General features: G+C 71.1%; 34 protein-coding genes. 20 read left to right on the top strand and 14 right to left on the bottom strand.

Annotated elements, in window-relative coordinates; genetic code table 11:
* Nucleotides 1-946 precede the first annotated feature (946 nt).
* Nucleotides 947-1,810 carry a tetratricopeptide repeat protein gene (locus tag AC08OO_RS07240; protein ID WP_476609378.1) on the top strand — a complete coding sequence of 288 codons (864 nt, stop codon included), beginning with the start codon at nucleotides 947-949 and terminating at the stop codon, nucleotides 1,808-1,810.
* A 143-nt stretch (nucleotides 1,811-1,953) separates the two neighbouring features.
* On the opposite strand, the gene AC08OO_RS07235 is transcribed toward AC08OO_RS07240, so the two are convergent.
* Nucleotides 1,954-3,285, bottom strand: coding sequence for a DUF1015 family protein (locus tag AC08OO_RS07235; protein ID WP_476609377.1), 1,332 nt, complete (start codon nucleotides 3,283-3,285; stop codon nucleotides 1,954-1,956).
* A gap of 409 nt (nucleotides 3,286-3,694) precedes the next feature.
* On the opposite strand from AC08OO_RS07235, the gene AC08OO_RS07230 reads away from it, so the two are divergent.
* Nucleotides 3,695-4,240, top strand: a complete 546-nt coding sequence (locus AC08OO_RS07230) for a tetratricopeptide repeat protein (protein WP_476606758.1) — start codon at nucleotides 3,695-3,697, stop codon at nucleotides 4,238-4,240.
* A complete protein-coding gene (locus tag AC08OO_RS07225; RefSeq protein WP_476609376.1) occupies nucleotides 4,237-5,619 on the top strand; it encodes an HAD-IIA family hydrolase in 1,383 nt (460 codons plus the stop codon). Before AC08OO_RS07230 ends, AC08OO_RS07225 begins: the two co-directional genes overlap by 4 nt.
* A 59-nt stretch (nucleotides 5,620-5,678) precedes the next feature.
* On the opposite strand, the gene AC08OO_RS07220 is transcribed toward AC08OO_RS07225, so the two are convergent.
* Nucleotides 5,679-6,017: an alkyl sulfatase C-terminal domain-containing protein gene (locus AC08OO_RS07220; protein ID WP_011437547.1), complete on the bottom strand. Its 339-nt coding sequence runs from the start codon at nucleotides 6,015-6,017 to the stop codon at nucleotides 5,679-5,681.
* Nucleotides 6,018-6,306: 289 nt separating this feature from the next.
* Between AC08OO_RS07220 and AC08OO_RS07215 the strand changes: the two genes are divergently transcribed.
* The 6 genes from AC08OO_RS07215 (at nucleotide 6,307) to AC08OO_RS07190 (ending at nucleotide 13,151) form a co-directional block, all read left to right on the top strand.
* Nucleotides 6,307-6,594 carry a hypothetical protein gene (locus AC08OO_RS07215; RefSeq protein WP_476606760.1) on the top strand — a complete coding sequence of 96 codons (288 nt, stop codon included), beginning with the start codon at nucleotides 6,307-6,309 and terminating at the stop codon, nucleotides 6,592-6,594.
* A 17-nt stretch (nucleotides 6,595-6,611) separates the two neighbouring features.
* Complete coding sequence (locus AC08OO_RS07210) at nucleotides 6,612-7,475, top strand: TlyA family RNA methyltransferase (protein WP_476606771.1); 864 nt, start codon at nucleotides 6,612-6,614, stop codon at nucleotides 7,473-7,475.
* Nucleotides 7,472-8,371 carry an NAD kinase gene (locus AC08OO_RS07205; protein WP_476606761.1) on the top strand — a complete coding sequence of 300 codons (900 nt, stop codon included), beginning with the start codon at nucleotides 7,472-7,474 and terminating at the stop codon, nucleotides 8,369-8,371. Before AC08OO_RS07210 ends, AC08OO_RS07205 begins: the two co-directional genes overlap by 4 nt.
* A 370-nt stretch (nucleotides 8,372-8,741) precedes the next feature.
* Nucleotides 8,742-10,496, top strand: a complete 1,755-nt coding sequence (gene recN, locus AC08OO_RS07200) for a DNA repair protein RecN (RefSeq protein WP_476609375.1) — start codon at nucleotides 8,742-8,744, stop codon at nucleotides 10,494-10,496.
* Between the two features lie 193 nt (nucleotides 10,497-10,689).
* A complete protein-coding gene (locus AC08OO_RS07195; RefSeq protein ID WP_476609374.1) occupies nucleotides 10,690-12,531 on the top strand; it encodes a CTP synthase in 1,842 nt (613 codons plus the stop codon).
* Nucleotides 12,528-13,151: an NUDIX domain-containing protein gene (locus AC08OO_RS07190; RefSeq protein ID WP_011437541.1), complete on the top strand. Its 624-nt coding sequence runs from the start codon at nucleotides 12,528-12,530 to the stop codon at nucleotides 13,149-13,151. The genes AC08OO_RS07195 and AC08OO_RS07190 overlap by 4 nt, the downstream gene beginning before the upstream one ends.
* Nucleotides 13,152-13,208: 57 nt before the next feature.
* On the opposite strand, the gene AC08OO_RS07185 is transcribed toward AC08OO_RS07190, so the two are convergent.
* On the bottom strand, nucleotides 13,209-14,180 hold the full coding sequence (locus tag AC08OO_RS07185) for a PKD domain-containing protein (protein ID WP_043591305.1): 972 nt from the start codon (nucleotides 14,178-14,180) through the stop codon (nucleotides 13,209-13,211).
* Nucleotides 14,177-14,782 carry a hypothetical protein gene (locus AC08OO_RS07180; protein WP_476618345.1) on the bottom strand — a complete coding sequence of 202 codons (606 nt, stop codon included), beginning with the start codon at nucleotides 14,780-14,782 and terminating at the stop codon, nucleotides 14,177-14,179. The genes AC08OO_RS07185 and AC08OO_RS07180 overlap by 4 nt, the downstream gene beginning before the upstream one ends.
* A gap of 84 nt (nucleotides 14,783-14,866) precedes the next feature.
* On the opposite strand from AC08OO_RS07180, the gene AC08OO_RS07175 reads away from it, so the two are divergent.
* Nucleotides 14,867-16,177 carry a site-specific tyrosine recombinase XerD gene (locus AC08OO_RS07175; protein WP_476618349.1) on the top strand — a complete coding sequence of 437 codons (1,311 nt, stop codon included), beginning with the start codon at nucleotides 14,867-14,869 and terminating at the stop codon, nucleotides 16,175-16,177.
* A 142-nt stretch (nucleotides 16,178-16,319) separates the two neighbouring features.
* On the opposite strand, the gene AC08OO_RS07170 is transcribed toward AC08OO_RS07175, so the two are convergent.
* Nucleotides 16,320-16,538, bottom strand: coding sequence for a hypothetical protein (locus AC08OO_RS07170; RefSeq protein ID WP_023841797.1), 219 nt, complete (start codon nucleotides 16,536-16,538; stop codon nucleotides 16,320-16,322).
* 440 nt (nucleotides 16,539-16,978) lie between these two features.
* Here AC08OO_RS07170 and npdG point away from each other — a divergent pair, with 440 nt between their 5' ends.
* The gene (gene npdG / locus AC08OO_RS07165) at nucleotides 16,979-17,662 is read left to right on the top strand and encodes an NADPH-dependent F420 reductase (RefSeq protein ID WP_476609371.1); all 684 of its coding nucleotides are present in this window, start codon (nucleotides 16,979-16,981) and stop codon (nucleotides 17,660-17,662) included.
* Nucleotides 17,655-18,557 carry a helical backbone metal receptor gene (locus AC08OO_RS07160; RefSeq protein ID WP_476618344.1) on the top strand — a complete coding sequence of 301 codons (903 nt, stop codon included), beginning with the start codon at nucleotides 17,655-17,657 and terminating at the stop codon, nucleotides 18,555-18,557. Before npdG ends, AC08OO_RS07160 begins: the two co-directional genes overlap by 8 nt.
* 39 nt (nucleotides 18,558-18,596) lie before the next feature.
* Here the strand turns inward: AC08OO_RS07160 and panB are convergent, their stop codons facing one another.
* Complete coding sequence (gene panB, locus AC08OO_RS07155) at nucleotides 18,597-19,496, bottom strand: 3-methyl-2-oxobutanoate hydroxymethyltransferase (RefSeq protein WP_476618343.1); 900 nt, start codon at nucleotides 19,494-19,496, stop codon at nucleotides 18,597-18,599.
* A 350-nt stretch (nucleotides 19,497-19,846) separates the two neighbouring features.
* Between panB and AC08OO_RS07150 the strand changes: the two genes are divergently transcribed.
* The 4 genes from AC08OO_RS07150 to AC08OO_RS07135 all read left to right on the top strand — a co-directional run bounded on the left by AC08OO_RS07150 (nucleotide 19,847) and on the right by AC08OO_RS07135 (nucleotide 26,054).
* Nucleotides 19,847-20,548, top strand: a complete 702-nt coding sequence (locus AC08OO_RS07150) for a TetR/AcrR family transcriptional regulator (protein ID WP_476606769.1) — start codon at nucleotides 19,847-19,849, stop codon at nucleotides 20,546-20,548.
* A 243-nt stretch (nucleotides 20,549-20,791) separates the two neighbouring features.
* Nucleotides 20,792-22,774 (top strand): threonine--tRNA ligase, encoded by a 1,983-nt coding sequence (thrS, locus tag AC08OO_RS07145; RefSeq protein ID WP_476606770.1) that lies wholly within the window; start codon nucleotides 20,792-20,794, stop codon nucleotides 22,772-22,774.
* Nucleotides 22,775-22,861: 87 nt separating this feature from the next.
* Nucleotides 22,862-23,320 carry a HEPN domain-containing protein gene (locus tag AC08OO_RS07140; RefSeq protein WP_476609367.1) on the top strand — a complete coding sequence of 153 codons (459 nt, stop codon included), beginning with the start codon at nucleotides 22,862-22,864 and terminating at the stop codon, nucleotides 23,318-23,320.
* A gap of 76 nt (nucleotides 23,321-23,396) precedes the next feature.
* Nucleotides 23,397-26,054, top strand: a complete 2,658-nt coding sequence (locus AC08OO_RS07135) for a KGGVGR-motif variant AAA ATPase (RefSeq protein WP_476618342.1) — start codon at nucleotides 23,397-23,399, stop codon at nucleotides 26,052-26,054.
* A 63-nt stretch (nucleotides 26,055-26,117) separates the two neighbouring features.
* Here AC08OO_RS07135 and AC08OO_RS07130 read toward each other — a convergent pair whose 3' ends face one another.
* Nucleotides 26,118-27,953: an NAD+ synthase gene (locus AC08OO_RS07130; RefSeq protein WP_476618341.1), complete on the bottom strand. Its 1,836-nt coding sequence runs from the start codon at nucleotides 27,951-27,953 to the stop codon at nucleotides 26,118-26,120.
* A gap of 187 nt (nucleotides 27,954-28,140) precedes the next feature.
* On the opposite strand from AC08OO_RS07130, the gene AC08OO_RS07125 reads away from it, so the two are divergent.
* Nucleotides 28,141-29,499, top strand: coding sequence for a glutamine synthetase family protein (locus AC08OO_RS07125; RefSeq protein ID WP_476607758.1), 1,359 nt, complete (start codon nucleotides 28,141-28,143; stop codon nucleotides 29,497-29,499).
* Nucleotides 29,496-32,714 carry a bifunctional [glutamine synthetase] adenylyltransferase/[glutamine synthetase]-adenylyl-L-tyrosine phosphorylase gene (locus AC08OO_RS07120; protein WP_476618340.1) on the top strand — a complete coding sequence of 1,073 codons (3,219 nt, stop codon included), beginning with the start codon at nucleotides 29,496-29,498 and terminating at the stop codon, nucleotides 32,712-32,714. Before AC08OO_RS07125 ends, AC08OO_RS07120 begins: the two co-directional genes overlap by 4 nt.
* A gap of 107 nt (nucleotides 32,715-32,821) precedes the next feature.
* Here the strand turns inward: AC08OO_RS07120 and glnII are convergent, their stop codons facing one another.
* Both glnII and glnA read right to left on the bottom strand, forming a co-directional pair.
* Entirely contained in the window at nucleotides 32,822-33,883 is a 1,062-nt protein-coding gene (gene glnII / locus AC08OO_RS07115) for a glutamine synthetase GlnII (RefSeq protein WP_476607756.1), read from the bottom strand.
* A gap of 729 nt (nucleotides 33,884-34,612) precedes the next feature.
* On the bottom strand, nucleotides 34,613-36,037 hold the full coding sequence (gene glnA / locus AC08OO_RS07110) for a type I glutamate--ammonia ligase (RefSeq protein WP_011437527.1): 1,425 nt from the start codon (nucleotides 36,035-36,037) through the stop codon (nucleotides 34,613-34,615).
* Nucleotides 36,038-36,219: 182 nt separating this feature from the next.
* Here glnA and AC08OO_RS07105 point away from each other — a divergent pair, with 182 nt between their 5' ends.
* Nucleotides 36,220-36,699 (top strand): RDD family protein, encoded by a 480-nt coding sequence (locus tag AC08OO_RS07105; protein ID WP_082456814.1) that lies wholly within the window; start codon nucleotides 36,220-36,222, stop codon nucleotides 36,697-36,699.
* Nucleotides 36,700-36,763: 64 nt separating this feature from the next.
* On the opposite strand, the gene AC08OO_RS07100 is transcribed toward AC08OO_RS07105, so the two are convergent.
* The 4 genes from AC08OO_RS07100 to AC08OO_RS07085 form a co-directional block, all read right to left on the bottom strand.
* Nucleotides 36,764-37,630 (bottom strand): DUF4191 domain-containing protein, encoded by an 867-nt coding sequence (locus AC08OO_RS07100; protein WP_476618339.1) that lies wholly within the window; start codon nucleotides 37,628-37,630, stop codon nucleotides 36,764-36,766.
* A gap of 106 nt (nucleotides 37,631-37,736) precedes the next feature.
* Nucleotides 37,737-37,994 carry a hypothetical protein gene (locus tag AC08OO_RS07095; protein ID WP_476618338.1) on the bottom strand — a complete coding sequence of 86 codons (258 nt, stop codon included), beginning with the start codon at nucleotides 37,992-37,994 and terminating at the stop codon, nucleotides 37,737-37,739.
* Between the two features lie 117 nt (nucleotides 37,995-38,111).
* Nucleotides 38,112-39,113 (bottom strand): lipoyl synthase, encoded by a 1,002-nt coding sequence (gene lipA / locus AC08OO_RS07090; RefSeq protein WP_476609361.1) that lies wholly within the window; start codon nucleotides 39,111-39,113, stop codon nucleotides 38,112-38,114.
* A gap of 158 nt (nucleotides 39,114-39,271) precedes the next feature.
* On the bottom strand, nucleotides 39,272-40,006 hold the full coding sequence (locus AC08OO_RS07085; protein WP_476618348.1) for a Type 1 glutamine amidotransferase-like domain-containing protein: 735 nt from the start codon (nucleotides 40,004-40,006) through the stop codon (nucleotides 39,272-39,274).
* Nucleotides 40,007-40,216: 210 nt separating this feature from the next.
* Between AC08OO_RS07085 and AC08OO_RS07080 the strand changes: the two genes are divergently transcribed.
* Nucleotides 40,217-41,935 carry a protein kinase gene (locus AC08OO_RS07080; RefSeq protein WP_476618347.1) on the top strand — a complete coding sequence of 573 codons (1,719 nt, stop codon included), beginning with the start codon at nucleotides 40,217-40,219 and terminating at the stop codon, nucleotides 41,933-41,935.
* 27 nt (nucleotides 41,936-41,962) lie between these two features.
* On the opposite strand, the gene AC08OO_RS07075 is transcribed toward AC08OO_RS07080, so the two are convergent.
* Nucleotides 41,963-42,730: 2-oxo acid dehydrogenase subunit E2 (locus AC08OO_RS07075; protein WP_476618337.1), on the bottom strand; the 768-nt coding region annotated here is incomplete at its 5' end.

The following is a 42,730-nucleotide window of genomic DNA, read 5'->3' as shown; positions in this document are numbered from 1 at the left end:
GGGCGTAAGGCGGGGCGGCGGATCCGAGACCGGCGCGTCGCGCGGACAGGGCGGTCCCTCTCAGGGCGCGCGCCAGGGTGCGCGCGGCGGCGGGCAGGGCGGTGCGCGGGGAGGAACGCGGGGCGGGGCGGGCCAGTTCCGCCGCGGCCCGGAGGGCCAGGGCCGGCCGGACCGCTCCAGGGGTGCGGACTCCAACACCCGGTACGGCAACGCCCGGTACGGCGCACCGCCGCGTGCGGGCGATGCGGGATCCGCCAGTTCCTCTTCCTCCTCGGCCGCCTCGTTCGTCGACCGCCGCCCGGGTGGGGCTCGGCGTCCGGAGGGGACCGGCGGTGGGCGTGCTCCGGCGGCTGGCGGTGAGCGCTTTTCCCGAGCCGACGGCCCGCGCGGTGACCGGGGCGCGAGCGGTGACCGGGGCGCGAGCGGAGCCTCCGCCCGCAACCGGGTCGCCGCCGAGGCGGCTTGGCGCGAGCGTCGGGGTCGGCCGGGAGCGGAGGAGACCGGCCGGTCCGGAAGGCCGAGTAGCCGTCCCGACCACGGCAGACCGGGGCGCGACTCCTCGGTATCCCATCGGCCCGGGCAGCCCCGGGCCGGCAGCGACGGCCCGCAGCCCCGGCACGACGGCCCTGAACGGCCGACTCACGGCAGAGTCTGGCGTTCCGATGGCGACCGTCCCGCGGGTACGCGCTCGGCCGGCCCGCGGCCCGGCGGCGATCGAGGCCGGGAGTCCCGGGGGCCCCGGGACACCAGCGGTGGAGGGGACCGCCGCGACGGCGCCGCTCGCGCCGAGCACCGTGGCCGGCCGTTCACCGAGGCTTCCAGGCCCGGGGGCGGCGGCCCCCGCGGCGGCCCCCGCGGCAGCCGTCCGACCGGGCCTGGCCGGACTGACAGAACCGACCGGGCTGGCCGGACTGATCAGACTGAGCAGGGCAGCCGGCGGGCCCGGGTGCCGGCTCCGCCACTTCCCGACGAGGCCCGCGCGGACCTGCTGGACCACGACGTGCGCCGGTCCCTTCGGGGGCTGCCATCGTCGCTCGCCGACACGATCGCCCGCCATCTCGTCGCGACCGCCCTGCTGCTCGACGACGATCCCGCCCGCGCGCTCGCCCACGCCCGCGCCGCCGCCGATCGGGTGCCGCGCCTGCCCGCGGTGCGCGAGGCGGTCGGTATCGCGGCCTACCATGCGGGGGAGTACGCGACGGCCCTGGTGGAACTTCGGGCCGCTCGTCGGATGGACGGTTCCGCGCACAACCTGCCGCTGATGGCGGACAGCGAACGGGGACTGGGCCGGCCGGAGCGTACCGTCGCCTACCTGCGGGATCCGCAGATCGACCAGCTTGATCCGGCCGCTCGGGCGGAGATGCTCATCGTCGTCTCCGGGGCCCGCCGGGACCTCGGTCAGCCGGAGGCCGCCGTCGTGTTGCTGCGGGATCTGGCCACGGCCAAGACGCCGCCCGCGCCGTGGACCGCCCGCCTCTGGTACGCCTATGCCGAGGCGCTGCTTGCCGCCGGTCGTCCAGAGGAGGCCGCACGCTGGTTCACCTCCACGGCTGCGATCGACGAGGGAGAGACCGACGCCGACGCCCGTGCGTACCTGATCATGACTGGTCGGCCTCTCCCCGAGGAGGACGAGGAGGCTGCCCAGGACGGCGCGGATCTCCTGCTCTCCGATCGGGCCGGTCCCGACGCGGACGCCGGGACCGAGGGGAACGTCGATCAGGACATCACCGGCCATGATCTTACTGATCATGGCACCGGCGCCGGCACCGAGGCTGCTCCCGAGGCCGAGGCGACGGAGACCGGGAGGTAGGACCGTTCGGCCGAGGACCACTCCGCCCGGTATCCGTGGCTCCGCGGGGAGACGGGTCCGCGGGGAGACGGACCGTGTGTACGTCGGTCCTACGCCGGTCCTATGTACGTCGGTCCTATGTACGTCGGTCCTATGTACGCCGGTCAGTCGTCGAGCGGACGCAGCACGAGTCCGGTGCGCGGCTTCGGGGTGAACAACGTCGACTTGCGCGGCATCCGCTCGCCGGCCTCGGCGACGGCCGTCACATCGGCGATCGGGGTGGGGTTGAGCAGTAGCGCGGTACCTCCCGCCGCCGCCGCCGCGGCGATCGCGGCCGGCGCGTCGTGGTGGTAGTCGGCCACGCCCACCGTGTCAGCCAACCCCCAGACGTCCACGATCAACGCAAGATGAGCGACGGTGACGTCGAGTCCACGGAAGGCCGCCGACCGTTCGGGGGGCAGACTACGCGCGAGCAGGTCGGCGTCGGGCTCGGTGAGCAGGTAGGCCGCGGTGCCGTTGGTGACCACGAACGCGTGCCCGCCCTGCCCGGCCTTGGCCAGTTCCTCCACCAGCGCGTCCGGGTCCGCGCCTGCCGGCCCCACGCCACCGGCATCCCCGGCGGCGGTACCACCCTCGCCGGGCCCGGCGAGCTGACGCACGGTGAACACCTCGGCGGCCCGCCGCACCGCCTCGGTGAGCCCGAGACCACGCACCACCCGGTGGATGGCGTGCACCTGGGGCCCCGAGACGGTCGCGTCGACGAGGAAGGCCAGACCGAAGTCCCAGGGGCCCGAACCATCCCCGGCGGCGTGCCGTTCCGCCTGGTACTGGCGGTAGGTGGCGTACCGATGGTGGCCGTCCGCGATCACCGCGCGCCGGGGCAACAGGTCCGCGGCGATGGCGGTGAGGACCGCCGGATCGTCGATGGCCCAGAGCCGGTGCGTCACCCCGTCGTCCGTGGACGTCTCCACCAGCGGCGTCGTGGCGATCACCATCGAGACCACCCGGCTGGTCTCGCCACCGCCGGCGTAGAGCAGGAAGATCGGTTCCAGGTTCGCGCGGGTCGCGCGGGTCAGCGCCAACCGGTCTGAGACCGGGCCCGCCATGGTGTTCTCGTGCGGGAGGATGATCCCCGCATCCGGATCGGTCAGCGCGACCGCCCCGATCAGCCCGCGCTGGGCGTGGCCGGCCCGCTCCTCCTCGTAGACATAGACGGAGGCCTTCTCGTCGCGACGCAGCACTCCGCTGTCCAGCCATGCCCGCAGCGTGCGGGCGGCCCCGTCGTAGTCCTCCCCGGGGAGGATGAGCCGGACCACGTTGCGCTCGTCGCGCGCTTGGAGCTCCGCCCGCTCGGCGTCGTCGATGACGTCGTAGGGCGGGGAGGTCAGCGGGGCGAGGTCCGGCCCGGAGGACGGAAATCGTGCGGCCCGGAACGGGGCGAGCACGAGACCCGCCGGAGCGGGAACGGGACGATCGGCGTCAACCATGAGCCGCATCGTAGGGCCCCGAGGGTGCGGACCCGGTGTGACCCGGGAGTGCCCTCGCTGCTGACCGCCCGTGTTCCGGCCGGCCCGAGCGGGCGAGAGGAACATTTCACCACCTTCCCGTAGTGCGAGCGTGCCATCGGAGCGGCGGGACGGTTGACAGCGCACACCTGATCGTTATGGGGATCTCGAGGTACGTCGGGCGGCTTTGCGGCGACACTGGAGCTGCGGACCTCGAGGATGTGCCTGGCGCTTGGCGCCCGCGGTGGCGAAGCCGGACGGAGTGATTCCGGATCCGGCGGTGTTCCTCGGGTGAGAGGCGGTGATGCGCATCGAGGGCGCCACGGTGCGGCGGAGTCCGGCGCGTGGCCCGGCGCGAGGTCCGTGCCCGGTGCTCAGGATTGGTGTGGCGAGGAGACAGATGATCGTCCGTGTCGTGGAGGTGAAGATGTCCGAGGAGACCGGCCCTCCGGGGGATGTACCGGACGAGACGCCCGGTGGGCTGCCCGCCCGCAGACGACGTGATAGATCCAGCTCGGTGCCGTCCGATGTGACGTCCTGGGGGGATGACGGTGCGGACCGGTCCCGGCCGGGACCGGCGGGTGAGGTCTACGACTGGTACACCCGGGGGATGGCGCTGCTCGGCCACGGGGACGCCAATGCCGCGGTACAGCTGCTGGCCCACGCCGTCGCGGCCGAACCCGCCTCGCCGAGTGTGCGGGAGGCGCTGGCCCGGGCGCAGTTCACCGCCGGTCAGTACGGCGCGGCCCGGGAGACTTTCGCCTGGATCGTGGATCGGCATCCCACCGACGACTACGCCCAGTTCGGCCTCGGGCTGTCCGCCCGCAAGATCGGTGATCTCCGGGCGGCCGTGGAGCATCTGGCGCTGGCCGTGGCGATGCGTCCCGACATCCGACACTACGGTGTCGCGCTGCGTGGCGCCCGCGCGGCGTTGGCTCAAGCATGACCCGGCCGGCCGCCGTGCCCGCGCCGGCGCACGAGACCACGTCAACCAGGTCTTCGTCAGTCAGCCCTTCGTCAGTCAGCCCTTCCGCGGTCTCCTCCGCTTCGTCGTCCTGCGGCTTGTCTGTGTCCTCTGTGTCCTCTGGTTCCTCTGGTTGCTCCGTGTCCTCTGCTTGCTCCGTGTCTTCCGGCGGCTTCCCCGGGCCGTTGCGCGGGACGGACCGGCCGCTGGCCGACCTGTTCGACGTCGCCCTGATGGATCTCGACGGTGTCGTCAACCGTGGGGCCGCCGCCGTGCCGCACGCGGCCGGCACCATCGCAGCCGCGGGCCGCCGGGGGATGCGCACGGTGTACGTCACGAACAACGCGCTGCGCCCGCCGGCCGAGGTCGCCGCCCGCCTGCGCGGCTTCGGCGTGCCGGCGCAAACCGAGGACGTCGTCACCTCGGCGCAGGCAGCGGCGCACGTCCTGGCCGAACGGCTGGGCACCGGATCCCGGGTGCTCATTACCGGAGGGCGGGGACTTCGACAGGCGGTGACGGAGGAGGGCCTGGTCCCGGTGGACTCGGCCGAGGACGATCCGGCGGCGGTGGTCCAGGGGTTCGACCCGGATCTCACCTATGCCCGCCTCGCCGAGGCGGCCTATGCCATCCGGGCCGGAGCACTGTGGATCGCCAGCAACGCCGATCGCACCGTGCCAACCGAGCGGGGCGTCGCGCCCGGTAACGGATCCGTCATCGCCTTCCTGCGGGCCGCCACGGACCGCGAGCCGGTGGTGACCGGCAAACCCGAGTCGGCGATGCACCGCGAGTCGATGCGGCGCAGCGGAGCCCGGACACCCCTCATCGTCGGTGACCGGCTCGACACCGACATCGAGGCCGGTCACCGGACGTCGACGCCGACCCTGCTCGTCTTCACCGGGGTGACGACCCCCGGAGACCTGCTCGCCGCTCCCGCTCCGCACCGTCCCGACTTCCTCGCCGCGGACCTGCGCGGGCTGCTCCGGGCGGCGCCACCGGTGGAGGCCGTCCCGGAGCTGGGGAACCACGCCTATCGTTGCGGCGCCTGGAGCAGCCGGGTCGAGGAGGGGACGCTGCACTGGTCGGGTGAAAGCTACGGGCTGGGCGATGACGCGTCGGATGGCGATCGTTCAGGTGGCGGTCATTCCGGTGGGGATGCGTCAGACCGGGATGTGTCGGGTGACGACACGTGGAACGGGGACGGCACCGACGGGCTGGACGGGCTGCGGGCCGCCTGCGCCACGGTCTGGTCCGCCCTGGACAGCGGCGTCGCCGTCCACGCGATCGCGGCGCGACGCCCGCCGGGTTGCGAGGACCTGATGGCTCCGGCGCCCCGGGCACCGGAGCCCGTGGCGCTCGCCTGAGTCCCGGTGTCCGCCTGAGTCCCGGCGCCTTGGAGCATCGTCGGTGAACAGGCACATCGTCACAGCAGCGAGCGGACCCGCAGCAGATCCCACACGCTCGCGTCCACCTTCAGCCGCCCACTGGCCCAGGCGGTCATCGCGGGAAGCCTTCCCTCGGCGACCGCCACCAGGTCGTCGCTCTCCAGCGTCAGGGTGATCTGGGCGTCGTCGCGGCTGCCTTCGCCAATGTGCCGCAGGCAGCCGTCACGCAGCTCCCCGGAGAAGACAGCGCCGAGATCGGGGATACGACAGACGATGACGCGATCCGGGGCGCGCGGGGGACGGCCGTCGGCGGAGAGCCCATCCAGACGGGCGGCGAGAGCATGGAGCGCGGCCTCGCACTGCGACCTGTCGGCCATCCCGGCCGGTCCTCCTCTCGGCCTGTTCGACCTGCGCCCCTCTCGGCCCGGCGTGTCCGGGACACTAGCGTGAGAGTAGGTGTTCCGGGCGGGACGACCCGCGTGGCGGGCGAGTTTACACCGGTTGCGAGCCGATCTCCGGTGGTCCTGACGGACCCGGGGTGAGGTCCCGGTCCGGCCGAGGGCGGATCCGGCCGGACGAGGAGTGGACAGGACATGAGATTCGTCGCATGACGCACGTCGCCAGGGTCCGTCGCGTCAGCGGCCGTGAGTGCGGGAGGCTGACAACGTGAACACCGAGAATCTGCCTGCCGAGGTTCGCGGCGCCCTCGGCCGGCTGGACATGCTCGACGTCCTACCGACGGCCGCGCATGTCGAGGTCTTCGAGGAGATAAACCGCCGGTTGGCCGGGGCACTGGCGGACCTGGACGGGAGCGCTGACCAGGTCAAGGGCGCTGACCGCGTCAAGGGCGTCGGGGGCGCGGCCGGGCCGGGCGTGCCCGTTCCGGCGCGTTGCGGGGCGCGTCCCACGGGAGGGCCGCGGCCCGGGCCGGGCATGATCCGGCCGGCGCGGTGAGTCGCTCCGGGGTCGCGATGTCCCGCCGGACACGTCTGGACAGCGAACTTGTCCGTCGTGGTCTCGCCCGGTCCCGGGAGCAGGCCGTTGCGGCGATCATCGCGGGTCGGGTGCTGGTCGGCGGCATTCCTGCCACGAAGGCCGCCACGGTGGTCGACGGATCCACCTCCATCGCGGTGACGAAGGGGGACGATCCCGGCTACGCCTCCCGCGGCGCGCACAAACTTCTGGGTGCCTTCGAGGCCTTCGGGGTCCCCGCACCGGGGCCGGGTGCCGGGACCCCGCGTTCGACCGGCCCCACGCTGGTCGTGGCCGGTCGTCGGTGCCTGGACGTCGGTGCCTCCACCGGCGGCTTCACCGACGTGCTGCTGCGGTACGGTGCGGGGACCGTCGTGGCCGTGGACGTCGGCTACGGGCAGTTGCTGTGGCGGCTGCGCTGCGACCCCCGAGTCCGCGTGCTCGACCGTACCAACGCCCGGAACCTGACGCCCGCCGAGATCGGTGACCGCGTCGACCTGGTCGTCGGGGACCTGTCGTTCATCTCGCTGGCCCTGGTGCTGCCCGCGCTGCGCGCCTGCGCGGTCCCGGATGCCGATTTCGTGCTGCTGGTGAAGCCCCAGTTCGAGGTCGGCCGGGAGCGGCTCGGGCCCGGCGGGGTGGTGCGTGACACCGCATTGCACGCCGAGGCGGTCCGCGACGTGGCGGCGTCCGCGGCCATGCTGGATCTCGGCGTGCGTGGCGTCACGGCGAGTCCGCTGCCCGGCCCGGCGGGCAACGTCGAGTACCTGCTGTGGCTGGCCGCCGGGGCCCCACCGCTCGACGCGGACGTCCTGACCGGGGCGATCGCAGCCGGCCCCGCGGGACCGGGGCGCCGGGCATGACGCGGGAGATCCTCGTCGTCACCCATCCCCGCCGCTCGGTGGTCCGGGAGAGCGCCCATCGGGTCATCGAGGGCCTGGCCGCTGCCGGGGTGTCGCCGCGGGTGCTGCGGGACGAGGCGGAGATGCTCGACCTGACCGCCGCCAACAGCGTGCCGCCCGACGCCGACGCGGCCGTCGGGGTGGAACTGGTGCTGGTCCTCGGCGGCGACGGCAGCCTGCTGCGCGGCGCGGAGCTGGCCCGCACCGCTGACGCCCCGCTGCTGGGCGTGAACCTCGGGCATGTCGGGTTCCTCGCCGAGGCCGAACCCGACGCGCTGGAATCCACCATCGAGCACGTCGTCCGCAAGGACTACACGGTCGAGGAACGCATGACGGTAGACGTCACGGTCCGGCGGCGTGGCGAGGTCACCTATACCGGCTGGGCGCTCAACGAGATGTCCCTGGAGAAGGCCGAGCGCGCTCGGATGCTGGAATGCGTGTTGGAGATTGACGGGCGTCCGCTATCCCGGTGGGGCTGCGACGGGGTGATCTGTTCGACGCCCACCGGATCCACCGCCTACGCCTTCTCGGTCGGTGGCCCGGTGATGTGGCCGGGCGTCGAGGCCCTGCTGGTCGCCCCGATCAGCGCGCACGCGCTGTTCGCCCGGCCGCTCGTGCTGGCGCCGACCTCCGCGGTCGCCGTGGAGATCCTGCCGCCGGTGCCCGCGGTCCTCTACTGTGACGGCCGGCGGTCCGTCGAGGTGCCCCCCGAGTCGCGGGTCGAGGTGGTCCGCGGCCGCCGACCGGTGCGGCTCGCCGTGGTGCGCCCGCTGCCGTTCACTGATCGTCTTGTTGCCAAGTTCGGCCTTCCGGTGGAAGGTTGGCGGGGACGCAACCAGCGTGCCTCCCCCGCGTAGCGGCTTCGCCGCGACGCGGGGACCCCTGGCCCTGGGCGCCGTTCGGGGTTTCCGTCAGCTTGCCTTCGGCGAGCTTCCTGGGGTGGCTGTCGGGGGGCTTCGCCGCGACGCGGGGACCCCTGGCCCTGGGCGCCGTTCGGGGTTTCCGTCAGCTTGCCTTCGGCGAGCTTCCTGGGGTGGCTGTCGGGGGGCTTCGCCGCGACGCGGGGACCCCTGGCCCTGGGCGCCGTTCGGGGTTTCCGTCAGCTTGCCTTCGGCGAGCTTCCTGGGGTGGCTGTCGGGGGGCTTCGCCGCGACGCGGGGACCGCGATGTCGGATCTTCCGCCTCTGCGATATCGGCCTCCGTCCTGGTGACGCTAGAGTTCGGGGCGTGCTCGAGGAGATTCGCATCCGCGGCCTCGGGGTCATCGACGATGCCGCCCTCGCCCTCGCTCCCGGCCTCACCGTGGTGAGTGGCGAGACCGGAGCCGGCAAGACCATGATTGTCCAGGGGCTGGGGCTGCTCACCGGCGGGCGGGCGGATTATGGTCTGGTCCGGCCCGGGGTCGGTCGCGCCTTTGTCGAGGGTCGGCTCGTCATCGGTGCCGAGTCGGCTGTCGCGGCCCGGGTCCGCGAAGTCGGCGGCGACCTCGACGAGGATCCGGGTGGCGCCGTCCTCGTCGTCGGTCGGACCCTGACCGCGGAGGGCCGGTCCCGGGCGCAGGTCGCGGGCCGCTCGGTTCCGGCGAGTGTCCTCGCCGAGATCGCCGAGGAGCTGATCGCCGTGCACGGCCAGTCCGAGGCGCAGCGCCTGCTCAAGCCGTCCACCCAGCGTGATGCGTTGGACCGGTTCGCCGGTTCCGCCGTCGCCGGGCCGTTGGCCCGCTACGGCGGTGCGTACCGGGAGCTGACCCGGGTCAGTCGGCAGCTCGCCGAGATCACCGACCGGGTGCGTGAACGCGAGCAGGAGGCGGAGCTGCTGCGCATCGGCCTGGACGAGGTGGAACGGATCGCCCCCGGCCCCGGTGAGGACGTCACCCTCGACGCCGAGCTGACCAAGCTGGAGCACGCGGAGACCCTGGTGCGGGCGGCGCGGACCGCGCACGCCGCGCTGATGAGCGATCCGGCCACCGGGTCGGACGAGCCCGGTGCGGTCGATCTGGTGGCCGCGGCCCAGCGGGTCATCGCCGGCGAGTCCGCCCTCGACACCGAGCTCGCCGCCCTCGGCACGCGGCTCACGGAGGTGGGGATGCTGCTCACCGACGTCGCCGCGGACCTCGCCTCCTACGCGGAGGGCATCGATGCCGACCCGGTGCGCCTCGCCGACGCCCAGGCGCGCAAGGCCGCCCTCACCAGCCTGACCCGGGCGCACGGCACCGGCATTGACGGCGTGCTGGCCTGGGCGGACCAGGCCGGGCGCCGGTTGCTGGAACTCGACGGCGCCGGGGACAGCGTCGAGGCGCTCACCGCCCGGCGGGACAGCCTGACCGCCGAGCTGGCCCGGCTCGCCGAGGAGGTCAGCGAGGCCCGGACCAAGGCGGCGGCCCGGTTCGGTGCGGCGGTCGCCGCCGAGCTCGCCGGGCTCGCGATGCCCCGGGCCCGGGTGGAGGCCGCCGTGTCGCAGCGCGACGATCCAGCCGGTCTGCCGGTCGGCCTGCGGGTCGTCGCGTTCGGACCGTTCGGCGTCGACGACGTGGAGCTGCGGCTGATCCCGCATCCCGGGGCGCCGCCGCGGCCGGTCCAGAAAGGCGCGTCGGGCGGTGAGCTGTCCCGGGTCATGCTCGCGATCGAGGTCGTACTCGCCGCCGCCGACACCGGTTCGACCATGGTCTTCGACGAAGTGGACGCCGGGGTCGGCGGCCGGGCCGCGGTGGAGATCGGCCGGCGCCTCGCCCGCCTCGCCCGTACCCATCAGGTGATCTGTATCACTCATCTGCCGCAGGTCGCCGCCTTCGCGGACCGTCATCTGGTGGTCCACAAGGCCGACGACGGATCGGTCACCCGTAGCGGGATCGTCATGCTCGACGACGCCGGCCGGGTGCGGGAGCTCTCCCGGATGCTCGCCGGCCAGGAGGAGAGCCCGCTGGCCCGTGGGCACGCCGAGGAGCTGCTCGCCGCCGCGGAGGCCGACAAGGCGCTGCCGTAGTGCCACCGCGGTCGGGAGGTCGGACATCCTGCGGTGGTCCAGGCAGTCACCGAAGGTGATAACCGAGGGGCATGACTCACCCTTGTGGCAGAGTCCCCGCATTGCGCTGGAGGCGTCGCGCGGGGGAGCTGTTACCGTGAAGTCCCGTGGAGGCGCCGGGGCCGGACCGGCGGCGTAACCACGGGAGCTTCGGGTGGGTCAGGCGCATATCACCAAACACATCTTCGTCACCGGCGGGGTTGCGTCCAGTCTCGGCAAGGGACTGACCGCGTCGAGCCTTGGCCGACTACTCAAGGCTCGTGGACTTCGTGTCACAATGCAGAAGCTCGACCCCTACCTCAACGTGGACCCGGGGACGATGAACCCGTTTCAGCACGGTGAGGTGTTCGTGACCGACGACGGGGCCGAGACCGACCTCGACATCGGCCACTACGAGCGGTTCCTCGACGTCAGCCTCGACGGCAGTGCCAACGTGACGACGGGTCAGGTCTACTCGGCCGTCATCGCCAGGGAACGCCGCGGCGGCTATCTGGGCCAGACCGTCCAGGTCGTCCCGCACATCACCGACGAAATCAAGGACCGGATCCGGCGGCTGGCCGGTGACTCCGTCGACGTGGTGATCACTGAGGTCGGCGGGACCGTCGGGGACATCGAATCGCTGCCCTACCTGGAGGCGATCCGTCAGGTACGCCACGAGGTCGGTCGGGACAACGCCCTGACGGTGCACGTGAGCCTGGTCCCCTACCTCGCCCCCTCCGGAGAGCTGAAGACCAAGCCGACCCAGCATTCGGTCGCGGCGTTGCGCAGTATCGGCCTGCAGCCCGACGCCGTGGTCTGCCGGTCCGACCGGCCGCTGCCCGATTCGCTCAAGAAGAAGATCGCGATGATGTGCGACGTCGATGACGAGGCCGTCGTCGGGGCGCCGGACGCGAGTTCCATCTACGACATCCCCCGGGTGCTGCACCGCGAGGGCCTCGACGCCTACGTGGTGCGTCGGCTCGGGCTGTCCTTCCGCGACGTCGACTGGACGGAGTGGGACACGTTGCTGCGGCGGGTGCACCACCCGGCCAACACGGCGACGATCGCGATCGTCGGCAAGTACGTGGATCTCCCCGACGCCTACCTCTCGGTGACCGAGGCCCTGCGCGCCGGCGCCTTCGCCACCGACACCCGGGTGGACCTGCGGTGGGTCACCTCGGACGAGTGCTCTTCCCCGGATGCGACGGCCACCCTGCTCGACGGGATCGACGGGGTCATCGTTCCCGGTGGTTTCGGGGTGCGGGGCATCGAGGGCAAGCTCACCGCGCTGCGGCACGCCCGCGAGAACGGCATTCCGACCCTCGGTATCTGCCTCGGCCTGCAGTGCATGGTCATCGAGGCGGCCCGCAGTCTCGCCGGCCTGGAGGCGGCGAACTCCACCGAGTTCGTCCCCGAGACCCCCCACCCGGTGATCTCCACGATGGCCGACCAGCACGAGGTGGTGGCCGGCACCCGGGACATGGGCGGCACGATGAGACTGGGCCTGTACTCGTGCGTGCTGGTGCCCGGCACGCTCGCCCAGCGTGAATACGGCGCCGCCGAGGTCGCCGAGCGCCACCGGCACCGGTACGAGGTGAACAACGACTATCGGCACCGGCTGGCCGCCGCCGGGCTGGTCTTCTCCGGGACGTCACCGGACGGCCGCCTGGTCGAGGTGGTCGAACTGCCCGCCGATGTGCATCCGTACTACGTCGGCACCCAGGCACATCCGGAGTTCCGGTCCCGGCCGACCCGGGCCCATCCGTTGTTCCGGGGTCTCGTCGCCGCGGCGGTCGCGCATGCGGACCGCCGCCGCGGGGTGCTGCCGGTGGACCTGCCGAGCGAGGACGCCGCCACCCCGGAGAACGGCGTCCTAGAGAACGGCGTCCTAGAGAACGGCGCCGCGCAGACCCGCGGCGTCACGGCCGGTCGATCCGGCGGGAGTATCCGCCGGGGCGCGAGCGCGTCCCGGCCGAGCGTCAGCTCCAACGGCACCGCCGCGCTGGTGTCCCCGTGACAGCGACCCCGCACCGCTACGAGGTCACCGAGAGCACCCTGGCCTACCAGGGGAGGGTCATCTCCGTCCGCCGCGATCAGGTGCGGATGCCGGATGGCGACATCTCGCAGCGTGATGTGGTGGTGCATCCCGGCGCCGTGGGGGTGGTCGCCCTCGACGAGGCCGATCGGGTGGTGATGGTCCATCAGTACCGTCATCCCGTCGGTGGTCCGCTGTGGGAGCTGCCCGCCGGCATTCTCGACGTGCCGGGCGAGCCGGCGTCCTCGGCCGCCGCGCGGGAGCTGGCCGAGGAGGCCGGGCTGCGCGCCGACCGCTACGATCTGCTGGTTGACGTGTGGGCCTCACCAGGGATGACCGACGAGGCCTACCGCCTCTTCCTGGCCCGCGGGCTGCACGAGATCCCGGCCGCCGAGCGGTACGTGCCGGTGCACGAGGAGGCCGAGATGGGTCTCGCCCGCATCGACTTCACCGACGCCGTCGAACGGGTCCTGCGCGGTGAGATCACCAACGCGATGGCGGTCATCGGGCTGCTGGCCACGGCCCGGGCGCGCGCCGAGAACTACGCCGGTCTGCGCCCACCCGACGCACCCTGGCCCGCTCGTCCCGCTCACCGCGGCTGAGCCGCCGCCGCGCCGCGGCCCCCGTTTCTCCGCGGTGGCGTCGGTCCCGCGGTGGCGTCAGTCGTTGTGGACCAGCACGCCGGCGGCCTCGTCGACGACGAGGCCCGCTGCGGCGGCGAGGGTCACCGCGGCGATCGGGAACGCCTGCGCGACCCCGGGAACGGTGAACGTGCCATCCCAGGTCACCGCGAGGGTCACCTGGTACCGGCCCGGCCGGGCGTAGCCGTGCGCCACGTAGGCCTCGGGATGATCGCGCGGTGAGATCGCCGGGTCGTAGGGCCGGCCGGGAGCGTCCGGGCCGGTCTCGCCGTCGCCGAACTCCCAGTGATAGTGGGGAACGGCACTGATGGTCGCCACGACCGGCTGGTCGACGTTGAACGTGAACGAGTCGGGCACCGGGGTGTAGAGGATCGTGGCCAGGTTCGCGAAGCTGCGGCCGGACGGCGCGATGACGATGGACGGCTTCGGCAGGAGTCTCTCGCGCAGGTAGTTGGCGAGCGCGGCCTGCACCTGGGCGATCGGCACCGCGCCGGCGGGCAGCAGGTAGTTGAAGCAGCCCGCCACCGCCTGGTCGTACTGGGCCCGCGCCTGCGCGTCCATCGCCGGATCCGGCCCGACCGCGGTCAGCAGGTCACAGACGGCCGCCGGGTCGTCCGGGCAGTCCTGACCGCAGGCCGCGCTCCGCCGGGCCCCCGAGCCGGTCGGGATCCCGACGCGCTCCAGCGCTCCGTCGTGGTAGCGGTACTGGTAGCCGTTGTCCGTGGCCCGAGTGTCACAGGTACCCCACAGCGCGCCGACGCAGGGCACCGGGACGGTGCGTCCGGGCGCCGCGGCGGCGGGCGTCGCGCCGCCGGCGAGGCCGGTCAGGCCCACCAGTAGCAGCGCGCCGACCGCGATCAGTGCCGGGCGCGGGATCGTGCGGCGCCGGGCGGCGGTGGTCGTGCGGGCGGCGGTGGTCGTGCGGGCGGCGGTGGTCGTGCGGGCGGCGGTGGTCGCGTGCGGGCCGGTCGTCCCCGGGCCGGTGGTCATGCTTGGGCCGGGGCGTAGCGCAGGGTCTGGATACGCCAGCCGTGGTCGGTGAGCGACAGCTCGGCCGTGCCGACCCGGGTCGGCACGCCCGGGGCGTCGGAGACCCGCCGGCCCGCCGGGTCCAGCAGCCCCACCGCCCGGGTCCGCACGGTGAAGTCCACCTCGGTGACGAGCCCGACCCGCGGCCGGGCGAGCACGTCGCTCAGCTGGTAGGCCGGCCCGTCCGCGCGCAGCCCCCGCTGCTGGAGCGAGCGGGTCACCCCGACGTCGAGGGCGCAGGGCTGGCAGCCACCGAGCGCCGTCGGCGCGATAACCGCGACCCGACCGGCCCGCGCGGCCTCGTTGATCTCGTGAAAGTAGCCCTCGACCGTGCGGGTGGCGGCCGCGGGCGTGTCATCGACCGCACCGGGGGCCGAACCGGAGACGGAAGGGCCGCCGGAGACGGCCGTGCCCCGGTTCTGGGAACCGGGGCGGGCCGGGAGCGCGGCCCCGGACGGCTCGTGCTGGTCGCCGCCGCAGCCCGCGCCCGTGAGGATGACGAGCATGGCGATGACGACCCCCAGCCGTGCGGCGTACCGTGACGACCCGTTGCCCGCCCGCACAAGTCGCCAGGATAGCCGCGGAAACGCGGTATGTGGATAGGCACCAACGGAGAACGGGGGGCAGGTCCTACTATCAGTTCGATGATGGGAGTCACCGACGGCGACCGGGTATTCCGGCTGCGCCCCCCCGCGGCCTCGGCATCCGGCGTCGGCGGGTCCTCGGATCATCGTCCGTCGGCACCTCGGCCCGGCCCGGACGACCTGGCCGGCCCGGACGACCTGGCCGGGCCGATCGACCTGGCTGGGCCGGACGACCCGCCCCGGCCTGCGGATCATCGAGCCGGGTCCCAGCCGTCCCAGCTGCGTGGCACGCCTGCCGGCGTCATCGAGCGCTATCTCCACCATCTGGAGGGCGAACGCGGACTCGCGCGCAACTCGGTGCTCGCCTACCGTCGCGACCTGCGCCGCTATTGTGATCATCTCTCCGCATGCGGTCTGCCCTCGTTGGACGCGGTCGGTGAGGCGGAGGTTGCCGGATTCGCCGCCGTGCTGCGCACCGGTGACGACACGCACCCGCCGCTTGCCGCGGCGTCGGTCGCGAGGATGCTGGTCGCCGTCCGGTCGCTGCACCGCTTCGCGGCCGACGAGGGTGACGTCCCCGAGGACGTGTCCCGGCCGGTTCGACCACCGACGCCTCCCCGGCGGCTACCGAAGGCCCTGAGCATCGACCAGGTGGTGGCCGTCCTCGCCGCGGCCGCAGGTGCGCCCCCGCCGGGATCCCCGCCGCCCGGGGGACCGCCGCCGCCCGGGGGACCGCCGCCGCCCGGGGGACCGCCGCCGGTGGAACCGGCCGAGGCCGTCCGTCGTCTGCGAGCGACCGCGTTGCTGGAGCTTCTCTACGGCACCGGGGCCCGGATCTCGGAGGCCGTCGGTCTCGACGTCGACGATCTCGATCTGGAGGCCGCCTCCGTGCGCCTGCATGGCAAGGGCGGACGCGACCGGATCGTCCCGCTCGGTCGGTACGCCATCGCCGCGGTGGCCGACTACCTGCGGATGGGGCGGCCGACGCTGGTCGCCCCCCGCTCGGGGCCCGCGGTCTTCCTGTCCCGCCGCGGTAACCGCCTGTCCCGGCAGAGCGCGTGGTCGGTGCTGCGTACGGCGGCGCTCGCGGCCGGTGTGGAGGGGGTCTCACCCCATGTGCTGCGCCATTCCTTCGCCACCCACCTGCTCGACGGCGGCGCCGACGTCCGGGTGGTGCAGGAGCTGCTGGGACACGCCTCGGTCAGTACCACCCAGATCTACACCCTGGTGACGGTGGACCGGCTTCGCGAGGTGTACGCGGCCTCGCATCCACGCGCCTTGGACGCGGCCCTGGGCTCGATCGGTCACTACTCCCGGACCTGGGGCCCGGGGACGGACCGGTGCGTGACAGGCCCGTGCATGACGGGCCCGTGAGTTTCGCCGGGGCACCGCCCCGGTTCTGAGCGATGGTCGGCGTCCCGGGCGGATGTCCACCCGGGACTGTCCGCGTGAGAACGCGCCAAGTGGCGCGATGCCGCCGCGTGGGGACAGGTGGACCGGCGCGGCACGTGGATGCTCAGGATGGGGTGTACGGCCCCAGGCTGGGCATCCCGTTGGAAGGGGCCGAGGCGGGAACACCGCCGACACCGCCGACCGTCTGCGTGCTGCGCTCGGCCAGGGTTTCGCCCACCTTGCGGGCGATCGCTTCCATCAGGCGCAGTGCCTGCGGCAGCGACAGGTTCAGCACCACTTCGCTGTCGTTTGTCATCGCGAAGCGAACCGACACGTCCGCCATTGCTCGACCTCTCTCGCCTGACTCCGAAGATCTGCTCGATGTGTGTGAAACGGAACGGTACGGCCCATCTGAGACCAATGCGCGCGCGGGGTTCCTGGAAGTACCGGCGGTTTCGCTTTTCGTGTCTACTCGCTCACCAAGTGTCGCGGTCCAAGAGCTGTAGCTGTCAGTCACGTGGGCTGCTCCTCTGCCGGTGGCGACGTGTATGGACCCGGTCGATCCGGATCTCCCCGCGGGGGGCGAGCTCGGAAAAATCGGACACGTAGCTGTCCCGTTGTCTCTGCATAGTCCCTCATTGCAAGGAGCTGTCCGCAAGGGGGGGTACTTGTCGTGCATCGTCATGTCGGAGGGTGAACGGGTTGGTTCCCACTGTTCTGGGAACGCTTTCACGGGTGTCACGCAGCCGGGCGGCCAAAGCCCGGATCGGGCAGGATGGCAGGGTGGCTTCGACTGACCGCGTCCGGCCGGACGTCCCCGCGCTGACCATCGGTATCCTCGGCGGCTCGGGTCCGCAGGGCGGGGGCCTCGGCCTGCGGTTCGCCGCCGCCGGCCATCTCGTACTGATCGGGTCCCGCTCGACCGAACGCGGCCAGCAGGCCGCGGCCGCGCTCGCGCGCCCCGGCCTGCGCATCGAGGGCGCGGACAACGCCACGGTCGCCGAGCGCGCCGATGTCGTCATCATCGCGGTTCCCTGGGAGGGCCATCGCCAGACCCTGGCCGCCCTGCGGGAGCCATTGGCCGGGAAGATCGTGATCGACTGCGTCAACCCCCTCGGCTTCGACAAGGGGGGTGCCTTCGCGCTCGCGGTGCCCGAGGGCAGCGCCGCGCAGCAGGCGGCCGCCGTCCTGCCGGACAGCACCATCGTGGCGGCCTTCCACCACGTCTCCGCGGTGCTGCTGGCCGATGACGCGGTCACGAAGATCGACACGGACGTCCTGGTCCTCGGCGACGATCGGGCCGCCACCGATCTGGTGGCCGCGCTCGCCGAGCGCATTCCCGGCATGCGGGGCATCTACGCCGGCACGTTGCGCAACGCCGGTCAGGTCGAGGCGTTGACCGCGAACCTGATCTCGGTCAATCGCCGGTACAAGTCGCACGCCGGCCTGCGGGTCACCGATGTCTGAGCGGCGTCCGGACGGGCTACGTCCGGATGTGGCCCGTTTGGACGGGGCCCGTTTGGACGGGGCCCGTTTGGACGGGGCCCGTTTGGATGTGGCCGCGGTGGCGAATGGGCGGGAACGAGAGGCGGGGACGGCCCCCCGGGACGACCTGGGCCACCCGGTGGCGATTCCGGCGCGGGTGGAACGGATCGTCTCGCTCGTTCCCAGCCTCACCGAGTCGATCGCCGTCACCGCGCCCGGTCTGCTGGTGGGTGCCACCGACTGGTGCAGCCATCCCGCGGGGCTGGCCGTCGCTCGGGTCCGGGGGACGAAGAACCCCGACCTCGATACCATCGTCTCCCTGGCCCCGGACCTGGTCTGCGCGAACGCCGAGGAGAACAGGGAACCCGACCTCGCCGCGCTGCGCCGGGCCGGGCTCGCCGTGTGGGTCACCGCCCCCACCACGGTCGATCAGGCTCTGGTGAGCCTGGACCGGATGTTGCGCCTGGCCTGCGGGCTGGCTCGTCCCGGCTGGCTCGACGCCGCCCGGCAGGCCTGGGCCGTGCCGGCCGCCGGACCGCGACGGCGGGCGTTGGTGCCGATCTGGCGCCGGCCGTGGATGGCGGTCGGCCGGGACACCTTCACCGGCGACGTGCTGCGCCGGCTGGGGGTCGACAACGTGCTGGCGGACTCGCCGGACCGCTACCCTCGGATCGATCTCGCGGCCGTCCCGCCCCATGACCTGGTGGTCCTGCCCGACGAGCCGTACCCCTTCAGCCCGTCGGACGGGCCCGAGACCTTCAGCGCGCCCGCGGTCTGCGTGTCCGGCCGCCTGCTGACCTGGTACGGCCCGTCCCTGGTCGATGCGTGGTCCGTGCTCGCGGCGGCGCTGGCCCGGACCGGCGATGGACCGGGGTGACAGCGCCGGCGCCGCCGGCACCACCGGCCGGATGACTGATCAGTAGCTGTGCTCGATCGTCGGGTACCTGCCGTCCCGGACGTCCGCGCGGTAGGCCCGGGCGGCGTCCGCGAGAATCGTGCGCAGATCCGCGTACCGCTTGACGAACCGTGGCGTGCGGCCGCCGCTCAGCCCGGCCATGTCCTGCCAGACCAGCACCTGGGCATCGCATCCCGAGCCGGCTCCGATACCCACGGTGGCGATGCGCAACTCCTTCGTCACCCGGGTGGCCAGATCGGCGGGAACCACCTCGAGCACGACCGCGAACGCGCCGGCCGCCTCGAGCGCCAGCGCGTCGGCCAGCAGGATCTCGCCGGCCTCGTCGCGGCCCTGGACCCGGTAGCCCCCGATGGTGTGGATGCTCTGCGGGGTCAGCCCCAGATGCCCGATAACGGGGATGCCGGCGCCGACCAGGGCGTCCACCGCCCGGACCACCCGGGAACCGCCCTCGAGTTTCACCGCGTGCGCCCCGCCCTCCTTGAGGAAGCGGGTAGCGCTCGCCAGCGCCTCGGCCGGCCCCCCCTGGTACGACCCGAAGGGCAGATCGGCGACGACCATCGCGTGCGGTGCTCCGCGGACCACGGCCCGGACCAGCGGCAGCAGCTCATCGACGGTGATCGGCACGGTCGTGTCGTAGCCGTAGACGACGTTGGCGGCCGAGTCCCCGACCAGCAGGACGGGGATCTCCGCCTCGTCGAAGACGGCGGCGGTGGTGGCGTCGTACGCGGTCAGCATCGACCACTTCTCGCCCCGGTTCTTCGCCGCGGCGACGTCGCGCACTGTGAAACGGGACCGGCGTGGCCGCGGCGGCGTGGTCGGCGCGCCGTAGGGTGTCGCCGCCGGGTCCGCCGGGTGGGGCGCCGGGTCCGCCGGGTGGGTGGGTGTGCCTGAAGCATCCATGAGCGCTCCTGTACGTCCGTCCGGGCGCTGGGCGTCCCGGCGTCTCCCTCATGCTGCCACCAACGGCTGCCATGCGGAGAGCCCGTGGTGGAGCAGATCCACCCAGCCCCGAGGTGGCTGTTCGGGCTGGGGCGTTCGGGCGGTGGTTTCGTGGTGGACCGTGGCCCGATCGGCGTGGAACGCGACGCACGCCACGCCGCTGCCATGGCAAACGGATGCGTCTTGACCGACTGGGACGTATGCTGATCTTGAAGTGCGGCGAGAACGTGCGGCGCGATCAAGGTGGCGGGTGGCCTTTCCATGCGGATGCATCGGCACGGCAGCGACGGAGCGGGCGGGGGATCAGGCCGGTGTCCCGCCTGATGGCCACCCGGGACGTGCGCGCTGCGCATCCTCGGCGACCGTCCGACCGGGTGCCCTCCGGGGTCCGCGTCTCCCGCGCTCCCGGTCGTCCGAGGGACACCCGTTGCGATGAGGCGATCATCGATGCCGCGCTGCACGAGCTCGCGACGGTCGGCTTCGCGAGCCTGTCGATGGAGGCGGTGGCGACCAGCGCCGGGGTCGGCAAGGCGACGGTCTATCGCCGGTGGCCAACGAAGGACGCCCTGATCGGGGACGCGTTGGACACCCTGGCTGACAGTCTCGACGCGGTCGAGACCGGCTCCCTGCGCGACGACCTGGTGGCCTGGCTGAACGCGCTGCGCCGGCACAACCTCCAGTCGTTGTCCGGGCGGATCATGCCGAAGCTCGTCGCCGAGCGGAGCACGCACCCGGAGTTGTTCGCCACCTACTCGCAGAAGGTGATCGAGCCGTCGCGGGAGAAAGCGGCCGCCATGCTCCGGCGCGGCATCGAATCGGGGGAACTCGCCGCGGACGTCGACGTCGACCTTGTCGTCGACATGCTGGTCGGGCCGGTCGCCTATCGGCAGTACATGAGTGGTGACTGCGAGGTGAGCGGAACGCGGATCGCGAAGATCGTCGACACCATCCTCGGTGGCATCCGCTGCCGGCAGGGTGCGCGGCCGACGGCGGAGGCGCACCCGTCGCACTGAGCCACACCCGTCGCACTGAGCCACACCCGTCGCACTGAGCCACACCCGTCGCACTGAGCCACGCTCGTCACGCTGAGTATCCCGCTCGCCGTACCCCGCTCACCGGGGGCACCATGCATCCGCGAGTAGCATCGCGAACGGGCCAGGAAGGCCCGCCGCGGGGCCGCCTGCCGGCGACGTACCGGCGACGCACCGGCGACGCGATCCCCGCATCCGTGTTCCCAGCGCAACAGGAGAGATTCGGTGTCCGACGTCCGCGTTACCGTTCAGCACGCCCAGCGCAGCGATCCGCGGGTGGTGCCGACCGGGACGACGGCCGCCGAGCTGTTCGCCGACGACCGGAACGTGATCGCGGCTCTGGTTGACGGTCAGCAGCGTGATCTTGCTCATGTTCTCGCCGACGGGGTCGTCGTCGAGCCGATCATGATCGACTCGCCGGCCGGGCGGGCGATCGTCCGGCACTCCACCGCGCACGTCGTCGCCCAGGCGGTCCAGGAGCTCTTCCCGAAGGCGCGCCTGGGCATCGGGCCGCCCATCGACAACGGTTTCTACTACGACTTCGACGTCGAGTCCCCGTTCACCCCGGACGACCTCAGGGCCATCGAGAAGAAGGCGCAGGCGATCATCAAGGCCGGCCAGCGCTTCTCCCGGCGGGTCGTCACCGAGCCCGAGGCCCGCGCGGAGCTCGCTGACGAACCGTACAAGATCGAGTTGATCGGGCTGAAGTCGAGTGACACGGCGGCCGACGACGCCGAGGCGAGTGTCGAGGTCGGGGCGGGCGAGCTGACCATCTACGACAACCTCGACGCGAAGACCGGCGAGCTGTGCTGGAAGGACCTCTGCCGCGGGCCGCACGTGCCCACCACCCGGGCCATCCCGGCCTTCGCGATCCTGCGCTCCGCCGCGGCCTACTGGCGGGGGAGCGAGAAGAACCCGCAGCTGCAGCGCATCTACGGCACCGCGTGGGAGTCGCGCGACGCGCTCAAGGCCTACCAGACCAGGCTGGCCGAGGCCGAGAAGCGCGATCACCGCAAGCTCGGCGCGGAGCTTGACCTGTTCTCGTTCCCGACCGAGATCGGCCCGGGGCTGGCGGTCTTCCACCCCAGGGGCGGCGCGATCCGCACCGCGATGGAGGACTACTCGCGGCGCCGGCACATCGAGGCCGGGTACTCGTTCGTCAACACCCCGCACATCACCAAGTCGGAGCTCTACCAGATCTCCGGGCACCTGGACTGGTTCGCCGAGGGCATGTACCCGCCCATGCAGCTCGACGGCGGCACCGACTACTACCTCAAGCCGATGAACTGCCCGATGCATATCCTGATCTTCCGGTCGCGGGGCCGGTCGTACCGGGAGCTGCCGCTGCGGCTGTTCGAGTTCGGCACGGTCTACCGCTACGAGAAGTCCGGCGTGGTCCATGGCCTGACCCGGGTGCGCGGGCTCACCCAGGACGACGCGCACCTGTTCTGCGCCCGCGAGCAGCTACCCGCCGAGCTCGACAGCGTGCTGACGTTCGTGCTCGGGCTGCTGCGCGACTTCGGGCTGACCGACTTCTACCTGGAGCTGTCGACCCGGCCGGCGGGCAAGGCCGTCGGCACCGACGAGGAGTGGGCGCAGGCCACCGAACTGCTGCGGGAGGCCGCGCAGAAGCAGGACCTGGAACTGGTGATGGACCCGGGCGGCGGTGCCTTCTACGGGCCGAAGATCTCCGTGCAGGCCCGTGACGCCATCGGCCGGACCTGGCAGCTGTCCACCATCCAGGTGGACTTCCAGCTGCCGCGGCGCTTCGGCCTGGAGTACCAGGCCGCGGACGGGACCCGGCAGCGTCCGTTCATGATCCATCGGGCGTTGTTCGGCACCATCGAGCGGTTCTTCGCCATCCTGCTGGAGCACTATGCCGGGGCGCTGCCGCCGTGGCTCGCGCCGGTGCAGGTGGTCGGCATCCCGATCACCGACGAGCACGTGCCGTACCTGGACGAGGTCGCCCGGCGGCTCGCCGCACACGGCCTTCGGGTGGAGGTCGACTCCTCCGACGACCGGATGCAGAAGAAGATCCGTACGGCGCAGAAGCAGAAGGTGCCGTTCATGCTGCTGGCCGGAGATTCCGATGTCACCCAGGGTGCGGTGTCGTTCCGTTTTCGAGACGGGACGCAGCGTAATGGCGTGCCGGTGGACGAGGCCGTCGCGGAGATCCTCGACGCGGTGGAGCGCCGCCGCCAGGTCTGAGCCGCGCGGCTGGCCCCGGCCCCGTTCAGAAGACAGAAGACTCGTGCTGTCCCGGTGGACCAACTTCTCGGTAGCGGGCCGGAGCCGATGGTTCCGGCCCGTTACCGTCTGGCTACACTTTTCGGGGATGTCGGGGTTTTGCTGGGACCGGGAGGAGGCAAGCTGAAACCAGCGTGGCGCGAACAGGTCGAGTACTGGGCCGCGGTGGCTTCCGAGCGTGGCGCCGATGCCGCCGTGTTACACGCACAGTCGCGCCAGCTGGCCGCGCTGTACTTCATGGGTTATGTCGTCGAGGCGTACGCGAAGGCGCTTGCCACGGCTCGTGGTAAAACCGTCAGACGAACCCACGACCTCGTACCGCTACTCGACGACTGCGGAATCCGGCGAGGAGATCTTCCGATGGATCTTCGTGCTTACGTCGATGCGCGCTCGGTCGAGATGCGATACGAACCGGTTCTTAGGCCCGGTATCGACTATGTCACGGAGTTTGCGCGGGCCCGGCGGCTCGCCGCGTACCTCGGGCGCCGGCTCAACCGATTACTCTAATCGTATCTGAGGTACCTGTCTTGGGCCGGCCACTTCGACGTGGCAGCGGGAAGAGCGAGGTCAAGGAGGTGACGGCATGCCGAGTATGTATCAGGAGACAGCGGACCGTGTGCGGGCGGCTGTGCTGGCACGCATCCGCACGCGCGACGAACAGGCAGTGGTGACGGTAAAGCCGGATCCATTCCGGGGCTATCGGATCCGCGTCGTCACGCAGATCTTCAGCGGGCGCTCCCAGCCTGAACGGCGTGAAATCGCACTCGCGGCCGTCCTGCCTGACGCGGACATAGCGTTCATGAGCCTGCTCACCCCCGACGAGGCAGCAGCATCTGCATCCGAGGAAGATCTTCTATCTACGTCACCGGAACTCCCGCTGTGGCCCGACTCGTTGGCGCGCGGTCAGCGCGAGCCGATCGAGGTCCGGCTTCCCTCACGATCGGACGACTTCCTTTCCGAGCCGGTCATCGCCACCTTCTACTCCCTCCGCGGGGGTGTCGGAAGATCGACATCGCTCGCCTACACTGCTCTGTTGCTAGCCCGTGAACACCGAGTGCTCTGCCTCGATATGGATCTTGAGGCGCCTGGTCTTGCCGCACTCTTCGACGTGGAGCGCGAAGTCATGCCAGGAAAGGGTGTTGTTCCGCTTCTACTGGAGGCGGACATAGCCGGTGAAATGCCTGATGTCACCGCCCATCTGCTGCGTGCTCATCCCGAACGGGAACTCTATCTTCTGCCCGCCGGATATCCGGATGCCAATTATGCGCGCCAGCTCGCTCAGCTCGACCCAGCGGCATGGTACCGTGAGGAAAATAATCCACTCCGCGCGCTCATCGGCGCCGTCCGTGACCTCCATATCTCGCCGCAGATTGTTCTCATAGATTCAAGGACCGGGATCAGTCCGCTGTCGGCACCTCTTCTCTTCGATCTGGCCGACATAGCTGTCGTAACATTCTTCCCGCATCCGCAGGCACGGGTGGGAACGCGGGCGCTGACGCGGGCGCTTCTGGCGGCCAGATCCGAGCGGGCCTACACTCCTGAGCCCCGTTTTCTGGTGAGCCCGGTTCCGGGCGCGGGCGCTCCGGAGACTCGTCGGCGATACGAGGACCGGGCGGCGGGCTGGATCTTGGAATGGCTCTCGCCGGCGGTGGTCGAAGGCGGGGATCCAGCGTTCCCGGAGGTTGACGAGCTTGTCCACGTCGTCGGTTACAGCGAGGACATCGCGGGATCTGATTCCGTAGTTCCCGAGACCGGCATCGATGCTTATTCGCCCGTAGGGGAGTGGATCGCAGGGTTCGTTCCGCAGTCGGCGGCGGCCGAGCGGGACGGCGCAGCCGCCATGGCCATCCCGCCGCCCGGTTCAAAAGCCGGTGCCCTGGCTGAGATCCACTTCTCGACGGGCACCGCGGAGGCTCAGTCCGACGACGAGTTCCAGGAGACCTTCCTACGCACAGAAGTTGTCGGCCGGGCCGCCCGGGACGACGTGCCCCTGATACTTGGCCGGAAGGGCACGGGGAAGACCACCCTGTTCCGCAGCCTCGCCGCGGACGGGAACATCGTGGTGACCAGCCCTCCGCGGCTGCCGATGAGAAGACCCTGGATGCCGTCCAGCGGGACATACCGAGCCATCGGCGAGGTCTTGGCGGACCGGGGAGACGACTGGCGCACGGCGTGGATGTTGCTTATCGGGGTCGTGATCCAGCTGACCAGTGGGCGCCCCCGTCGGCCGGTGCCCGCGTTCGGTGGACTCACCTGTGACTCCAAGGACGAGTCGCAGTACAACGAACTTGACCTCGTCCAAGATGTACGCAAAATGCTTTCCATCGAAGACGCCGGACTCGTCGGCTGGCAGTGGATTCGGGACCTCGACGCGGATGTTACCCGGGGCACATTTCTTCTTTTCGACGGTCTTGACACTGGGTTCGGTCTCACTCCGGCCGACCTCGCTCGACGGCGGGAAAGTGTGGGGGGACTGCTGTCCCTGTTGTCCGAGCGCGGTGACGAGCTGGTGAATCTTCGGATGAAGATCATGCTCAGGGAGGACATCTGGAGAACCGTTCAGCTACCGAACAAGTCACATTTCTTCGGTCGCGACGTGACGTTGTCCTGGGCAAACCAGACCGATTATCTCAAGGTGGTCGTCAAGCAGGCGCTCCGGGCGCCGGCCGTCGCTGATCTCGTTCGTGAGAGGGTGCCGGAACCCGGGCTGCAGCGCTTTTTGCCGGAGCTGGTCGAGAGGTGGCCGCAGCCGCAGGTGCTCAATGCGTGGCGCGTGCTGGTTGGTGAGCGGATCTCCGGTGGCAAGACCGCTTTCACGTACAACTGGGTATGGCGCCGACTTTCGGACAGCAATGGAAACCACTCGCCACGCTCGCTTGTCCGGCTTTTCCACCTCGCCGCTGACCGAGAGCGGCGACTGTCGCTGGCACCGCCCTACTACGAGCGCAGCCTGATACGTCCCCGGGCGCTCGTGGAGTCGCTGGATGACATCAGTGAACAGGAAATCGACTCCCTGCAGGACGAGTTTGCCGAGCTCGTTCCCTTGTTCGATGCGCTCCGGGGAATCGGACGTACGCCGTTTCCGGCGCGAGAGCTGGAGGTCGACTCGGACGTCGAGAACCTCGGGCTGGAGGTCGGCCTCCTCGGCATCGATCTTGGTACACGCGATGACACCGAGCGCTACCGCGTCCCGGAGCTGTACCGAAAGGCACTGGGTATGGGGCGTAAGGGCCAGGCATGAAACGGGCGCCGGCTGTAGCGGCTCGACTCGAGCCGCGCGGCTGGCCCCGGCCCGCGCGGCTGGTCAGGCCGGCGGGTTCTCGCGCCAGCGGGAGGTGATCGGCAGTCGGCGGTCGCGGCCGAACGCCTTGGAGGTCACCTTCGGCCCGGGCGGGTTCTGGCGGCGCTTGTACTCGGCGAGGTCGACGAGCCGGATCACCTTGTCCACCACGGCCGGATCGTGCCCGGCCGCGATCAGCTCGGCCCGGCCCCGGTCGTGGCTGACGTAGTCGTCCAGGACGGGATCGAGGATGCCGTAGTCGGGCAGCCGGTCGGAGTCGAGCTGGCCCGGGGCAAGCTCGGCGGACGGCGCCTTGACGATGATCTCATCGGGAATGGGTGGCGCCTCGCCACGCTTCTCCGCGGCGGCGTTGCGCCAGCGCGCCAGCCCCCAGACGCGGGTCTTCGAGACGTCCTTGATGGGGGCGTAGCCGCCGGCGCTGTCTCCGTAGAGGGTGGAGAACCCCGTTGCCAGCTCGCTTTTGTTGCCGGTGGTGAGGATCAGGTGCCCATGCTGGTTCGACAACGCCATGAGCAGCGTTCCGCGTACCCGGGCCTGCAGGTTCTCGTCCGCGAGGCCGTGCAACCCGCCGAGGGCGGCGGCGGCGGCGCGGAACGCGGCGGCGATCGGCTCGATGGGCACCACGGCGTGCCGCGTGCCCTGGCGGCGGGCGAGTTCGGCGGCGTCGGTCACCGAATGCCCCGACGAGTAGCCCGAGGGCAGGGCGACGGTGTGGACGGCGTCGGCGCCGATCGCGTCGACCGCGATGGTCGCGACGAGCGCGGAGTCGATACCGCCGGACAGCCCGAGCGCCACCGAGGAGAAGCCGTTCTTACGGATGTAGTCGCGGGTGGCGGTGACCAGTGCGGTGTACAGCTCCCCAGCGGGCTCGGGGCGGTCGGCGACGACCGGAGGCAGGGGGGTGAACGGTGCCAGCGGCTCGGCGGCCAGTACCGTGCGCGTCACCGTCATCGTCGTGCCGTCCTCGGCGTCAACGTCCTCGGCGTCAACGTCCTCGGCGTCGATGGCCCCGGCGTCAACGGCCCCGGACACCGCCCGCGCCGGGCCGGAACCGGCCGCGGGCAGGTCCAGGTCAGTGATCAGCAGCGCCTCGCTGAAGACCGGCGCCCGCGCGACGAGTTCCCCCGCGGCGTCGACGACGAGGGAGTCCCCGTCGAAGACCAGCTCGTCCTGCCCGCCGACAAGGTTGACGTAGGCCAGGGCGGCCGCGGCCTCCCGGGCGCGCTCGGCACACAGGGCGTCGCGCTGGAAGGACTTCCCCTGCTCGTAGGGGGAGCCGTTGATGCACAGGACGAGGCCGACCCCGGACCGGCGGGCCACGGTGATCGGCCCGCCCTGCTGCCACAGGTCCTCGCAGATCGTCAGGCCCACGTCGATCCCGTGCAGCCGCAGCACCGGAAAGGCCATGCCGGGCACGAAGTAGCGGAACTCGTCGAAGACGCCGTAGTTCGGCAGGTGATGCTTGGCGTAACGCGCGACAACCTCGCCGCCCCAGAGCACCGCGGCGGCGTTCTGCGGTTCACCGGCCGGGCGTCCCACATTCGGCGCGGGTTGCGCGGACGCGTCTAGGTAGCCGACGACGACGGCGATTTTGCCACACCCCTCCTCGGCCAGCCGGCGGGCCAGAGCTACCAGCGCCCGCTGGCTCGCGGCGACGAAGGAGCGGCGCAGGACGAGGTCCTCCGGCGGATAGCCGGTCAACGTGAGTTCACCGAAGGCAATCAGATGAGCGCCGTTGGCGACGGCCCGTTTCGTCCAGGTGCTGACCAGGTCGGCGTTACCGGCGAGGTCCCCGACGGTCGTGTCCACCTGGGCGAGGGCGATCCGCAGCTGGGCCATGGTTGCAGCGTAGGCGGTCGCGGCGTGGGCCGTTAGGTCCCGTGTCGGGAGGGTAGGTAACACGCCGTTGGCGGACGGGTTGCTACCAGGCAACATCACGGCGATGAACGGATGTAGTCGCTAGGGTCGGGATAAGCACATCGGGTGGCCCGTATCGTCGAGTCCACATCCTCAGCGCGGAGGCACTATGGACAAACAGCAGGAGTTCGTTCTCCGGACTCTGGAGGAGCGGGACATCCGCTTCGTTCGGCTCTGGTTCACCGACGTACTCGGGTACCTGAAGTCGGTGGAGATCGCCCCCGCGGAGCTGGAGGGGGCGCTGGCGGAGGGTATCGGTTTCGACGGATCCGCCATTGAGGGCTTTGCGCGGGTACACGAGGCCGACATGCTGGCCCGGCCCGACCCCTCCACCTTCCAGGTGCTTCCCTGGCGCGGTGAACATCCGCTTACGGCCCGGATGTTCTGCGACCTCGTGATGCCGGACGGCACGCCCGCCGCCGCCGACTCGCGCTGGGTGCTGCGGAGCGCGCTGGCCAGGGCGGCCGACGCGGGGTTCACGTTCTACACCCATCCGGAGATCGAGTTCTTCCTGCTCAGGGAGCCGCCGAAGCGCGGTGGCCCGGTGCCCCCGCCGGTGGACGAATCAGGCTACTTCGACCTGACCCCCAATGACATCAGCCATGATTTCCGGCAACAGGCCATCAGCATGCTCGAACGGCTGGGTATCTCGGTGGAGTTCAGCCATCACGAGGTGGCCCCCGGCCAGCAGGAGATCGATCTCCGCTACGCCGACGCCCTCACCATCGCCGACAACATCATGACCTTCCGCCAGGTGGTCAGGGAGGTGGCGTTGCGGCAGGGTATTTACGCCACCTTCATGCCCAAGCCGTTCGGTAACCAGGCCGGGTCGGGGATGCACACCCATCTGAGCCTTTTCGAGGGCGACCGTAACGCCTTTCACGACCCGACCGACGACTATCAGCTGTCCAAGGTGGCGAAGGCCTTCATCGCCGGGCTCCTCGCGCACGCCGCCGAAATCACCGCGGTGACCAACCAGTGGGTGAACTCCTACAAGCGGCTCATCGGTGACCAGCAGGCCGGCGAGGTGCTGGAGGCGCCGGCCTATGTGTGCTGGGGCCACAACAACCGTTCGGCGCTCGTGCGGGTTCCGCTCTACAAGCTCCACAAATCCAACGCCACCCGGGTGGAGTTCCGGCTGCCGGACAGCGCGTGCAACCCGTATCTCACCTTCGCCCTGGTGCTGGCAGCCGGCCTGCGGGGTGTCCAGGGCGGTTATGAGCTGCCACCGGCTTCGGCGGACGACGTCTGGACGCTCACCGACACGCAGCGCCGTGAGCGCGGGATCACCGCCCTGCCCGGCTCGCTCGCCGAGGCGGTCAAGGTGATGGAGCATTCCGCGCTTGTGCGGGAGACCCTCGGCGACGAGTTGTTCGACTTCTTCCTGCGGAACAAGCGGGCCGAGTGGCTGGAATACCGTCGGCAGGTGACCCCGTTCGAGATCGACCGGTACCTGCCGGTGCTATGACCGGGCGGACCGGCACCCGGCCCCCCACGGTCGGGCCGGGACCGGTCGGGCCGGGACCGGTCGGGCCGGGATCGGTCCCGGCCCATCCGCGGGGGAGTTCGGTCGCCGCGCAGCTCGCGCGGCTCGGCTTCACCGACGTCGACCGGGTCGAGACGACGATGCGCCGCCTCGGCCTGCTCACTCCGGCCGTCCAGTCGCCCACCGCCGGCAGGGATGTCCTGCCCGGTCCCGCCACCGTGGGAATCGTGCGCGAGGAACGGCTCGAGGCCAACGTCGTGGCCGGCTCGCTGGCGGCCGCGGCCGATCCGGACCGGGCTCTCGCCGCGCTGGACCGGCTCGTGGACGCCCTCGGCCCGGCCGGGGGCGCGGCCCTCGTCGGCGCGCTGGCCCGCCACGAGGGGCTGCGGGAACGGCTCGCCGCCGTGCTCGGCGCGAGCATCGCGCTTGGCGATCATCTTGCCCGCCATCCGGCGGACTGGCGCATCCTGGAAGCCGACGAGGTGGTCACCGCCCCGCCGGATGCGGCGAGTGTGCGGGCAGGTCTGCTGCGCGCGGTCGGCGCGGATCAGGACGATCCGGCGCCCCGGGCTGCGGGCGACGGTCCCCAGATCCTCGACGCCCTGCGGATCGCGCACCGCAGGGCGCTGCTGGTCCTCGCGGCGCGGGACCTGACCGGCGCGGTGCCGCTCGACGAGGCCACGGCCGAACTCGCCGATCTGGCGGGATTCGCGCTGGACGCGGCGCTGGCGGTCGCCCGTGCCGGGCTCGACCCGCGGCTGCCCCCGGTCCGGCTCGCCGTGATCGGCATGGGCAAGTGCGGCGGACGGGAACTGAACTACGTCAGCGACGTCGATGTCGTGTTCGTCGCCGAGCCGACGGCACCCCGCGATGCGGCAAACGGTACGGCGAACGGGGGGAAGAGCGGGGCGGCACCGGCCGGGCCGGCGGTACTGACGGCGGCGACGCGGCTGGCGGAGGGGCTGGTCCGGGCCGCCGGCACCGTCACCGCTGCCGGTGCGCTGTTCCAGGTCGATGTGGGGCTTCGCCCGGAGGGCCGGGACGGTGCCCTGGTCCGCACGCTCGCCAGCCACCACGCCTACTACCGTCGCTGGGCCCGGACCTGGGAGTTCCAGGCGTTACTCAAGGCCCGCCCGATCGCGGGAGACCTGGCGTTGGGCGCCGAGTTCTGCGCGATGGTCGCGCCCATGGTGTGGACGGCGGCCTCCCGTCCCGGCTTCGTGGCCGACGTGCGGGCGATGCGGCGCAGGGTGGAGTCGACGCTGTCCCGCGCGGAGGCGGAGCGCAATCTCAAGCTGGGCCCGGGCGGCCTGCGCGACGTCGAGTTCGCCGTCCAGCTGCTGCAACTCGTCCACGGCCGGGTGGATGCCAAGCTGCGGGTCGCCTCCACCCTGGGCGCCATCGACGGTCTGGCCCGCGGCGGCTACGTCGGTCGGCGCGACGCGGCCGGGCTCGCCGACGCCTATCGTTTTCTCCGTAACGCCGAGCACCGCCTTCAGCTGCAACGGCTGCGCCGGGTGCACACGCTGCCCCGGGACTCCACCGAGCTGCGCTGGCTGGCCCGGTCGATGGGGTTGCGCACGGCGGAGGCGTTCGAGGAGGCCCACGCTCGGGTGGTCCGATCCGTCCGATCGCTGCACGAGAAGCTCTTCTACCAGCCGTTGCTGGAGGCGGTCGCCCGCCTGTCGACGGAGGAGATCCGCCTCACCCCCCAGGAGGCGGCCGACCGGCTGGCCGCGCTCGGCTTCGCCGCGCCGGACCGGTCGTTGCGCCATATCGAGGCGCTGACCAGCGGGGTGAGCCGGACGGCCGCGATCCAACGCCACCTGTTGCCGACGATGCTGCCCACCTTCGCCGACGCCCCCGATCCCGACGCCGGGCTGCTGGCCTATCGGCGGGTCAGCGAGGCACTCGGGCGCACCCCGTGGTATATGCGGCTGCTGCGGGACTCCGCCGGCGCCGCGGACCGGCTCGCCCGGGTGCTCGCGACCAGCCGGTACGTGGCGGACCTGATGGCCCGCGCGCCGGAGTCGGTGCGGCTGCTGCGCACCGAGGACGATCTCGTCCCGGTGCCGCGGGAGGCACTGGTTCGGACCATGGTGGCGATCGCCCACCGCAACCCCGACTGGGAGGAGGCCGTCGGGCGGGCCCGGGCGGTGCGCCGCGTCGAACTGGTCCGGGTCGCCTGCGCGGACCTGCTCGGCCTGCAGGACGTCGCAGCCGTGGGCCGGGCGCTGGCGGACGCCGCGGCCGCCACCATTGCCGCGTCCCTGCTCGTCGCCGAGCGCAGGGTCGCCGGAGGTGACCCGGAGTCGTTGCCGGCGCGGATCTCGATGATCGCGATGGGCCGGCTCGGCGGCGCGGAGATGTCCTACGGCAGCGACGCCGACGTGCTGTTCGTGCACGAGGCCAGGCCAGGAGCGTCGGCGGACCGGGCGAGCAGGGCCGTCGCCGAGGTGGTCGGTGAGCTGCACCGGCTGCTGGCCGTTCCCGGACCCGATCCGGCGCTGCGCCTGGACACGGCGCTGCGTCCGGAGGGGCGCAGCGGCCCGGCCTCGCGCACGCTGGAGGCGTACGCGGCCTACTACCAACGGTGGTCGCAGGAGTGGGAGTCGCAGGCGCTGCTGCGGGCGGAGCCCCTGGCCGGTGATCCCGGGCTCGCCTACCGGTTCTGCCGGCTGGCGGACACGGTGCGTTACCCGACCACGCTTCCCGCGGGCGCCCTGGACGAGATCATCCGCCTGCGCGGGCGGATGGAGCGGGAACGGATCCCACGGGGAGTCGATCGTACGCTGCACCTGAAGTTCGGCCCCGGGGGGCTGACCGACGTGGAATGGGCGGTGCAGATCCTCCAGTTGCGCCACGGCCGGCAGATTCCCACGCTGCGCACGACGTCGACGCTCGAAGGCCTGGGGGCCGCGGTCGTCGCCGGTCTGCTCGACGCGAGCGAGGCGGAGATCCTGCGCGCGGCCTGGATGTCCGCCTCCCGCATCCGCAACGCGAGCACGCTGGCCGGCTGGCCGCGTCCGGACGTCGTCCCCGACCGCCCGCCCGGTCTGGAGGCGATGGCGAGCGCGGCGGGATATCCCGCCGACCGGGCCGGCGAGCTCGTCGCCGAGCACCGCCGGTCGGCGGCGCTGGCCCGCGCCGTCGTCGAGGAGGTGTTCGCGCGCGAGCGGACCGCGGATTTCGGCTAGTACGTACGGTGGTGCTGGAACCGCGCCACCGTAAGACCGGGCGGCAGGCGGTCGTGTCGTCGGGAGCACCGCCACGGCCGCCTGTACTCCGGGATGGTGACCGTTCGTCAGACGGTCGCCTCGGCCGGGGCCGGGGTGGTCTGGGACGGCACGAACAGCGTCGGCTTGTCGCCGGCCAAGGCGCTGCAGCAGGTGTCGATCATGAGCGCGGAGACCAGGTACGGGTCCATGTTCGCGTTCGGGCGACGGTCTTCCAGCCAGCCCTTCTTGGCCTTCTCGACAGCCCACGGAATACGGATCGACGCGCCGCGGTCGGAGGCGCCCCAGGAGAACTTGTTCCACGGAGCCGTCTCGTGCTTACCGGTCAGCCGGTCCTGGATGCCGTGACCGTAGTGGGTCACGTGCTCCAGCACCCGGGTGCCGAGCGCCTCGCAGCAGGCGACGATGGCGTCCCAGCCCTCCATCGTCTGCCTGGTGGAGAAGTTGGTGTGCGCGCCGGCGCCGTTCCAGTCGCCCGGGATCGGCTTGGCGGCGAACGACACCTCGACGCCGTAGTCCTCGGCGATCCGGTGGAGCAGCCAGCGGCCCAACCAGATCTGGTCGCCGATCGCCGGGGCGGGGAGCACGCCGATCTGGAACTCCCACTGGCCCATCATGACCTCGGCGTTGGTGCCCTCGATGGCGAGACCGGCGTCGAGGCAGGCCTGCGCGTGCCTCTCGACGATCTGGCGGCCGGGCATCTTCGAGCCGCCGACGCCACAGTAGTACGGTCCCTGCGGCGCGGGGTAGCCGACCTCCGGCCAGCCGTAGGGACGGCCGTCCTTGAAGAAGGTGTACTCCTGCTCGATGCCGAACATCGGCGTCATGTCGGCGTACTTCTCGGCGACGGTCCGGGCGGCGGCCCGGGTGTTCGTCGGGTGCGGCGTGAAGTCGGTCAGCTCGACCTCGCAGAGCACCAGGAGGTTGTCGCCACCCCGCAGCGGGTCGGGCGTGACGAAGACGGGCCGCAGCACGCAGTCCGAGTTCGATCCGGGCGCCTGGTTGGTGCTCGAGCCGTCGAAGCCCCAGATCTCCGGTTCCTTACCGTCCCTGATGATGCGGGTCTTGCTGCGCATCAGCGGCTCGGGCTCGGTGCCGTCGATCCAGATGTACTCGGCCTGATAACTCACTCATACTCCCCGTGGTTGATCCTGCACGTTACGGAGCGACTTCGTGATCGGCCTGGCCAGCCGACCCAGGCCGCGAATGACGGGAGGGTTCGACCGGAGCCTTGCCGTGCCCAGTTACCTTCCTGTTCCGCGATTGTTAATTTTTGGTCTCTGCTATGTCACGAAAGGCTGGCTCTGGGCGATCGGGGCCGGCTGCCGTCCGGGATTTTCGGAGTCCCCGACTCCGCTTTCGTGCCGTGGTCTCCCGGCGGGTGTCGGAGGGAAATGGCCAGTATTCTGGACCGCGCCGTTCCGCATATACGTGAGGCCCGCCTCCGACGTCGTCGAAGTAGGGCCTCGGGGAATCGGTATACTAATTTTCAATGCGGGTTCGGGGTTTCGCCTGGTATCCCGGGAAAGAGTCCGGGCATCTCCCGTTCGCGATCTTTCCGGCGCTCGCCGACGCTTGGTGGATAGCGGCGGACCTTCGGCCGGTCTCCGCCCGGAGGTGGCGGCGGGACCTGGTTTCCGCACGCGTCCCCGGCTCGAAGAGGCCTTCTGGCGCCGCGGCGAAGGACCAGACGAACCGCAGGGGTCAATCAGGGCTCCCCGCCTCGAGAGCGTGACCGACCCCCCGCGGTTCACCGGTGCCGCACCTGTCCGGGACCCGGTCGTGGTCACCGCCTCGGCGCCCGCCGGATCGCCCGAGGCCCGGCGATGGGTCAATGGCCGGAACCTTACGGCTGGGCGTCAGATGTCGTAGTAGAGGGTGAACTCGTATGGATGCGGCCGCAGGCGGATGGCGTCGACCTCGTTGACCCGCTTGTAGTCCAGCCAGGTCTCGATCAGATCCGCGGTGAAGACGTCGCCCTCCCGCAGGAACTCGTTGTCCGCCTCCAGCGCATCGAGCACCTTCTCCAGCGAACCCGGGACCTGGGGAACCGCGGCCAACTCGTCCGGCGGGAGGTCGTAGAGATCCTTGTCGATCGGGTCCGGCGGATCAATCTTGTTCCGCACGCCGTCGAGTCCCGCCATCAGAATCGCGGCGAAGGCGAGATACGGGTTGCAGCTCGGATCCGGCACGCGGAACTCGACCCGCTTGGCCTTCGGCGAGTCACCGCTGAGCGGGATGCGGCAGCACGCTGACCGGTTGCGGGCCGAGTAGACCAGGTTGACGGGTGCCTCGTAGCCGGGCACGAGCCGACGGTAGGAGTTCGTGGTGGGGTTGGTGAAGGCCAGCAGCGCCGGGGCGTGGTGCAGCAGCCCCCCGATGTAGTAGCGGGCGGTGTCCGAGAGACCGCCGTACCCGTTCGGGCTGTAGAAGAGTGGCTCCCCGTCCTTCCACAGGCTGGAGTGGACGTGCATACCGGATCCGTTGTCCTCGAACAGCGGCTTCGGCATGAAGGTGACGGTCTTGCCGCGGCCGCGGGCGACGTTGCGGATGACGTACTTGTAGAGCATCAGGTTGTCGGCGGTCTTCAGAAGCGTGTCGTACCTGATGTCGATCTCCGCCTGGCCCGCGGTGCCGACCTCGTGGTGCTGCATCTCGACGGTGATACCCGTCTCGTAGAGCACCCGGGTCATCTCGGAACGCAGGTCGGTGAAGTGGTCCGTGGGCGGCACCGGGAAGTAGCCGCCCTTGAACCTCGGCTTGTACCCGAGGTTCCCGCCCTCTTCCTTCCGGGCGGTGTTCCAGGCGGCCTCGACCGAGTCGACCTGGTGCATCGACCCGTAGGGGTTGTAGTCATAACGGACATCGTCGAAGATGTAGAACTCCGCCTCCGGACCGAAATACGCGGTGTCCGCGACGCCGGTGCCCCGGAGATAGGCCTCCGCCTTCTTGGCGATGTTGCGCGGATCCCGGGAGTACTGTTCCTTGGTGATCGGGTCATGGATGAAGAACGTCATGGCGAGGGTCTTGTGCTCGCGGAAGGGGTCCACGAAAGCGGTGTGCGGGTCCGGTAGCAGCAGCATGTCGGACTCGTGGATGGCCTGGAAGCCGCGGATCGACGAGCCGTCGAACATCAGGCCTTCGGTGAACACCGACTCCGCGAAGACCTGGGTCGGGATGGTGAAGTGCTGCATGATCCCGGGAAGATCGCAGAACCTGACATCGATGAACTGAACGTCTTCGTCCCGGATATAGCGAAGCACGTCTTCTGCTTTTGTGAACATTCGTCCTCCAGCATCGCGTCACGCTTCTTAGGCCCACAGGTTACGCCATGTTGGCGTGTCTCCGGTCACCAGGTCATCGGTGTACGACATCACGGGATGGTTTCCGTAGCGTTACCGAAACCCACTTCATTACTCAACGTGATGAGTTGGGTGCATGTTGCGGTGCCACATAAGCTTGCGTCGTGGGACGAGCACTTGGAGGCTGGCTTGACGGGCCAGGTCTGCCACGGGACACCCCGCCCGGGGTACGCCTCGGGTTGCCGCGGGACGGCCGAGGATCCGTGGTCGGGTTCGGCCCGCGTCTGCTGGCCTACCTCGTGGACGCGGTCGTCGCGAACCTGATCGTCGGCGTGCTGTACATCGTCGGGCTGAGCTACGCCGCAGACGCGCGTGGCCTTGCGATCTACGCGCTCTTCCTGCTCGAAGAGCTGATCCTCGTCGGTACGGCCGGTCAGACGATCGGCATGCGGCTGGCCGGCATCCGTGTGATCCGGCTGCGTGACTGCGGTCGGCAGTCCTGGCCGTGGATCGTCGTGCGTACCGTTCTGCTGGGCCTGTTCATCCCGGTGTTCATCTGGGACCGTGACCTACGCGGCCTTCACGATCGTGCCGCCGGGACTGTGGTGGTGCGCGACCCCGAGAAGCCCGGCCCCGAGAAGTAGCGCGGTTCGAGGCTTCGGGGTGGGCCACCGTGGGCCGCACAGCGGACCACGCCTGGCGGCGGCGCTATCGGATGCGGCCGCCGCGCGGGATGTTGCGGGGGATCGGTCCCTTCGGGATCGGCAGCGCCGCGCCGCCCATCGCCCGCAGGCGACGGTCAAGGGCGTCGACCTCGCTGCGGCGCAGGGTGCGCCGCAGCCGCATCAGGGTGCTCTGCAGCTTGGGTAGGGGAGTCTCCCCCTCACTGGTGCCGATGATGATGTCGGTCACCGGCGTGTCGCCGACCGCCTTGCGGATCCGGCGCTTCTCGGCGGCGAGCAGTTCCCGCGGGCCACGCCCGCGACCCTCCGCGATGATCACGACCCCGGCCCGGCAGACGACACGGTGCACCACATCCTGATGCCGGTTGACGCCGACGGCGGGGGTGATGCGCCACTCGCCCCGCATCCGTTCGATCACTCCGGCGGCGGCGCCCGGTTTGCCTTCCATCTCGGCGTAGGCGGTCCGCTGCACCCGCCGGCTGAACAGGTTCAGGGAGACGACTACCCCGAGCAGAAGGGCGATCGGAATCCACAGGTACAGCGGACCGACGAAGATTGCGAGCACGATGCCGACGGCGACCGGGGCGAGGAAGCCCGCCAGGGTGATCCAGAGCGCCCGCGGATCGCGTTGCCGGGTGACCTTGTAGATCATCCGGAGTTGGGCGACCCGAGTGGTGAATTCCTTTCCCGGTCCCGCCCCGCCGCCGCGGCCGTTCCGACCGGCCGCGCCAGCCTTGCCGGCCGCACCGGGGGTCTTCCCCGCGGCACCAGGGTTGGTGCCGCGCCTGCCAGCCGCGCCGTTCTTGTCGGCTGCGCCCGCCGACTGGTCCTTCCCCGCCGCCCCAGGGGTCGCCGGCCCCGGGGCGTCCGTCGGCTTCTTCTTCAGTGCCATGACCGCGAGCCTACGGCCTCCTGGCTAGCGGTAGGCATGCTCGTCCCGTGCTCGCTGATCGCCGTTGGCCGGCGGGAAGTCCGACGGATCTGACTGCCGGGCGTGATCAGGGCGTGACGCGGATCAGGGCTGGGCGGCGACCGCGCGCGGACGCGGGGCGGCGGCCCGGGGTGGTGACTCGGGGCGGCACGGGCGTGACCGACGTGACCGAAAGCGGCACGGTGGTATCTATCCATCGATAGCCGGTCGTCACGTGCAGATCGGTGGCCGCCCGCCAGGCGTTACGACGCGCGGTCTTCTGACCTCCGTGCGGCAGCAGCAGCAGGGTCACTTCTTCGAGAACGCTGAGCAGTGAACGGAGCACGATGGGAACGACCTCCCGGCACGGTCGTGGGCACACACCTCGATGATGGGCGAAGAGGATGACCCCCATGTAACGAGTGGATAACGCTAAGCTAATTCTAGCTGCTTCGAGGAATGGTCACCACGGACTCGGCCGTTGCCCGTGAGAGTTCTCCGACACACTTTCCGGGGGAACGGACATTTCGCTGCGGTCCTGGTCACGTGCCGTCATCGCTTGCTGGTAGAGGCGGCTGGCCCGGTAGGAAGACCGGACGAGCGGACCGGACATCACCCCGGAGAACCCGAGCTCCGCGCCGACACGTCCCCAGTCGAGGAACTCCTCCGGCCGCACCCACCGCTCGACCGGATGGTGCCGCGGCGTCGGGCGCAGGTACTGGGTCACGGTGAGCAGCTCACACCCCGCCGACCGCAGATCCCGCAGGGCCGTGTGGATCTCCTCCGCCGTCTCACCCAGACCCAGGATGAGGTTCGACTTCGTGACCAGCCCGGCCTGGCGGGCCTGGCGCAGCACGTCGAGTGAGCGCTCGTACCGGAACGCCGGCCGGATCCGCCTGAAGATCCGGGGTACGGTTTCGAGGTTGTGGGCGAGTACCTCGGGCGCCGCCTCGAACACCTCGCCCAACCGGTCGGGCCGGCCGCCGAAGTCCGGGATCAGGACCTCCACGCCGGTATCGGCCGAGCGTGCGTGGATCTGGCGGACCGTCTCCGCGTACAGCCACGAGCCGCCGTCCGCGAGGTCGTCCCGAGCGACTCCGGTGACCGTCGCGTACCGCAGGCCCATGGTGGCGACGGACTCCGCCACCCGGCGCGGCTCGTCATGGTCGAGCGGGGCAGGCCGCCCGGAGTCGATCTGGCAGAAGTCGCAGCGGCGGGTGCAGACCTCCCCGCCGATCAGGAAGGTCGCCTCGCGGTCCTCCCAGCATTCGTAGATGTTGGGACAGCCGGCTTCCTCGCACACCGTGTGCAGCCCGGCCGATTGGACCAGCCCCTTGACGTCCTGGTACTGCGGGCCGGTGCGCAGCCGAGTCCTGATCCACGATGGCTTGCGTTCGATCGGCGTCTGCGCATTACGGGCCTCGATGCGCAGCAGCGGACGACCCTCGGGGGCGACGGCGGTCATACCACCAGCTCCATCTGCTCAGCTTGCTCGGCGACCGGTTCAAAGGAGGGGAGGCTCCGCGGCCAAGCGGATTTTGGCGAGGAAGCGCTGTCTGTCCCATGCTTCGCGGTGGGGGCCGCGGAAAGCCCGAAAACATCCACAATCATAAGCCTGCCGGCTCAGTCGCGGGGCACCGTGGGTAGCAGGCGGGGCACCACCGCGGTCTCCACGGCGGTGCCGTCCGGACCGCGTTCGACCCGCCAGGCGTGCACCCCGGGCCGGTCGGCCACCGCCTCGACGAGATCGGTGCCGTGGAAGTGCAGACCCACTCCGTCGTCGGTCGCCCATCCGGCCGGCAGCGTGCCCTCGGCGACCAGCCGCTGGAACAGCGGCCGCCTGCCGGCCTCCGAGTCGTAGTGCGGGGTGTTGCTGAAGGGCAGCAAGCCGAGGCCGTTCGTCACCGGGCGGAGAGCCGGGCCGAAGGAGTCGGTGGTGCCGCCCACATGCCAGCACAGTGAACCGGCGGAGACTCCACCGAGCACGACCCCCGTCTCCCACGCCTCGCGGAAGATCTCACCGAGCCCGTGCACGGCCCAGACCGCGAGCAGGTTGGCGACGCTGCCCCCACCGACCCAGACGACGTCCTGCGCCAGCAGATGGGCGCGGATGTCGGCGATGTTCGGCATCGGGAACAGCGTGAGGTGGGAGAGCAGCACGTCGGGCCGGTCGCGGTTGAACGCCGCATACCCGCGGGCGTAGGCGGCCTGGTCGTCGCCCAGGGCGGTCTGCAGCAGGCAGACCCGGGGCCGTGCGCCCGCTGCGGACAGACTGATGGCGTGATGGAGGATGGGACCGACCTTGGCTCCGTAGCGGCCGTCCGGAAGGAAGCCACCGCTGGTAGCGAGGATCTGCACGGGTTCGTCGCTCTCTGAAGGCTGTCGCATGTGACGGTCGTCGATCGCATACCCCGCGGTGGATCGTAAAAAGTTATCCACAACCGGACGAAGAGGTAGGCAGACCGGACCGGTTTGAGCCTAGCGTCGCTTCTTGTGACCTTCACCGACGATTCCGCGGACAGGCCGGCCCGGCGCGTCGGCGGCGTACCCGAGGTCCCGGGGGTGAGCATGCGTTCCCGCCTGCGGGACGCCGGCTCTGGAGAGCTCTGGTCGGGTCAGTTCGACCAGTCCGGAATCGAGTGCGTGGTGCGGCGGGTGCGGTTGGCGCCGGACCCGGTGCTGCGTTCCGCGGCGGTCATCGCGGCCCGGGCCCTCGTGGACCTGGAGCATCCCCATCTGGTGCCGGTCGTGGCGGTGTTGCCGACCGCGGAGGGCCTGGCGTTGATCACCGAGCCGGTCGTCGGCGGTGTCAGCCTCGCGCGGCTGCTCGCCGCCCGCGGGGACCTGGACCCCGGTGAGGTCGTCACGATCGGTCTGCCGATCGCGCAGGCCCTGGCCGCCGCGCACGCCGTCGGCGTCGTGCATGGCCGGCTCGAGCGTGCGGACATCCTGTTGGAGCCGAACGGGCGTCCGGTTCTGATCGGGCTCGGGGTCGCGGCGCTGGCCGACGCGGCCAGACCGGATCCGATTCCACCCGAGGCCGCGTCCGCGGACGTCCATGACCTGGCCACTCTGCTGCTCGGGGCGATGCGTGAGGCCACCGGGCCAGACGCGGCCGCGGTGGCGGTGGCGGTGGCGACCGCCATGATCGACGACCCGCGTCGGCGACCGAGCGCCCTGGAACTCGCCGCGTCGCTGGCCCGCAGTGCGACTCCGCTCCCGGTCCGCCTGGCGGGCGGCGGCGAGGCGGGCGGCGGCGAGGCGGGCGGCGCGGCGCGGCGCGGTCCCTCGCCGACCGACACCCTGCCGGCGATCCCCTGGGTGGACCCGCCCGACGATCCGGCCCAGCCCGACCGGGCCATCACCGGAGCGACGGCCGTCAACGCCGCGGAGCTGCTCGACTCGTTGCCGCCACCGCCCCGACGATCGACCCGTGCGACGACCAACCCTCGGAAGGCCGCCCGCGGTGGCGGTCGGGGCTCCGGGGGCAAGGGGTCGGCCACCCCGGGTGCGGCTGCTCCGGGGCCGCGGTCACCGCGTTCCGGCGGATCCACCGGAAGCGGCCAGGGGACGCAGCGAGGTCCGCGTGGGCACACGACCGCCTCGGGCTCCCCGGGTCCCGCGGGGCCCCCGGGGGGCCTCGGCTCCCCGGGCCGGAGCACCCGGCCGACCTCCGCGCGCCGACCGCGCCGGGTGGGAGCCCGCCGCCAGCGCTTGCTGTTCCCGGTGACCGCCGGGCTGGGCCTGCTGGTGGTCGTGGCGGCCGTCGCGTTGCTGTTGGCCAGCCCGGAGAAGGACGATGCACCCGGCGCGGCCGGGACGTCCGCGCCACCAACCGGTGCAGCCTCCGCGGCCGGGCGGGGACCGACGGCGTCGCCGGTCGCCAACCAGTCGCCCGAGCAGGTCTGGCGTTCGGTACTCGCCGAGTTGAACACCGCGCGCAGCCGTGCGTTCGAGCGGGCTGACGAGAGCCTCCTGACGGAGTCTGATGCCGCGGGTAGTGAGCTGCACGCTTCGGATATCGCGCTGATGAGGCAGGTGGTCGCGAGGGGGGCGCATGCCTCGGCACTGCGCAGCGACATCCTCGATCTCAAGGTCCGGGTCGAGGAACCGGACCGCACCGTGCTGCGGGTCACCCAACGCCTGAACGCCTACGACTTCCTCGACGCCGGGGGGAAGGTGCTGGCGCATCAGGCGGCGAAGTCGCCGGAACGGCGTGACCTCACCCTGATCCGTACCGGCTCCGGTTGGCGGGTCTCGGAGAACGTCCCGGTCACGGCCGGCTGACCGGACGGTCAGCCGGCCGTGACCGGGCTACAGGCCGAGTTCGGCTTCGAAGGCTCCGTTTTCCAGCCGGTGCTTGATGAAGGCCAGGAAGCGAGCCGCGTCGGCACCGTCGACGATGCGGTGGTCGTAGGTGAGGGACAGGTACACCGTCGAACGAACAGCGATGATCTCGCCCAGCTCCGGATCGTCGACGACGGCCGGCTTCTTCGTCACGATGCCGGTGCCGAGAATGCCCACCTGCGGCTGGTTGATGATCGGAGTGTCGAACAGGGCGCCTCGACTGCCGGTGTTCGTCAGGGTGAAGGTGCCGCCGCCGAGCTCGTCGGGCGAGATTCGGTTGGCCCGGGTGCGGCTCGCCAGGTCGTCGATCTTGCGGGCCAGTCCGATGAGGTTGAGATCGCCGGCGTTGTGGATGACGGGCACGACCAGACCACGCTCGGAGTCCACGGCGATGCCGAGGTTCTCCTCCCCGTGGTAGGTGACCGTGCCCGCCTCGACGTCGATGCTGGAGTTGAGCTGCGGGAACTCACGCAGCGCCGCACAGGTCGCCAAGGCGAAGAACGGCAGGAATGACAGCTTGATGCCTTCCCGAGCCTGGAAGCCGCTCTTCGCCCGGTCCCGCAGCCGCGCGATCCGGGTGACGTCGGCCTCCACCACGGTGGTGAGCTGCGCGCTGATCTGCAGCGACTCGACCATGCGGCGAGCGACCAACGCCCGCAGGCGGGAGAGCTTCTCGGTCTGGCCGCGGACGGGGGCAGCGCCGGTCGGGGCCACGGCCGGGGCCACGGCCGGGGC

The organism is Frankia sp. CeCAU1 (assembly GCF_977971845.1).
The sequence above is the reverse complement of the archived record's forward strand: the minus strand, read 5'-3'. Positions and strand labels throughout refer to the sequence as shown.

Bases quoted from the DNA above. Each gene is read 5' to 3' on its own strand.
- AC08OO_RS07170 (WP_023841797.1), bottom strand. From the start codon at position 16,538: ATGGCGGACGTGTCGGTTCGCTTCGCGATGACAAACGACAGCGAAGTG.
- AC08OO_RS07135 (WP_476618342.1), top strand. From the start codon at position 23,397: ATGCCGAGTATGTATCAGGAGACAGCGGACCGTGTGCGGGCGGCTGTG.
- AC08OO_RS07130 (WP_476618341.1), bottom strand. From the start codon at position 27,953: ATGGCCCAGCTGCGGATCGCCCTCGCCCAGGTGGACACGACCGTCGGG.
- AC08OO_RS07140 (WP_476609367.1), top strand. From the start codon at position 22,862: ATGGTTCCGGCCCGTTACCGTCTGGCTACACTTTTCGGGGATGTCGGG.
- AC08OO_RS07230 (WP_476606758.1), top strand. From the start codon at position 3,695: ATGATCGTCCGTGTCGTGGAGGTGAAGATGTCCGAGGAGACCGGCCCT.
- AC08OO_RS07100 (WP_476618339.1), bottom strand. From the start codon at position 37,630: ATGGCACTGAAGAAGAAGCCGACGGACGCCCCGGGGCCGGCGACCCCT.
- AC08OO_RS07185 (WP_043591305.1), bottom strand. From the start codon at position 14,180: ATGACCACCGGCCCGGGGACGACCGGCCCGCACGCGACCACCGCCGCC.
- lipA (WP_476609361.1), bottom strand. From the start codon at position 39,113: ATGACCGCCGTCGCCCCCGAGGGTCGTCCGCTGCTGCGCATCGAGGCC.
- panB (WP_476618343.1), bottom strand. From the start codon at position 19,496: ATGGATGCTTCAGGCACACCCACCCACCCGGCGGACCCGGCGCCCCAC.
- AC08OO_RS07120 (WP_476618340.1), top strand. From the start codon at position 29,496: ATGACCGGGCGGACCGGCACCCGGCCCCCCACGGTCGGGCCGGGACCG.
- AC08OO_RS07220 (WP_011437547.1), bottom strand. From the start codon at position 6,017: ATGGCCGACAGGTCGCAGTGCGAGGCCGCGCTCCATGCTCTCGCCGCC.
- AC08OO_RS07175 (WP_476618349.1), top strand. From the start codon at position 14,867: ATGGGAGTCACCGACGGCGACCGGGTATTCCGGCTGCGCCCCCCCGCG.
- AC08OO_RS07080 (WP_476618347.1), top strand. From the start codon at position 40,217: ATGCGTTCCCGCCTGCGGGACGCCGGCTCTGGAGAGCTCTGGTCGGGT.
- AC08OO_RS07210 (WP_476606771.1), top strand. From the start codon at position 6,612: ATGTCCCGCCGGACACGTCTGGACAGCGAACTTGTCCGTCGTGGTCTC.
- AC08OO_RS07205 (WP_476606761.1), top strand. From the start codon at position 7,472: ATGACGCGGGAGATCCTCGTCGTCACCCATCCCCGCCGCTCGGTGGTC.
- AC08OO_RS07225 (WP_476609376.1), top strand. From the start codon at position 4,237: ATGACCCGGCCGGCCGCCGTGCCCGCGCCGGCGCACGAGACCACGTCA.
- glnA (WP_011437527.1), bottom strand. From the start codon at position 36,037: ATGTTCACAAAAGCAGAAGACGTGCTTCGCTATATCCGGGACGAAGAC.
- AC08OO_RS07125 (WP_476607758.1), top strand. From the start codon at position 28,141: ATGGACAAACAGCAGGAGTTCGTTCTCCGGACTCTGGAGGAGCGGGAC.
- AC08OO_RS07160 (WP_476618344.1), top strand. From the start codon at position 17,655: ATGTCTGAGCGGCGTCCGGACGGGCTACGTCCGGATGTGGCCCGTTTG.
- AC08OO_RS07235 (WP_476609377.1), bottom strand. From the start codon at position 3,285: ATGCGGCTCATGGTTGACGCCGATCGTCCCGTTCCCGCTCCGGCGGGT.